Annotated in this window: 49 protein-coding genes and 9 pseudogenes (1 of these 58 cut by a window edge); 22 read left to right on the forward strand and 36 right to left on the reverse strand. The window is 71.5% G+C overall.

Annotated elements, in window-relative coordinates:
• Positions 1–186 precede the first annotated feature (186 nt).
• Positions 187–1,416, reverse strand: a complete 1,230-nt coding sequence (locus ACF09J_RS28545) for an SPFH domain-containing protein (protein WP_392308335.1) — start codon at positions 1,414–1,416, stop codon at positions 187–189.
• Between the two features lie 44 nt (positions 1,417–1,460).
• Complete coding sequence (locus tag ACF09J_RS28550; RefSeq protein WP_392308336.1) at positions 1,461–1,712, reverse strand: hypothetical protein; 252 nt, start codon at positions 1,710–1,712, stop codon at positions 1,461–1,463.
• A gap of 200 nt (positions 1,713–1,912) precedes the next feature.
• Here ACF09J_RS28550 and ACF09J_RS28555 point away from each other — a divergent pair, with 200 nt between their 5' ends.
• Complete coding sequence (locus ACF09J_RS28555; protein ID WP_392308337.1) at positions 1,913–3,292, forward strand: amidase; 1,380 nt, start codon at positions 1,913–1,915, stop codon at positions 3,290–3,292.
• On the opposite strand, the gene ACF09J_RS28560 is transcribed toward ACF09J_RS28555, so the two are convergent.
• Together ACF09J_RS28560 and ACF09J_RS28565 are read right to left on the reverse strand one after the other, a co-directional pair.
• On the reverse strand, positions 3,273–3,755 hold the full coding sequence (locus tag ACF09J_RS28560; protein ID WP_392308338.1) for a GNAT family N-acetyltransferase: 483 nt from the start codon (positions 3,753–3,755) through the stop codon (positions 3,273–3,275). The genes ACF09J_RS28555 and ACF09J_RS28560 overlap by 20 nt on opposite strands.
• Positions 3,756–3,809: 54 nt before the next feature.
• The gene (locus tag ACF09J_RS28565; protein WP_100570238.1) at positions 3,810–3,983 is read right to left on the reverse strand and encodes a hypothetical protein; all 174 of its coding nucleotides are present in this window, start codon (positions 3,981–3,983) and stop codon (positions 3,810–3,812) included.
• 443 nt (positions 3,984–4,426) lie between these two features.
• On the opposite strand from ACF09J_RS28565, the gene ACF09J_RS28570 reads away from it, so the two are divergent.
• Entirely contained in the window at positions 4,427–4,846 is a 420-nt protein-coding gene (locus ACF09J_RS28570; RefSeq protein WP_392308339.1) for a hypothetical protein, read from the forward strand.
• 21 nt (positions 4,847–4,867) lie between these two features.
• On the opposite strand, the gene ACF09J_RS28575 is transcribed toward ACF09J_RS28570, so the two are convergent.
• From ACF09J_RS28575 to ACF09J_RS28600, 6 genes are all read right to left on the reverse strand, one after another.
• Positions 4,868–6,343 carry an SDR family NAD(P)-dependent oxidoreductase gene (locus ACF09J_RS28575; protein ID WP_392308340.1) on the reverse strand — a complete coding sequence of 492 codons (1,476 nt, stop codon included), beginning with the start codon at positions 6,341–6,343 and terminating at the stop codon, positions 4,868–4,870.
• 102 nt (positions 6,344–6,445) lie between these two features.
• Entirely contained in the window at positions 6,446–7,807 is a 1,362-nt protein-coding gene (locus ACF09J_RS28580) for a wax ester/triacylglycerol synthase family O-acyltransferase (protein ID WP_392308457.1), read from the reverse strand.
• A 169-nt stretch (positions 7,808–7,976) separates the two neighbouring features.
• The gene (locus ACF09J_RS28585; RefSeq protein WP_392308341.1) at positions 7,977–10,307 is read right to left on the reverse strand and encodes a GH92 family glycosyl hydrolase; all 2,331 of its coding nucleotides are present in this window, start codon (positions 10,305–10,307) and stop codon (positions 7,977–7,979) included.
• A gap of 149 nt (positions 10,308–10,456) precedes the next feature.
• Positions 10,457–11,677, reverse strand: a complete 1,221-nt coding sequence (gene glgC / locus ACF09J_RS28590; protein WP_392308342.1) for a glucose-1-phosphate adenylyltransferase — start codon at positions 11,675–11,677, stop codon at positions 10,457–10,459.
• A 57-nt stretch (positions 11,678–11,734) separates the two neighbouring features.
• Complete coding sequence (glgA, locus tag ACF09J_RS28595) at positions 11,735–12,886, reverse strand: glycogen synthase (RefSeq protein WP_392308343.1); 1,152 nt, start codon at positions 12,884–12,886, stop codon at positions 11,735–11,737.
• Positions 12,887–12,927: 41 nt separating this feature from the next.
• A complete protein-coding gene (locus tag ACF09J_RS28600) occupies positions 12,928–13,671 on the reverse strand; it encodes a (2Fe-2S)-binding protein (protein ID WP_392308344.1) in 744 nt (247 codons plus the stop codon).
• 253 nt (positions 13,672–13,924) lie between these two features.
• On the opposite strand from ACF09J_RS28600, the gene ACF09J_RS28605 reads away from it, so the two are divergent.
• Entirely contained in the window at positions 13,925–15,187 is a 1,263-nt protein-coding gene (locus tag ACF09J_RS28605; protein ID WP_392308345.1) for a DMT family transporter, read from the forward strand.
• Positions 15,188–15,215: 28 nt separating this feature from the next.
• Here the strand turns inward: ACF09J_RS28605 and ACF09J_RS28610 are convergent, their stop codons facing one another.
• Positions 15,216–16,421, reverse strand: coding sequence for a transglycosylase family protein (locus tag ACF09J_RS28610; RefSeq protein WP_392308346.1), 1,206 nt, complete (start codon positions 16,419–16,421; stop codon positions 15,216–15,218).
• A gap of 372 nt (positions 16,422–16,793) precedes the next feature.
• Here ACF09J_RS28610 and gndA point away from each other — a divergent pair, with 372 nt between their 5' ends.
• Positions 16,794–18,233, forward strand: a complete 1,440-nt coding sequence (gene gndA / locus ACF09J_RS28615; protein WP_392308347.1) for an NADP-dependent phosphogluconate dehydrogenase — start codon at positions 16,794–16,796, stop codon at positions 18,231–18,233.
• A gap of 723 nt (positions 18,234–18,956) precedes the next feature.
• Here gndA and ACF09J_RS28620 read toward each other — a convergent pair.
• The 8 genes and pseudogenes from ACF09J_RS28620 to ACF09J_RS28655 all read right to left on the reverse strand — a co-directional run.
• On the reverse strand, positions 18,957–19,607 hold the full coding sequence (locus tag ACF09J_RS28620; protein ID WP_392308458.1) for an aspartate/glutamate racemase family protein: 651 nt from the start codon (positions 19,605–19,607) through the stop codon (positions 18,957–18,959).
• Positions 19,608–19,667: 60 nt separating this feature from the next.
• A pseudogene (locus ACF09J_RS28625) lies at positions 19,668–19,877 on the reverse strand (aspartate 1-decarboxylase); the annotation flags it as partial.
• Positions 19,877–21,157, reverse strand: a complete 1,281-nt coding sequence (locus tag ACF09J_RS28630) for a threonine/serine exporter family protein (protein ID WP_392308348.1) — start codon at positions 21,155–21,157, stop codon at positions 19,877–19,879. The pseudogene ACF09J_RS28625 and the gene ACF09J_RS28630, both read right to left, overlap by 1 nt.
• Positions 21,158–21,330: 173 nt before the next feature.
• Positions 21,331–21,513, reverse strand: a complete 183-nt coding sequence (locus ACF09J_RS28635; protein WP_392308349.1) for a hypothetical protein — start codon at positions 21,511–21,513, stop codon at positions 21,331–21,333.
• Between the two features lie 66 nt (positions 21,514–21,579).
• On the reverse strand, positions 21,580–22,152 hold the full coding sequence (locus ACF09J_RS28640) for an NADPH-dependent FMN reductase (protein ID WP_392308350.1): 573 nt from the start codon (positions 22,150–22,152) through the stop codon (positions 21,580–21,582).
• 293 nt (positions 22,153–22,445) lie between these two features.
• Positions 22,446–22,649, reverse strand: coding sequence for a hypothetical protein (locus ACF09J_RS28645; RefSeq protein ID WP_392308351.1), 204 nt, complete (start codon positions 22,647–22,649; stop codon positions 22,446–22,448).
• Positions 22,650–23,022: 373 nt separating this feature from the next.
• Positions 23,023–23,265: a DUF5302 domain-containing protein gene (locus ACF09J_RS28650; RefSeq protein WP_359391438.1), complete on the reverse strand. Its 243-nt coding sequence runs from the start codon at positions 23,263–23,265 to the stop codon at positions 23,023–23,025.
• Positions 23,262–23,507: pseudogene (locus tag ACF09J_RS28655) on the reverse strand (hypothetical protein); the annotation flags it as partial. The gene ACF09J_RS28650 and the pseudogene ACF09J_RS28655, both read right to left, overlap by 4 nt.
• Before the next feature lie 84 nt (positions 23,508–23,591).
• Here ACF09J_RS28655 and ACF09J_RS28660 point away from each other — a divergent pair.
• From ACF09J_RS28660 to ACF09J_RS28680, 5 genes and pseudogenes are all read left to right on the forward strand, one after another.
• Positions 23,592–24,060: pseudogene (locus ACF09J_RS28660) on the forward strand (hypothetical protein); the annotation flags it as partial.
• Between the two features lies 1 nt (position 24,061).
• Positions 24,062–24,169 (forward strand): annotated as a pseudogene (locus ACF09J_RS28665) (DEAD/DEAH box helicase); the annotation flags it as partial.
• A 180-nt stretch (positions 24,170–24,349) separates the two neighbouring features.
• Positions 24,350–24,490 (forward strand): annotated as a pseudogene (locus ACF09J_RS28670) (IS701 family transposase); the annotation flags it as partial.
• Positions 24,491–24,674: 184 nt separating this feature from the next.
• A complete protein-coding gene (locus tag ACF09J_RS28675; protein ID WP_392308352.1) occupies positions 24,675–25,052 on the forward strand; it encodes a nuclear transport factor 2 family protein in 378 nt (125 codons plus the stop codon).
• 146 nt (positions 25,053–25,198) lie between these two features.
• Positions 25,199–25,478: pseudogene (locus ACF09J_RS28680) on the forward strand (DUF4246 domain-containing protein); the annotation flags it as partial.
• 230 nt (positions 25,479–25,708) lie between these two features.
• On the opposite strand, the gene ACF09J_RS28685 reads toward ACF09J_RS28680, so the two are convergent.
• A complete protein-coding gene (locus ACF09J_RS28685) occupies positions 25,709–27,139 on the reverse strand; it encodes an endo-1,4-beta-xylanase (protein ID WP_392308353.1) in 1,431 nt (476 codons plus the stop codon).
• Between the two features lie 704 nt (positions 27,140–27,843).
• On the opposite strand from ACF09J_RS28685, the gene ACF09J_RS28690 reads away from it, so the two are divergent.
• On the forward strand, positions 27,844–29,310 hold the full coding sequence (locus ACF09J_RS28690; protein ID WP_392308354.1) for a non-reducing end alpha-L-arabinofuranosidase family hydrolase: 1,467 nt from the start codon (positions 27,844–27,846) through the stop codon (positions 29,308–29,310).
• A gap of 248 nt (positions 29,311–29,558) precedes the next feature.
• On the opposite strand, the gene ACF09J_RS28695 is transcribed toward ACF09J_RS28690, so the two are convergent.
• The gene (locus tag ACF09J_RS28695) at positions 29,559–29,864 is read right to left on the reverse strand and encodes a hypothetical protein (protein WP_376496319.1); all 306 of its coding nucleotides are present in this window, start codon (positions 29,862–29,864) and stop codon (positions 29,559–29,561) included.
• 219 nt (positions 29,865–30,083) lie between these two features.
• On the opposite strand from ACF09J_RS28695, the pseudogene ACF09J_RS28700 reads away from it, so the two are divergent.
• Positions 30,084–30,646: pseudogene (locus tag ACF09J_RS28700) on the forward strand (transposase family protein).
• A gap of 583 nt (positions 30,647–31,229) precedes the next feature.
• On the opposite strand, the gene ACF09J_RS28705 reads toward ACF09J_RS28700, so the two are convergent.
• Positions 31,230–32,696 (reverse strand): PHB depolymerase family esterase, encoded by a 1,467-nt coding sequence (locus ACF09J_RS28705; RefSeq protein ID WP_392308355.1) that lies wholly within the window; start codon positions 32,694–32,696, stop codon positions 31,230–31,232.
• A 477-nt stretch (positions 32,697–33,173) separates the two neighbouring features.
• Between ACF09J_RS28705 and ACF09J_RS28710 the strand changes: the two genes are divergently transcribed.
• Complete coding sequence (locus ACF09J_RS28710; protein WP_392308356.1) at positions 33,174–34,571, forward strand: MFS transporter; 1,398 nt, start codon at positions 33,174–33,176, stop codon at positions 34,569–34,571.
• Between the two features lie 128 nt (positions 34,572–34,699).
• Here ACF09J_RS28710 and ACF09J_RS28715 read toward each other — a convergent pair.
• The 6 genes and pseudogenes from ACF09J_RS28715 to ACF09J_RS28740 all read right to left on the reverse strand — a co-directional run.
• Positions 34,700–35,623: pseudogene (locus ACF09J_RS28715) on the reverse strand (alpha/beta hydrolase); the annotation flags it as partial.
• Positions 35,620–36,753: a branched-chain amino acid ABC transporter permease gene (locus ACF09J_RS28720; RefSeq protein WP_392308357.1), complete on the reverse strand. Its 1,134-nt coding sequence runs from the start codon at positions 36,751–36,753 to the stop codon at positions 35,620–35,622. The gene ACF09J_RS28720 and the pseudogene ACF09J_RS28715, both read right to left, overlap by 4 nt.
• Positions 36,750–37,637, reverse strand: coding sequence for a branched-chain amino acid ABC transporter permease (locus tag ACF09J_RS28725; protein ID WP_392308358.1), 888 nt, complete (start codon positions 37,635–37,637; stop codon positions 36,750–36,752). The genes ACF09J_RS28720 and ACF09J_RS28725 overlap by 4 nt, the downstream gene beginning before the upstream one ends.
• Positions 37,637–38,440 carry an ABC transporter ATP-binding protein gene (locus ACF09J_RS28730; protein WP_392308359.1) on the reverse strand — a complete coding sequence of 268 codons (804 nt, stop codon included), beginning with the start codon at positions 38,438–38,440 and terminating at the stop codon, positions 37,637–37,639. The genes ACF09J_RS28725 and ACF09J_RS28730 overlap by 1 nt, the downstream gene beginning before the upstream one ends.
• The gene (locus tag ACF09J_RS28735; RefSeq protein WP_392308360.1) at positions 38,437–39,249 is read right to left on the reverse strand and encodes an ABC transporter ATP-binding protein; all 813 of its coding nucleotides are present in this window, start codon (positions 39,247–39,249) and stop codon (positions 38,437–38,439) included. Before ACF09J_RS28735 ends, ACF09J_RS28730 begins: the two co-directional genes overlap by 4 nt.
• 4 nt (positions 39,250–39,253) lie before the next feature.
• On the reverse strand, positions 39,254–40,489 hold the full coding sequence (locus tag ACF09J_RS28740; protein ID WP_392308361.1) for a substrate-binding domain-containing protein: 1,236 nt from the start codon (positions 40,487–40,489) through the stop codon (positions 39,254–39,256).
• Between the two features lie 265 nt (positions 40,490–40,754).
• On the opposite strand from ACF09J_RS28740, the gene ACF09J_RS28745 reads away from it, so the two are divergent.
• A complete protein-coding gene (locus ACF09J_RS28745) occupies positions 40,755–41,414 on the forward strand; it encodes an alpha/beta hydrolase (protein ID WP_392308362.1) in 660 nt (219 codons plus the stop codon).
• On the opposite strand, the gene ACF09J_RS28750 is transcribed toward ACF09J_RS28745, so the two are convergent.
• Positions 41,404–42,564 (reverse strand): enoyl-CoA hydratase/isomerase family protein, encoded by a 1,161-nt coding sequence (locus ACF09J_RS28750; protein ID WP_392308363.1) that lies wholly within the window; start codon positions 42,562–42,564, stop codon positions 41,404–41,406. The genes ACF09J_RS28745 and ACF09J_RS28750 overlap by 11 nt on opposite strands.
• A gap of 160 nt (positions 42,565–42,724) precedes the next feature.
• Between ACF09J_RS28750 and ACF09J_RS28755 the strand changes: the two genes are divergently transcribed.
• Positions 42,725–43,645 carry a cobalamin-binding protein gene (locus tag ACF09J_RS28755; RefSeq protein ID WP_392308364.1) on the forward strand — a complete coding sequence of 307 codons (921 nt, stop codon included), beginning with the start codon at positions 42,725–42,727 and terminating at the stop codon, positions 43,643–43,645.
• A 213-nt stretch (positions 43,646–43,858) separates the two neighbouring features.
• On the opposite strand, the gene ACF09J_RS28760 is transcribed toward ACF09J_RS28755, so the two are convergent.
• Positions 43,859–44,641, reverse strand: coding sequence for an Fpg/Nei family DNA glycosylase (locus ACF09J_RS28760; RefSeq protein ID WP_392308459.1), 783 nt, complete (start codon positions 44,639–44,641; stop codon positions 43,859–43,861).
• Between the two features lie 151 nt (positions 44,642–44,792).
• Between ACF09J_RS28760 and ACF09J_RS28765 the strand changes: the two genes are divergently transcribed.
• Positions 44,793–45,563, forward strand: coding sequence for a maleylpyruvate isomerase N-terminal domain-containing protein (locus ACF09J_RS28765; protein ID WP_392308365.1), 771 nt, complete (start codon positions 44,793–44,795; stop codon positions 45,561–45,563).
• A 29-nt stretch (positions 45,564–45,592) separates the two neighbouring features.
• Here the strand turns inward: ACF09J_RS28765 and ACF09J_RS28770 are convergent, their stop codons facing one another.
• From ACF09J_RS28770 to ACF09J_RS28780, 3 genes and pseudogenes are all read right to left on the reverse strand, one after another.
• Positions 45,593–45,775 (reverse strand): DUF397 domain-containing protein, encoded by a 183-nt coding sequence (locus tag ACF09J_RS28770; protein ID WP_392308366.1) that lies wholly within the window; start codon positions 45,773–45,775, stop codon positions 45,593–45,595.
• Positions 45,772–46,594: pseudogene (locus ACF09J_RS28775) on the reverse strand (Scr1 family TA system antitoxin-like transcriptional regulator). Before ACF09J_RS28775 ends, ACF09J_RS28770 begins: the two are co-directional and overlap by 4 nt.
• A gap of 148 nt (positions 46,595–46,742) precedes the next feature.
• Complete coding sequence (locus ACF09J_RS28780; protein ID WP_392308367.1) at positions 46,743–48,077, reverse strand: alpha/beta hydrolase family protein; 1,335 nt, start codon at positions 48,075–48,077, stop codon at positions 46,743–46,745.
• Positions 48,078–48,143: 66 nt separating this feature from the next.
• On the opposite strand from ACF09J_RS28780, the gene ACF09J_RS28785 reads away from it, so the two are divergent.
• Positions 48,144–48,761 (forward strand): TetR/AcrR family transcriptional regulator, encoded by a 618-nt coding sequence (locus ACF09J_RS28785; RefSeq protein ID WP_392308368.1) that lies wholly within the window; start codon positions 48,144–48,146, stop codon positions 48,759–48,761.
• Between the two features lie 30 nt (positions 48,762–48,791).
• The gene (locus ACF09J_RS28790) at positions 48,792–50,009 is read left to right on the forward strand and encodes an NUDIX domain-containing protein (protein WP_392308369.1); all 1,218 of its coding nucleotides are present in this window, start codon (positions 48,792–48,794) and stop codon (positions 50,007–50,009) included.
• Positions 50,010–50,206: 197 nt separating this feature from the next.
• On the opposite strand, the gene ACF09J_RS28795 is transcribed toward ACF09J_RS28790, so the two are convergent.
• Positions 50,207–50,809 (reverse strand): DUF6585 family protein, encoded by a 603-nt coding sequence (locus tag ACF09J_RS28795; RefSeq protein ID WP_392308460.1) that lies wholly within the window; start codon positions 50,807–50,809, stop codon positions 50,207–50,209.
• Entirely contained in the window at positions 50,806–50,967 is a 162-nt protein-coding gene (locus ACF09J_RS28800) for a hypothetical protein (RefSeq protein ID WP_392308468.1), read from the reverse strand. The genes ACF09J_RS28795 and ACF09J_RS28800 overlap by 4 nt, the downstream gene beginning before the upstream one ends.
• Before the next feature lie 17 nt (positions 50,968–50,984).
• On the opposite strand from ACF09J_RS28800, the gene ACF09J_RS28805 reads away from it, so the two are divergent.
• Positions 50,985–51,152, forward strand: coding sequence for a hypothetical protein (locus ACF09J_RS28805; RefSeq protein ID WP_392308469.1), 168 nt, complete (start codon positions 50,985–50,987; stop codon positions 51,150–51,152).
• Positions 51,153–51,252: 100 nt separating this feature from the next.
• On the forward strand, positions 51,253–51,891 hold the full coding sequence (locus tag ACF09J_RS28810; protein ID WP_392308461.1) for a DedA family protein: 639 nt from the start codon (positions 51,253–51,255) through the stop codon (positions 51,889–51,891).
• 10 nt (positions 51,892–51,901) lie between these two features.
• Here ACF09J_RS28810 and ACF09J_RS28815 read toward each other — a convergent pair whose 3' ends face one another.
• Positions 51,902–53,830 (reverse strand): ABC transporter ATP-binding protein, encoded by a 1,929-nt coding sequence (locus ACF09J_RS28815; protein WP_392308462.1) that lies wholly within the window; start codon positions 53,828–53,830, stop codon positions 51,902–51,904.
• A gap of 228 nt (positions 53,831–54,058) precedes the next feature.
• Between ACF09J_RS28815 and ACF09J_RS28820 the strand changes: the two genes are divergently transcribed.
• The 3 genes from ACF09J_RS28820 to ACF09J_RS28830 form a co-directional block, all read left to right on the forward strand.
• Positions 54,059–54,976 carry a YbhN family protein gene (locus tag ACF09J_RS28820; RefSeq protein ID WP_392308370.1) on the forward strand — a complete coding sequence of 306 codons (918 nt, stop codon included), beginning with the start codon at positions 54,059–54,061 and terminating at the stop codon, positions 54,974–54,976.
• An 85-nt stretch (positions 54,977–55,061) separates the two neighbouring features.
• Positions 55,062–55,826 (forward strand): crotonase/enoyl-CoA hydratase family protein, encoded by a 765-nt coding sequence (locus ACF09J_RS28825; protein ID WP_392308371.1) that lies wholly within the window; start codon positions 55,062–55,064, stop codon positions 55,824–55,826.
• A 99-nt stretch (positions 55,827–55,925) separates the two neighbouring features.
• A protein-coding gene (locus ACF09J_RS28830) for an NADP-dependent isocitrate dehydrogenase (RefSeq protein WP_392308372.1) crosses the window boundary here: on the forward strand, positions 55,926–56,152 show its start. The gene runs 1,990 nt beyond the window's last position; only the first 227 of its 2,217 coding nucleotides appear in the window; the start codon lies at positions 55,926–55,928; its stop codon lies beyond the right edge, outside the window.

The raw sequence follows: 56,152 nt of genomic DNA on the forward strand, positions 1-56,152 counted from the left end.
TCGGCGACCGGCACGGGCTCGCCGGGCGCGTGCCAGACCGCGACCTCCAGCGGGACGGACTCGGGATACACGGCGGGACGGACGCGCTCGTCGAGAACGCGCTTGAGGCGGGCCTCGACCAGGCCGCTGTCGTCATGCATGAGTCAGGCTCCGTGGGGTGGGCGGGCGGGGTTCGTGGCCTGGACGTCAGTGGGCGCCGGGGTCCGGCCGTTCCCCGTCGGACGTGCCCTCGCCCGGCTCCTCTCCCTCGGTGCCGGGCCGCGGCGTGCTCGGGCCGCGCAGCGCGGGCCGGCCCTCGCCCTCGGGCCGGGCGTCGCCCGACGGGTGCCGATCGCCGTGGCCGTTCAGGTTCTGCCGGACCGAGTCCAGGATCGTCAGGCCCTGGGCGACCAGACCGGCCGCGATCTCGCCGAGCCCGTCGGCGCCGTTCAGGACGTTGACGTTGGCCCCGGAGAGACCGCCCGCCGCCTCCTTCACGATCAACGGAAGCTGGTCGATCAGCATCCGGTCCAGGGCGACGCGGTCGTACGACGCCGCGGCCTCGGCCTGGATCTTCATCCGCTGCGCCTCGGCGGCGGCGAGGACCCGGACGCGTTCGGCCTCGGCCTCGGCGGGCTTCACGATCTCGGCCACCAGTTCCTGCTGGCGCAGCCTGGCCTGCCGCTGGGCCAGTTCCGTCTGGGCGTCGAGCACCTCCTGCCGGGCGTGCGCCTGCGCCAGCGGGCCGGCCTGGGCCGCCCTCGCCTGGGCCCGGTCCACCTCGGCCGAGTACTCCGCCTTCACCACCGCGGTCTGCCGGGCGTACTCGGCCTGCTTACGCGCCGCCTCCTGCTCCGCCTGGGCGGCGGCCTGGTTGGCCTGGGCCTGGGCGATCTGGGCCTGCCGCCGGATGGCTGCCTTGTGCGGCGCGGACATCGCGTCGATGTAGCCGGTGTCGCCGTCGTCGATCGACTGGATCTGCAGCGAGTCCACGATCAGGCCGATCTTCGCCATCTCGGTCTTCGAGGTGTCCAGCACCTCCGCGGCGAGCTTCTGCCGTTCGGTGACGATCTCCTCGACCGTCATCGAGCCGATGATGGCGCGCAGATGGCCGGCGAAGATCCGGCCGGTCAGGACCGACATCTGGTCCTGGTCGGAGAGGAACCGCTGGCCCGCGTTGATGATGCTCTCGGTGTCGTTGCCGACCTTGAAGGCGATGACGGCGCGCACGTGCAGCGCGATGCCCTGCTTGGTGACGCAGGTCTCCACGACCTCGGACTCGCACATCGACAGGGTGAGGAACCGGACCTTGCGGAAGACGGGGAGCACGAACTTCCCGTGGCCCGTCACCACCCGGAACGGCGCGCCCCCCAGTCCCCGCCTGCCTCCGGAGATCAGCATCGCCTCGTCGGGGGCGGGAACGCGGTAACCGAACATGGTCTGTTCTCCTTAGCCCGGGCCGGCCCGGGATCAGCCCGGGGTCACCCCGGATCGACAGGAACGTCCCGCAACCTCTCCAAGGGGTCGCCCCACGCGATGACGTCGACCTCGCGGCATCCGCGTGACTCGACCACGAGCACCGTCGCACCGATCGGCAGCGGCTCCTGCGACCAGGCGAGGAAGGTCTCGGAACCGCCTCTGACCCGCACCAGGATCTCGCCCGGGCCCGCGGAACCACGCGTTCCGATGAGAAGCTCCCCCATGCAGCCGATCACGGCCTCGTCCTGTGCCATCGCCGACCGGTTCCCCTCGTACGCGTCCTCTGCCTTCGACCTTAGACCCACTCGGACGACCCGCATACGCCGCTGCACGGGCCTTTCCGGCGCCCCTTTCCACAGGCGGGCACCTCTCGACGCGGCGCCCGCCGCCCGGCACAGTTCTCCCTGCATACTCGCGAGTACCCAACCGCCCGTCCCCTTTCCGAGGAGCGCCCTTGACCAGTTGGGCCGGCCGCAGTGCCGCCGAGATCGCCGCCGCCGTACGCGAGAAGCGGGCCACGCCCCGCGAGGTGGTGGCCGAGCACCTCGCGCTGATCGAGCGGCTCGACGGCCGCGTCGGCGCCTTCCGCACCGTCCGCGCCCGGGCCGCGCTGGAGGAGGCCGACGAGGTGGCGGCACGCGGCGATCTGGCCGGACTGCCGCTCGCGGGCGTGCCGGTGGCCGTCAAGGACAACCTGGCGGTGCGGGGCGAGTCCAGCCGCGTGGGGTCGGCCGCGACCCCGGACACCCCGGCCGCCGACGACCATGTCACCGTTGCCAGGCTGCGGGCGGCGGGCGCGGTGGTCGTCGGGCTGACGAACGTGCCCGAGCTGTGCGCCTTCGGCACCACGGAGGGCGTCCACGGCACCACCCGCAACCCGTGGGACCCCACCCGGAACGCGGGCGGCTCCTCGGGCGGCAGCGCGGCGGCGGTCGCCGCCGGCATGGTCCCGATCGCCCTCGGCAACGACGGCATGGGCTCGCTGCGCATCCCGGCCGCCAACTGCGGCCTGGTCACCGTCAAACCGGGTCACGGGGTGGTGCCCGCCGGAATCGGCGAGGGCGACTGGTTCGGCATGTCCGAGAACGGTCCGCTCGCCACGACCGTCGAGGACGCCCGGCTGATGCTCTCCGTGCTGGCCGGCACCGAGACCGTACGCGGCCTGGAGGCGGCCCCGCGCACGATCGCCGTGTCCGTGCGCAGCCCGCTCGCCGGGGTGGGCGTGAGCAGGCCCTACGCCGCCGCCACCAGGGACGCGGCACGGCTGCTGGCCGGGGCCGGTCACCGGGTGCGCCGGGCCGAGCCGCCGTATCCGGTGTCGCTGGGCGTGACCGCTCTGCGGCACTGGACGGCGGGCGCGGCCGTGGACGCGGCGGCCCTGGACCCGCGGCGGCTGACCCGGCGCACCCGGGTGCACGCCGCCCTGGGGCGGCGGTTCCTGAAGGGGGTGCGCGCGGACACGGGCCGGGAGGCGCTGCGGCGGCGGATGGAGCCGTTCTTCGCCGAGTACGACGTGCTGCTCACCCCCGCGCTGGCCCGCCGCTCCCCGCAGGCCGGGCCCTGGCACGAGCGGGGCTGGCTGCGCAACGTGCTGGCCGACACCCGCTACTCGCCCATGACCCCGCCGTGGAACCTGACCGGATGGCCCGCGATGTCGGTGCCCTTCGGCACCCTGCCCTCGGGCGCCCCGTGCGCCGTTCAACTGGTGGGCCGTCCGGGCTCGGAGGCGGATCTGCTGGACCTGGCGGAGCAGATCGAGCGGCTGCGTCCGTGGCCGAGGACGGCGGACCTGCCGCCGTCCTGGAGGGCCCTGCCTAGAGGGCCCGGTACATGATGTGGAGGCCGACCGGGCCGTGCCGGGGGTGCTCGTAGGCCTCCGGCACCGTGCCGAGGATGCGGAAGCCGAGCGAGGTCCACAGCCCGACGGCGGGGTTGGTCTCCACGACGGCGTTGAAGACCATCGCCCGGTAGCCGGCGGCCGTCGCGGCCCCCAGGACGTGCTCGGCCAGGGCGCGGCCGACGCCCCGGCCGGACTGGTCGGGGTCGACCATGAATCCCGCGTTGGCGACGCGGGCCGCGGGTCCGCCGTAGTTGGGGGTGACGTAGGCGGAGCCGACGACAGCGCCCGTGTCGTCCTCCGCGACGTACACGTGTTTGGCGGGGCCCATCCACAAGGCCCGGGCATCCTCCTCGGAGGTGTCCGGGTCCCAGGCGTATGTCTCGGCGGCGGCGACGATCCGGTGCCAGAAGGGCCAGATCCGGGGCCAGTCCTCGGTCTTGGCTTCTCTGATCAGCATGGGCGTGAGTGTGGCACGCCCATGCGGTCGGCGATCGCGACGGGTTCTGGCCGGTCAGTCCACGCTGGGCAGGATGTGGGGCTCGGCCAGGTCGTCCTCGTACCCCGCCAGGCGGATCGGGGCCGAGCGGGCCCACACGTCGAGGCTGCCCAGGTCCGCGGGCCGTCGGCCCGCGCGCTCCATGCGTTCGTTGGGGCGCTGCTCGCGATTCGTCTTCTCCGGTGTCACCGCGCACTCCTTATGTGTCGGTCACCCTCGGGGCATGCGGCCGGTACGCACCGCGCCGCCCGAGCCCGCTCGGGTCTGGTTCGTCTGCATCTCGGACGCGGTGGCGTCGGCAACTGAGGTGCGAGCAGGCCGTGGTGCACCGGCTTGCCCCGGGACGGACCATGGGTGTGGATGGAACCCGTAGTCGCTGTCCGTCCACCCCAGATTAACCAAATGAGCGACCCCCCGCTCGATGGGGCTGCAAAGACCAGGTAACTATCTGACGTCGCGCGTGTTGATTGGATCACTTATGGGGTGATTTGTCGCATCATGTGCCGGACGGGATTCCCCCCTGGGGGCGACCCCGCGCACCCGTGGGACAGTTCAGGTTCCGTTGGCCGCGCCGCAAGCTCGCCATGGTCTGCTGACCCACCACGACGGCTTTCTCTCGGGAGGACCGACGCATGGAGCTGCGCAGCGCCGAGGAGCTCATGGACCTGCTGTACGCCTGCCCGCCCGACGCCCGCGCCCACGCGTTGCGCACCGCCGCCCTGCTGCGCCGGCGCCACCCGGCCGACAAGGAGCTCCAGGTGGCGGGACTGGTCCACGGCATCGGCCGGCTGTTGCGGCCGGGCGCCAGCAGCAGTGCGGCCGACCCGGCGGCTGACGCGGTGCGCGCGCTGCTCGGCGAGCGCGTCCGCCGTCTCCTGCGGCGGCACGCGGCGCCCGCCGGCGAGCGCCTGTCCGAAGAGGAAGCGCTGTCGCTGCGCCAGGCGGCCGAGGAGGCCCGCACCACCCGTTTCGACGCGGGCGTCCTGGAGGACTGGCGCACGGTCCTCGAACTGGTCGCGGCCGGCAACTTCCGGCTGCGGACCGTGGACTGACACCGTGTCAGAGGTCCCGGTTCACCACTTGCCCGGCGCGTAGTCCTTGAGGAAGACGCCGTACAGGTCCTCACCCGCCTCGCCGCGCACGATCGGGTCGTAGACGCGGGCGGCGCCGTCCACCAGGTCGAGCGGGGCGTGGAAGCCGGCCTCGGCGAGGCGGACCTTGTCGGGGTGCGGGCGCTCGTCGGTGATCCAGCCGGTGTCGACGGCCGTCATCAGGATGCGGTCCTTCTGGAACATCTCCTCGGCGCTGGTCCGCGTGAGCATGTTCAGGGCGGCCTTGGCCATGTTGGTGTGCGGGTGCCCCGCACCCTTGTAGCCGCGGTTGAACACGCCCTCCATGGCGGAGACGTTCACGACATACGTGCGGCGGGCAGCGGCGGCCGCCATCGCCGGACGCAGGCGGCTGATCAGGATGAAGGGCGCCGTCGAGTTGCACAGCTGTACCTCGAGCAGCTCCACCGGCGTGACGTCCTCCACCGCCTGGATCCAGCTGTTGGTGTCGTGCAGGTCGGGCACAAGACCGCCGGCGTCGATGGCCGTGCCGGCCGCGATCCGCTCCAGGGACGCCGAGCCGGACACCAGGGCCAGGTCGGTGACGTCCTGGGCGGTGAGCGCGCCGCCGCCCGCCACCGGCAGCTCCGCGACCGCCCCCGAGCCGAACGTGCCGATCACCTCGGCCGCGGGCAGCTCACCGGCCGGCAGCGGGGCCGACTCGGCGGCGACCAGCTCGCTGTAGGCCTGCGGGGAGCGCCGTACGGTCTGGGCGGCGTTGTTGATCAGGATGTCCAGCGGGCCCTCGGCCGCCACCGAGTCGGCCAGGGCCACCACCTGGGCCGGGTCGCGCAGGTCGATGCCGACGATCTTCAGGCGGTGGATCCACTCGTCGCTGTCGGGCTGGGCCTTGAAGCGGCGGACGGCGTCGTTGGGGAAGCGGGTCGTGATCGTGGTGTGCGCGCCGTCGCGCAGCAGCCGCAGCGCGATGTACATGCCGATCTTGGCGCGGCCGCCGGTGAGCAGTGCGCGCTTGCCCGTGAGGTCGGCGCGGGCGTCCCTGCGGGCGCGGTTCTCGAGGGCGCACCGCGGACAGAGCTGGTGGTAGAAGTAGTCGACCTCGACGTAACGGGTCTTGCAGACGTAGCAGGAGCGCGGGCGCTGGAGTATGCCCGCGATCTGTCCCGCCCCCGTCGTGGACGAGGGCAGGATGCCCTCGGTCTCGTCGTCGATGCGCTGCGCGGAGCCGGTGGCCGTGGCCTCCGTGACCGCCTTGTCGTTCGCGGTCTTGGCGGCCCGGCGCTCCTGGCGGCGGCGTTGCTTGACCGTGCGGTAGATGTGCGAGGTGGCCCGGCGCACGGCGACGGCGTCCGGGTGGTCGACGTCGATCCCGTCGAGCTCCTCGATCACACTGAGGCACACGGCCAGGCGTTCGGGGTCGATCCCGGGCCCGTACACCACTTCGTCCGTGGCCGTCGGGCCGTCGTCTGTCACCGTCATCGCGCTGCCGTTCCCTGATCACTGTGCGGCGCTCCGACTCGCGCCTGCTTTCGAACGGGGGATTTTACGGCAGCGCCGGGCCGGTGGGCCAAACGGCGGTGATCACGGTCCGCAGACCGTGATCAGGGTCTCCACCTCCTCGGTGACGGCGCGGGCGAGCCGGTTCAGGTCGGGCACGGCCTTGGCGTCGGCGACGAGCCCGTAGTGGACCTGGCCGCGGTAGGTGGAGATCGCGACGGCCAGGGACTGGCCGCGGGCCAGCGGCGCGAAGGGGTAGACCTCGGTCAGCGGGTGGCCGCCGAGCCTCAGGCCGATGCCGGGCAGCGGCACGCTGGTGACCAGGATGTCGAACCACAGCCGGGCGGCCTGGGCGACCAGCGGTCCGCCGAGCCGGTGGCCGAGTGCGGGCACGTGGTCGGCGAGCAGCGCGACGGCGCCCGCGCCCCGGTTGGGTCCGGCGTCCTTGTTGCGGTCCATGGCCGCGCGGACGGCGGCGAGCCGGCGCAGCGGGTCCGGGTCGAAGACGGGCAGTTCCATCAGATAGCCGGAGAGCCGGTTGCCCTGTGGGTGGGCGGTGCGCGGGCGGCGTCTGGAGACGGGGATCAGGGCGCGGGGCGCGATCCCTCCGGTGTCCTCGCCCCGCTCGTCGAGCCAGCGCCGCAGGGCGCCGGCGACGACGGCGATCAGTACGTCGTTGACAGTGCCGCCGACGGCCTTGCGGACCAGGTGCACGTCGTCGATCTCGACGACCGCGCCGGCGGTGCGGCGGGTTCCGGTGGGCTCGGCGGTGAGCGCCGGGGTGGACCGCGTGGCGAGGGAGGAGCGGGCGACCGAGGCGCCGATGTCCAGGGCGCGGCCCACGTCGGACAGGGCGCCGCGCACCGCCTCGGGCAGTCTGCGCACGTCGGGCAGGGGACCGCGGGCGGGCTCGGCGGGGCGGGGCCGCGGGGTGGGCATGTCCATGGGGTCGAGGACGGCCGCGGCGAGGGTCAGGGCGCGCAGGCCGTCGGCCAGGGCGTGGTGGAACTTGAACAGCACGGCGAAGGAGACGCCGTCCTCGCCTGGCAGCACGTGCGCCTCCCACGGCGGGCGGTTGCGCTCCAGCGGGCGCTGCATGAGCCGGCCCGCCTCGGCGTGGAAGTCCCTGGCCGGGGCGTGCAGCCGTACGTGGTTGAGCGGGTCGAAGCCGGGGTCGGGCTCGCGGGCGGCGCCGCCGAAGCCGAGCGGCGGGCGCAGCGCCTGGGCGAGGGGCCGGCGCAGGTCGAGCGGCCGCCACACGTCCCGGATCCGCATGCGCAGGCCGGGCACGCCGGCCGCGCGGGCGGCGAGCAGGTCGGCCGCGTGCGCTCCGGCGGTCGGCGAGTGGGCGGAGAAGACCCCGAGGGCGCCGAGGTGCATCGGGTGGTCGGCGGACTCGATGTTCCAGAACGCCAGGTCGAGGGGAGCGAGCAGGTCGGGAGTCAATGGCTTGCCTCGCATCGGCGGTGGGTGTGTGCGCAGTCAACCGCCCTCGACCGATTACGGTCAAGTACGATCAAGCTACTCTCAGTCAACAACAGATTAAGTCCGACCCGGGAGAAAAGGGTGGGACACATGGGGCCTTTGAGGTCACTTCGGGCCCGCCGGACGGGGGTCACCTGAGGGCGGGTGGCGCGGCCTGCGGGGTCGTGCCCCACGCCGAGGGCCGCGGCCCCAGGGTGTAGCGCAGGGTGCCGATCGACCGCAGGGCGCGGGTGGTCAGATACGTCCGCTCGTGCGGCACCCCGCCGGCCCGCACCGACTGGATGTAACGGTCCTTCCGCGAAGTGCCCGGCGCCGTGATGGTGAGGCCGCCGCGCGGGGAGTGGCCGCGGTCCAGGCGCAGGTCGACGCGTTCGAAGACGGGCGTGGACAGGCCCCAGGTGGGACAGCCCGGCTGGACGGGGAACAGGCCGATGGAGGCCAGTACGTGCCAGGCGGACATGGTGCCGAGGTCGTCGTTCCCGCTCAGCCCGGCCGGCTCGTCGGTGAACAGGGTCAGCGCGGCGTGCACCACGTCGCTGGTCTTCCACGGCTGCCCCGTCGACAGGTAGGTGTACGGCGCGGCGAGGTCCGGCTCGTTCATCGGGTTGTACCTGGCGCTGCCGTAGTAGGCGTACGGCCCGCCGACCCAGGTCTCGCGGACGGTGCGCTCCGGTTCCCTCAGCAGGCCGGCGTAGGCGAAGAACGTGTCCAGACGCTCGTTGGCGGCGCGCCGGCCGCCGATCAGGCGGACCAGTCCGGGCAGGTCCTGCGGCACCAGCCACTGGTACTGCCAGGACGTGCCCTCGTGGAAGCCGGGGCCGTGGGCCGGGTCCGCCGGTCCGGTGAAGACGCCGGAGGCGTCACGGGCGCGGAAGAAGCCGGTGACGGGGTCGAACAGCGCGCGGTAGGCGCGGGAGCGGGCGGCGTACCGCGCGGCGTCCCCGTGGTGGCCGAGGGCCCGGGCCATCTGGGCGAGCATCGCGTCCGACAGGGCGTACTCCAGGGTCGCCGACGCGCCGAACGCGTAGTCGGAGTGGCCGGGCTTCGCGGGCTCGTGGCCCGGGAGGTACGGGACGTAGCCGCGGGCGAGGTAGTCCGGGTTGGCTTCGCGGCCCACGGCCGGGGAGCCGGCGGGCGGCACCCCGTCGGCGTTCCGCCGCAACGCCCGGTAGGCCCGCTCCTCGTAGCCCTTCAGCAGGCCCTGCTGGTAGGCGTTGGTCAGGAACGGGGTGACCGGGTCGCCGGTCATGACGTTCGTCTCGACGGTGCCGTAGCCCCACTTGGGCAGCCAGCCGCTCTCCTCGGCGACCCTGATCACCGAGATCGCCATGTCCCGCGACTCCTTCGGCGCGAGCAGGGCGAGGAGCGGGGCCTGGGTGCGGTAGGTGTCCCACAGCGACCAGTTCTGGTAGTAGCTGAAACCCCGCGCGCGGTGGATCCGGCCGTCCCAGCCGGTGTAGCGGCCGTCGGCGTCGCTGCCCACGTTCGGCGCCAGGAACACGTGGTACAGCGCCGAGTAGAACGTACGCCGCCGTGCCGCGTCGCCGCCCCGGACGCGTACGCCGGACAGCCGGCTCTCCCAGGAGCGCCGGGCCGCGGCGCGCACCGCGTCGAAGGAACGCCCGCCCTCCGCCGCCAGGTTGCCCGCCGCGCCGGCCGCGTCGACGTAGGACAGCGCGGTCGTCGCCTCCACCGTGCGGTCCTCGGTGGTGTCGAAGCGGACGTAGGCGCCGCCGTGGCCGGTTCTGGAGCCCGCCGTGACCGTGGTGCCGTCCCAGGTGCCGTACGCCGTGAACGGGCGGTCGAAGCGGGTGACGGTGTGGACGGTGTAGGGCCGGGTGTCCCGGCAGAAGCCGCGGCCCGTGATCGTGGTCCGTACGGTGCGGTCGCCCAGGATCTCGACCGTCGCCGCGACCGGTTTGTGCAGCGCCTGGGCCGCGTTGAGCAGGACGTTGGCCTTGGACGTGGCCGGGAAGGTGTAGCGCTGCACCCCGGTACGCGCGCTCGCCGTCAGTTCGGCGCCGATACCGCCGATACCGGACGACAGGCCGACCCGGTAGTAGCCGGGGCTCGCCCGCTCGGTGTCGTGGCCGAACCGGGCCGCGTACGTGGCGTAGTCCGTCCGTGTGACGTCACCGGTGGTGGGCAGCACCGGCAGGTCGCCGCCGATGCGGCAGCCGACGCCGGAGAGATGGACCAGGGAGAAGCCGCGCACACGGTCCTGGGTGTGGTCGTACCCGGTGCTGTGGCCGGTGTCCGGGGAGAGCTGCACCATGCCGAAGGGCACGGACGCGCCGGGGAAGGTGTTGCCCTCGTTCGCGGTGCCGATGAACGGGTCGACCAGCTCGGTGAGCCGGTCGTCGCGCGCTTGGGCGGCCGGTGCGACGACGGGAGCGGCGGTCAGCGCGGACGCTGCCACCGCCCCGGCCGCGCACAGACGCAGGCGCCGGGTCCATCTCATGCAGGAAGACCTCCGAAGGAGACGTCACTGCCTGCATGATCGGGTCTGAAGGCCGGTCAGCCCGGCAACCGGCGGGTGTCGCCCGCGACGCGTCGCGGATCGCGCCCCCCGCGCGCCCCCCGGCCCGCCCCCGGTTCGAGTCCGCGGGGCTACGGGACGAGCTGTCCCTTGCCGAGGGCGATCACCCCGCCCCGGGAGACGGTGTACAGCTCCGCGTCCCGCTCGGGGTTGACGCCGATGGTCGCGCCGGGCGGCACCTCGACGTTCTTGTCCAGCACCGCGCCGCGCACGATGGCGCCCCGGCCCACCCGCACGTTGTCGTGCAGCACCGAGCCCTGGACCACCGCGCCGGGGTCGACACGGACCCCCGGCGACAGCACGGAACGGGTGACCTGCCCGCGGATCAGACAGCCGGCGCTGATGATCGACTCGCCCGCGATCCCGCCCGCGTTGAACCGGGCCGGCGAGAGCTGGCCCGAGTGGGTGTAGATCGGCCAGTCGCGGTTGTAGAGGTTGAACGCCGGGCGCTCGGCGATCAGGTCCATATGGGCGTCGTAGTACGCGTCGAGCGTGCCGACGTCCCGCCAGTAGCCCTGGTCGCGGCTGGTCTCGCCGGGCACGTGGTTGGCGCCGAAGTCGTAGAGCTGCGCCTCGCCGCGGTCGGTGAGCTGGGGCAGGATCGAGCCGCCCATGTCGTGCGCCGACCTCTCGTCCTCCGCGTCCCGCTGGAGCGCCTCGATCAGCACCTTGGTGGAGAAGATGTAGTTGCCCATGGAGGCGAAGACGCACCCCGGGTCGTCGGGCAGTCCCGGCGGGTCGGCGGGCTTCTCCAGGAAGCGCTGCACGGTCTGCCCGTCCGTACCGGGGGTGATCACCCCGAACGACGACGACTCGGAGCGCGGCACCCGGATGCCCGCGACGGTCACGCCCGCGCCGCCCTCGATGTGCTCCTTGAGCATCTGCCGCGGGTCCATGCGGTAGACGTGGTCGGCGCCGAACACCGCGACGTAGTCGGGCTGTTCGTCGTGGATCAGGTTGAGCGACTGAAGGATCGCGTCGGCGCTGCCCAGGTACCAGCGGGGACCGAGCCGCTGCTGCGCGGGGACCGGGGTGACGTAGTTGCCGAGCAGGCTGGACATCCGCCAGGTGGTGGTGATGTGACGGTCCAGGGAGTGCGACTTGTACTGGGTCAGCACGCAGATCCGCAGGACGTCGCCGTTGACGAGGTTGGACAGGACGAAGTCGACGAGCCGGTAGGTGCCGCCGAACGTGACCGCTGGTTTCGCGCGGTCCGCGGTCAGCGGCATCAGCCGTTTGCCCTCCCCGCCCGCGAGGACGATCCCGAGGACCGAAGGTCCACCACGACGCATGGCCGCTCCCCTCACCCGGTTGCCTGCCTCCTGCGTCCGAGCAGGAGAAACTGAGCCCTAAGCCTGTCCGAGGATCTCCTCGTAGAGCCGCACGGTGCGCCGGGCGACCGCGTCCCAGCCGAACTCCTCCACCGCGCGCCGCCGTCCTGCCTCGCCCATGCGGCGGGCGCCGTCCCGGTCCGCGAGCAGCGAGTCGAGGGCGCGGGCGAGCCCGGTCTCGAAATCGTCGTCCACCGGCACGAGTACCCCCGTCCCGCCGTCCTCGACCACCTCGGGGATCCCGCCGACCCGGGAGGCCACGACGGGAGTGCCGCACGCCATCGCCTCCAGGTTGACGATGCCCAGCGGCTCGTAGACCGAGGGGCAGACGAAGACCGCGGCATGGGTGAGGAGCTGGATGACGGCCGGGCGCGGCAGCATCCGCGGGATCCAGTGCACTCCGTCGCGGGCCCGGCTCAGCTCCTCGTACAGGTCCCGGAACTCCCGGTCGATCTCCGGTGTGTCGGGCGCCCCCGCGCACAGCACCACCTGCGCGGCCGGGTCGATGGCCCGCACAGCCCGCAGCAGATGGGGCACGCCCTTCTGCCGGGTGATGCGGCCGACGAACAGCACGTACGGGCGGTCCCGGTCGAGGCCGGCGCGGTCGAGGGCGTCCGTACCGTGGTCCGGGCGGTAGAGGCTGGTGTCGATGCCGTTGTGGACGACGTGCACCCGGGCCGGGTCGAGCGCCGGATAGCAGCCGAGGATGTCCTCGCGCATGGCGCCGGAGACCGCGACGACCGCGTCGGCGGACTCGATCGCGGTGCGCTCGGCCCAGCCGGACAGGGCGTAGCCGCCGCCGAGCTGTTCGGCCTTCCAGGGGCGCAGGGGCTCGAGGGAGTGCGCGGTCATCACGTGCGGCACGCCGTACAGCATCTTGCCGAGGTGACCGGCGAGGTTGGCGTACCAGGTGTGGGAGTGGACGAGGTCGCGGCCCTGGAGCGCGGCGGCCATGGCGAGGTCGACGGAGAAGGTGCGCAGCGCGTCGTTGGCGCCGTCCAGCGCGGACCAGGGCCGGTGGCGTACGACGCCGTCGGCGCGGCCCTCGCCCCAGCAGTGCACCTCCAGGTCCACCAGCGGCCTCAGCTCCCGCGCCAGGAACTCGACATGGACGCCCGCGCCGCCGTACACGTCCGGCGGGTACTCCCGGGTCAGCAGTCCCACGCGCACCCGCAACCCCCTGGTCCGAAGCGGCCTGGTCGCTTTCATGGTCACCCAGATGCGGCCCGTGGGGAAGAGCCCGGCACCCGCGTGAAGCAGCAGTCCCCGCAGAGTCCGCCGCCGGGGACGCGGTAGTACAGGCAGCAACTGCGCCGCCGGAAGCCCGCGCCGGGGCCGATGAGTGTGCCGGCACCGTCGAGTAGGGGGTGGGCGAGGAGGCCCGCGGCCAGCTCGCTGGCGTGGTCGCCTGCCCTGGCACGGCGGCCGGCGCGCGCCTGGTTCTCCAGCAGGCGTGCCGCGGCCGCCAGCGCGGAGGCCGCGTTGCCCCGCAGCAGCCCCGGCGCGAGGCGGTACCGGGCGTGCAGGGCGGCCGCCAGCGGTTCCAGGTGGCCGTGCAGGACGGCGTCGGCGACCGTGTCCGGGTCGGCCGGGCGGGCGCGCACCTCGGTGAGCCACAGGTCGTCCGGCGCGCTGCCGGCGGGGTCCCAGCGGATCAGGCGGGCGTCCAGGTCGGGGATCCGCCCGTACAGCACGGCGCAGCCGAGCGCGGCCGACCACAGCCGGGCTGCGAGCGCCTGGTGCGCCACGGAGGCGGCGACGCGGGCCTCGGGCGCGCCGATGCCGTCGGCGACCCGGCGGACCCGAACCACTAGGGGATGCGTTCCGGCGTCCGGGGCGGGGTCCGCGTAGGCCTGGGCGAGGGTGGGCAGCGGCCCGTGCGGCGGGGTGCCCGTGCGCAGGGCGAAGAAACCGCCGAGGTCGTTCAGTGCGGCGAGGTCCGGGGCGAGGTTCACCGAAGCAGTAGTACCAAGGCCCGTCGCGGGGCGCGCAAGGGGATCCGGCGGGGGTGTCCGCAGGGGTGTCTCAGTCCCGTGTCGCCCACCCAGGGGAGGACAGCGGGCGGGGTGTACTCCATCGGCAGTAGGACCTATTGACTGCTCAGGTACGACGACGTGAGGCGATCGGCACGGCAGGGTGGTCAACCATGGAAGCCGACCGTTCGTCGCGCCGGGGCCGCCGCCCCAGCCCCACGCGGAGGTGCAGCTCATGAGCGCCCTCGCGCTGTCCGTGCTGCTGTCGCTCGTGTCCGCCGTCGCCTACGCCGGCGGGGCGATCGTCCAGGAGCGGGTCGCGGTGTCATTCCCGGGCGAGCAGTACGCGCCGCTGCGCCGGCCCGCCTGGTGGGCGGCGCTGGTGCTGAACGGTCTCGGCGGGCTGCTGCACGTGGTGGCCCTGGCCTGCGGGCCGCTCAGTCTGGTCCAGCCGCTGGGTGCCCTGACCATCGTGTTCGCGCTGCCGATGGCGGCGCTGTTCGTCGGCCGGCGGGCCGGCGCGGCCGCCTGGCGCGGCGTGGTCATGGCGACGGTGGGGCTCGCGGGACTGCTGTCCCTGGTGGGCTCCTCCCACGCCCAGACGCTGAACACCGCGCAGCGCGCGGGCCTGGCCGTGGTGACCGCCGGTGTGCTCGTCGCGCTCACGGTCGCGGGCCGGGCGGCGCACCGGCATCCGGCCGTGCGCAGTGTGCTGCTCGCCACCGGCTCCGGCATCGCCTTCGGCATGTCCTCGGTGTTCACCAAGACGGTCGCGGTCGACTTCACCGACGGGATCGCGGCGGCCGAACTGCCGTCCCTGACCGCGATAGGCGTCCTGGCCACGGCCGGGATCCTGCTGTCGCAGGCGTCGTACCGGGGCGGGGGCCTGGCGGCGCCGCTGGCCACGCTGACGGTGGTGAACCCGGTGATGGCGGCGGCGGTCGGGCTCACGCTGCTCGGCGAGACCTTCCGCTACGGCACGACGGGCACGGTGCTGGCGCTCGGCTGCGGTGTGGTGGCGGCGGGCGGGCTGATCCTGCTGATGACCGAGCGCATCGAGCGCGCGGGTCCGGTGGTGGGGACGGGGTCGGCGACGGAGGCGGTGACCGGCCCGACGGCCGGGGCGGCGTCCGGAACGGCAACCGGGTTGGCGACCGGGCCGGTGTCCGGCGATGAGGCGCTCGGGGTGACGACCGGGCCGGTGTCCGCCGAGGAGGCGTCGTCCGTCGAGGTCTTGCCGGCCACCGAGGGGCCGTCGTCCGCCGGGGGGCCGTCGTCCGTCGAGGCGTCCGGCGCCTCCGGGCGGGTCGTGCCGTTGGACGCTGTCGTACTCCCGGGCTCACCGGCGCCGCGGGCGCAGGAGGACCCCGCGCGGGGCGAACCCCGGCTCGTCCTCGGCCCGTTCTTCGTCGCCTCGTGCCCGGACGGGCAGTTCTACTCGAACCCCTACGTCCCGGGGCCCGGGCCCGAACGGCGCGGCTCCCGCGTCGGGACCTGACGCCGTCCGCCCCGGACATCCCCTCGGGTCAGATCCGCACGCCGCCGGCCCGCAGATAGGCGAGCGGGTCGACGTCCGTGCCGAACCCGGGCCCCGTGCGCACCTCGAAGTGCAGATGCGGGCCGGTGACGTTGCCCGTGGCACCGGAACGGCCGATGCCGCGCCCGGCGGCGACCGTCTGCCCGACCCGCACGGATATCGCCGACAGGTGGCCGTACTGCGTGAAGTGGCCGTCGGCGTGGCGGATGACCACCTGGTAGCCGTAGGCGCCGCCCCAGCCGGCGCTGACCACCCGGCCGGCCGCGGCCGCCTTCACGGAGGTGCCGGTGGGTACCTCGAAGTCGACGCCGGTGTGGTAGCCCTTCGACCAGTGGGAGCCGGTCGCGTGGTAGGGCGTGCCGACGCCGCCGCCGACGGGGGCGACCAGGGCGTGCTGGGTGGAGTGGGGCCGGGACTTCGCCGCGCGGGAGGCGGGCTTGGCCTCTCTGGCCGGGCGCGTGGCAGTGGGCGTCTTGCGGTGCGGCTCGGCCGTCGTACGCGACTTGGGCACGGCGAGCCGCTGGCCCGGCAGGATCAGGTTCGGGTCGGAGCCCACGGTCGTACGGTTGGCGGCGTACAACTGCCGCCAGCCGCCGGAGACTTGGCGCTCCTCGGCGATGCCGGAGAGGGTGTCGCCGCGGACGACCTTGTACATCTCGGCGCTGCCGGCCCGGGCCTGCGGCGCGGTCTGCGGGCGTACGTCGGCCTCGCGGGCGGAGCCCTTGGCGTTGCCGGCACTACTGGTACTGCCGGGACTGCCGGTACTGTGCGCGGTCCGCTGTCCGGCGGTGTCCGGGTGGACGTCGGGGGTGCCGCCGCCCCGGGTGAGACCGGCACGCGTCGAGCACACCGGCCAGGCGCCGGGTCCCTGCCCGCCGAGCACCTTCTCCGCGACGGCGATCTGCTGGTCCCGGGTGGCCAGGTCCGCCCGGGGCGCGTACCGCGTCCCGCCGTAGGCCGCCCAGGTGGACCCGGTGAACTGGAGCCCGCCGTAGTAGCCGTTGCCCGTGTTGATGTGCCAGTTGCCGCTCGACTCGCAGGCGGCCACCTTGTTCCAGGTGGAGGCGTCGGCGGCGTGCGCGGCTCCGGCGCCGATGAGCGGAATGGCCATCCCGGCGCCGCCCGCCGTGACGGTGAGCGAGGCGCGGTTGATCCTGTTCGGCTGATACCGGCGGTGCCGGCCGCGTACGGCCATCTCAAGCCCCCTCGACATGCGTCAGGAGGGGCGAAAGTAACCGCCGCGAACAGGCCGTGACAAGACGGCTATCGGCCGGTTCGTCACCCCAAGTGGCCGGTTACGTACGTTGATTGGCCGGATCCGCGGGCCGCGCGCTGAGCCACGGAGCACCCGCCGCGCGTACGGAAGGGTGCCGGGCGCCGAATGTGCGCGCGCCGTACCGGCACGTCAGGATGGTCGAAGGGGCATGAGCAGTGATACTGGCGGGCACGGGCGGCGCGACGGACGGCAGGCCGATGGCGGGACCGGTGGCGGACCGGCCGGCGGCAGCGGCGGCCGTGACCCAGCGTTCCACTTGATGATTCACCGGACTTTCGAGGAGCAGGCGGTATGAGCACTACAGCCCAGATCGGCGTCACGGGACTCGCGGTCATGGGCCGCAACCTCGCCCGCAATTTCGCGCGCAACGGCTACGCGGTCGCACTGCACAACCGGACGGTGGCCCGGACGCACGCCCTGGTCGAGGAGTTCGGGCACGAGGGGGACTTCGTCGCGGCCGAGACCGCGAAGGAGTTCGTGGCGGCCCTGGAGCGGCCGCGCCGCCTGGTCATCATGGTGAAGGCCGGCGAACCGACCGACGCGGTGATCCGGGAGTTCGCCCCGCTGCTGGAGCCCGGCGACATGATCATCGACGGCGGCAACGCGCACTTCGCGGACACCCGGCGCCGCGAGCGGGAGCTGCGCGAGCAGGGCATCCACTTCGTGGGCACCGGGATCTCCGGCGGCGAGGAGGGCGCGCTGCACGGGCCAAGCATCATGCCGGGCGGCTCGAAGGAGTCGTACGACTCGCTCGGTCCGATGCTGGAGAAGATCTCCGCGAAGGCGAAGGACGGCGCGCCGTGCGTCACGCACGTCGGCCCCGACGGCGCCGGGCACTTCGTGAAGATGGTGCACAACGGCATCGAGTACGCCGACATGCAGCTCATCGGCGAGGCGTACCAGTTGCTGCGGGACGTGGCCGGGTACTCCCCCGCGCAGATCGCGGAGATCTTCCGCACCTGGAACACGGGCCGGCTCGACTCGTACCTGATCGAGATCACGGCGGAGGTCCTGTCCCACGTGGACGCGGCGACCGGCAAGCCGTTCGTGGACGTGGTGGTGGACGAGGCCGAGCAGAAGGGCACCGGCCGCTGGACGGTCCAGATCGCGCTCGACCTGGGCGTGCCGGTCTCGGGCATCGCGGAGGCGGTCTTCGCCCGTTCCCTGTCGGGCCACGCGGACCTCCGGGAGGCCTCGCGCGGGCTGGCGGGCCCGAAGGCGTCCCCGCTGAGCGAGTCGGAGGCCGGCGCGTTCGCCGACCGGGTGGAGCAGGCGCTGTACGCCTCGAAGATCGTGTCGTACACCCAGGGCTTCCACGAGATCGCCGCGGGCAGCGCGGAGTACGGCTGGGACATCGACCTCGGCGCGGTCTCCGCCATCTGGCGCGGCGGGTGCATCATCCGCGCGGCCTTCCTCGACCGGATCCGCGCCGCGTACGACGCCCGCCCGGACCTGCCGAGCCTGCTGTCCGACGACACCTTCGCCCAGGAGATCGCGGCGGCCCAGGACGACTGGCGCGAGGTCCTGGTCGCCGCGACCCGGCAGGGCGTGCCGGCCCCCGGCTTCTCGGCCGCCCTCGCGTACTACGACGCCCTGCGCGCCGAGCGGCTGCCCGCCGCGCTCACCCAGGGCCAGCGGGACTTCTTCGGGGCCCACACCTACCGGCGGGTGGACCGTGACGGCTCGTTCCACACGCTGTGGGGTGGGGACCGGTCGGAGGTGACCGCGTAGGGGTACCGGTTCGCCGGCCGTTCCGGCCGGACGGTGCGTGGATGACGGTGGGCGGCTCGGAGCCGCCCACCGTCTTCTTTTTACGGCCCCCGCGCGGTGCCTGCGTCCGAGGCGGTGCCGGTGTTCCGGGGGCGGGGCCGGGACCAGCCCCCGGGCGGAGGCGAGTACGCCCCCGCCCAGTGCCGGCGTCCGGTCGGACGTCAGTCGGGCGGGCGTCAGGTCAGTGGCGGTCCGGGCTCCGGGTTCGGGACCGGCTCCGGGCCCGGCGGGATCGGCGACGGCGGGGGCTCCGGGAGCGGAGGACCGGGCGGAGGGCCGGGAATCGGGCCGGGGGGTCCGGGCGGGGTCGGGCCGGGACCTGGCGGGGGGCCCGGCGGCGGAGGCGTCGGGGGCGGGGTCGGACCCGGGCCCGGAGGCGGAGCCGGATCGGGGCCGGGCGGCGGGCCCGGTGGGGGTCCTGGCGCCGGAGGGGGTTCCGGGGCCGGGGGCGGCTCCGGGGTGGGCACGGGGTGCGGTTGCGGCTGCGGCTGCAGGGGGTCCGGACCCGGCGAGGCGGGGTCCGGGTGCGGGTCGGTCATGACGTCCTCCGGCCAGTCGGTCGACATCGGCTCTGGACTACTCCCCCACCTACCCGACCCCCGCGCCACCAGTCACCCGACGGAGGCACGACGAGGAGCCGGGCGGACTCACGGGAGCGGGCGGCCGTGCGTGGGCGTCGACCGGTCAGACGGCGCCGCGTCGGCGTGCCGCTCGTACCGCTGCCTCGAAGCCCGGGCGTGGACTGGAAAGGACGGGAACCGACGTCGTCGTGAGGTGTTGCGCGGGAGCCATGGAGGCCTGGGCGAGGACGATCGCGTCGGCGTGGGCGACCCGGTCCGCCGCGGCGGCCACCTCGCGCACGTACCCCTCGGTGTCACCGGCCTCGAAGCGGGACCAGGCGGCGTCGACGAGCACGGGCCGTACGCTGACGGCGCGCCCAGCGCGACGGGCCTCTTCCTCGATGAGAGCGGTCGTCGGCGCGAGGGTGCTCGCCAGCGCCGCGAGGAGGACCACCCGCGACCCGGCGGCGACTGCGGCGGCCGCCATGGGGCGGTCCACCCGCAGCACCGGCACGGCGAGCCCCGCCGCTCCCGCCTGCTCCGCGACGCCCCCGAGGGTCGAGCAGGTGCACAGGACGGCCCGGGCGCCCTCGGCGACCGCCCTGCCCAGCACCGCCCCCACCGCGTCGGTCACCGCCGCCGGACCGTCCCGGCGGGCCCGGCGCAGCAGTTCCTCGTCGACGAAGTGACGTAGCGGGAGGCCCGGGTGGGCCTCGTCGCGCAGCGCGTCGAAGGCCGGGATGTGCACCGGCGAGGTGTGCAGCAGAGCGAGCACGCGCGGCTCGCGCACCCGGCGAGTCGGCACGCTGTCGTTCACGGTCGCACTCCTGGTCGATCAGCTTGATACGGCCTGCGGGCTGCGCTTCTGGCCGGAACCCGGCACCGGCTCGGAGGCGTCGGCGCCGAGCGCCACGATACGGTTCTCCGCGTCGACGTGAACGACCCGCCGCCGAAGTGCCCGCGCCTCGGCGTCGGTGACCTGGGCATAGCTGATGACGATCACCAGGTCCCCGGGGTGGACGAGATGCGCGGCGGCCCCGTTGATCAGGGCGGTCGCTGGGACATCGAGGGGGCGTTGGGGGATGTAGGCCGCGTTGTGGTGCGGGCATGTGTGAGTGCCATACCGACGACCAGTCCGATGGCGATGGCGGTGACGATCGTGACGAGTTTTTGCAGGTCTTGGAAGCCTTCGATGACGTAGCCGCCGGCCAGGGTGGTCAGGCCGCGCAGGCCCAGCGAGCCGACGGTGAGAGTGAAAAAGCCAGGAAGGATGAGGATCAATCGAGGTGGGAGGGCCGGGTTGCGGTCCAGCAGAGTGGCCGCGGCGGCCAGCACCACGGCAGCGACGAATGTGCCGCCGGTCTCCCGGATTAGTTCGGTGATCAGCGACTGCACCCCTACGGTGGCGTAGACCGACACGAGAAGAATCCCGAAGAAGCGGTAGGGGATCGCGAAGGCCAGGACTGTGCCGGCGGTGAAGGCGATCCCGCTCAGGATCAGTGCCCACTTGGGTAGGTCGGCGCTGGCGGCGGTGTCGAAGAGGGCGTTGAGGGGGGTGCCGGTGGCGAATATGCCCAGCAGGACGCCGAGGTAGGGCTGGACGAGCAGGAATATGGAGTACGCGAGTCGGATCGCGCCGGTGGTGATGAGGCCGACGGCGAGCTCGGTGGTCGATGCGCTGAGGAAGTCACCGGGAACGAAGTAGAACAGCGCCGGGAGCATTAGCAGGACCGGGCCGCCGTGTGCCGGATCGCCGGTGAACACTTCGATGGTGACGACGGAGACGACGGCCGAGACCACCAGGGGGAGGATCTTGGACAGTCGCGGCGCGCGAACGGCGGCGACCACGAGCGCCGCGGCGATCGCGCCCAGGACGGCTGTGGTGGTGATCTCGTACCACGTGGGCTGGACCAGCGGGGCGAAGCCCAGGGAGAACAGCAGGACGCCGAGGAACTTGAGCCACCAGGGGTACGGCGGCGGTGCGGCCTCGATGCGTGACAGCCTGCGGTCGGCCTCGGCCACCCCGAGCTTGCCCGCCTCCACGTCGGCCAGGAAGGGCTTGAGCGCCGCTACTTGGTCGAGCCGGATTACCTCCGGGAAGCCGTGCACGCAGACGGTCCGCATGCGACCGTCGGCCGCGGCGATCGAGAGCACGGCCGCTTCAGGCACGAGAACCAGGGACGCCTGGCCACCGAAGGCCCGAGCGCTGGTGCCCACAGCCCGCTCGATGGAGTAGGCGCCCTCGCCGGAAGAACGCAGCAGCAAGGCGGTCAGGCGGGCCAGGAAGGCGGTCAGATCATCCAGGCCGGCGGCCGCATGCCCCATGTCCGCCTCCTCTGCCGGCTACGGGAACACCAGGGTGCGCGGCGGCCCGCAGGGCGGCATCCCGAGGACGTCCTCGGACGACACCGTCGGACAGGCCCGCACCGCTCAGGAACTCAAGGGCTGGCCTCGTCCTTGCTCCGGACCGGAACGAAAATCAGCCCCTTTGCCCTGGCTCAAGGCAGCACAGTGGGGCTATCCAGAAGTCGCTGCCCCTCCGGCCCCTTGAGCACGTTCACGTGGGACGGATTGATCCCGGCTTGTTCCACGTCGCGGCAGGTAGCCGTGTACCGTTCCTCGTCACCCAGAACGGCAGCCACACGTTTCATGGGATACAGGTAGAAGCGCTCTTCGTTCATCTGTGGCCGACCCACATGAACCCCTTCCTATCCTCTCATGAGCATGCCGAACGCAACCCGCACGCCTCAAGACTTTCTCGGAAGCACAGTGAGAACCCGGACAACGTGATCCCTGAATTCCTCCATAAAGTCTCGGAGGAAATGTTCCGTATGTTCGTCGACGACTTCGCCCTCACGGGTGAAAACATCGGGCTTGAATCTGACATACGCCTCCGGTGCATTCATTTGCGGCGAGTCGCAAAAGCTTAGGACACCGCGCAGGCTCTGCTGGGCGAGGGCAGTGCCGAGGGCACCGGGGGACGCTCCGATCACAGCGGAGGGTTTGTGCGCGAACGAGTTGCTCCCCCAGGGGCGACTGGCCCAGTCGATGGCGTTTTTGAGGGCACCCGGAATGGACCGATTGTATTCCGGGGTCACGAACAGGATGGCGTCGGCGGAGGCGATGGCACCCTTGAGCGCCTTACCCTCGGCAGGATAGTCGCTGTCGTAGTCGTAACTGTACAGGGGGAGATCCTTGATCGGAATCTCAAAGAAATCCAAATCGGGCGGAGCCAGTCGGATAAGAGCCTTTGAGAGCGTCCGATTGATGGAGTGAGTCGCCAGGCTTCCGATGAAGTAGCCGACCCTGTACGTCGTCATCGGTTCCTCGATTCTATGCACGTATGGCGTTCTTTCGTATCCCGGCTCGACGGGCAGGGAGTTCCGCAAGGAACGTAACCATGGCCGGGAGCGGAGCGCGTGCCGGCAGATCCGTCCAGGTGACCGCGTGTGCCCCCATGGCGGCCCGCCCTCATTCTTCGACGGAGGTGTGAAGCGCCGGCGCAGTGGGCGCCGAGAGCCGTAGCCGCGCCGGCTGCGCGGACTGCCGCCGAGGCGGTCGACAGTTGCTGTGCCGCGGCGTCAGAGGCGAAACGGCCGGATGGCTCATGGGCTCATGCGACCCAGTTTCCAAAGCGGGGGCTGTGGTTGACCGGGATCTCCTGGGCCACAGTGCCGCGTTGCCGGGCGGCCTGGTAGGCGTCAGCCAACGGTTCGTCGTTCGACAGCACCACCAGGCGGTGACCCGGCTGGAACATGGCGGCGAACGGATAGAGCCGCAGCACGTACTCCTTGATCTTCCCGGGCTCAACCGGCACCACCCGGGTGTGCGGGTGGTAGGGGTCGCCCGATCAGCCGCAGCAGGACGGGGAACGAACGTCCTTGCCACGCGGGTGCCTACCGTCACGCGGGACAACCGCCGTCGATTTTCACAGCGGTACAGCGGGCACGCCAGACGCGCGACACCGGCCGCGTACCCTCGGCAAGGCAGTGCCCTCATCCCGGAATTCCAGTGCGGCGGCGCCACCGACCCGAGCCAACCGCAGCTGGGCCATTTCCCAGGCGAGAGCGCCGGCTACGCCCCGCCCGCAACGCGCGCACGGGTATGCGCACGTTGCGGGCCACTGCACGGGGCGCGCGAGTGGATGACGCGAGTGCCGGTGACGTGGCCAGATCGCGGGACTGATCGACTCAGCCGCCGCTCTTACGCCTGAACGACCGCTGGCTTGCAGCCGGGCCGTGCGCCGCACGCACCTTCGACGCATCCGGGTTGGCGGCAACATCGGCGGCGTCCGCCTGCGCACCGCGCTTGCGCGCCAGGGCTTCGCGGAACTTGCGCTTGAGGTCGTAGTTGCCGTCGCTGTCCGGCGCCAGAGGGGACGTCTCGGGGGCAGCCGGCTCCGAACCTTCCGTAGATACGGGCTCTGCGGTCATGGTGACCTCCTGGGTTCGGGAGTGGGCAAGCACAGCTTGTCATGCCGGGCGCAGTGCAGGGCGCCGACAACATCATCCTGCTCCGTTTCGGCGGGTATCCCTCTCGCGGCCGAGGCCTTGCTGCTGCCGAGGCCGCGGCAGGGGGCGTTGGTGTTCTTGGGCCGGGGAACGGCGGGCCCTCCGTCCAGCGGGGTGCCGGAGGGAGCCTTGGCGCCGGTGATCCGGCTCAGCTCCACTTCGCCCCTGAGCTGAAAGCCGCCCCGCCTCTTCCCGAAGGAGGGCTGCGGGTCATCGCCCTGGGCGGCCTGGGTGAGATCGGCCGCAACATGACCGTCTTCGAGCACGCGGGCAAACTGCTCATCGTCGACTGCGGCGTTCTCTTCCCCGAGGAGACCCAGCCCGGCGTGGACGTGATCCTGCAGGACTTCACCTCGATCCGGGACCGGCTGGACGAACCACTCCATCCCCGACAGCCTCGCGGTCGCGATCCGCACCCGGGCCGGGATGGTGCTGCACACCGGCGACTTCAAGATGGACCAGTTCCCTCTCGACGACCGCATCACCGATCTGCGCGCCTTCGCCCGCCTCGGCGAGGAGGGCGTGGACCTGTTCCTCACCGACTCCACCAACGCCGAAGTGCCCGGCTTCACCACCTCCGAGCGAGAGCTGAACCCGGCGATCGAGCAGGTGATGCGCACCGCGCCACGCCGGGTCATCGTCTCCAGCTTCGCCAGCCACGTGCACCGCATCCAGCAGGTCCTGGACGCCGCCCACCAGCACGGCCGCACGGTCGCCCGTGACCGTGCCCTTCCCGATTCAGGCGGCCACACTGCCGAACGCACTGGCCGGTCGGCACGTCCTGGGCCGAGGTCGGACGGGTTCGGGCAAGACGCTCGCCTGTGGGCGGGGCGGCGGCCCATGACGTCGAACACCGCGGGGTGGACCATGGCTTCGGAGCGGGCGCGCAGGGTCTCGTGGCCCCGGGCCGGGCGGCGGTGGCGCATCGGCCGGCCCGGGGACCACGGCTGCGGTATCGGTCTGCTGAAGTACTCTTCCCGCCACCGCACACCGGCTGGGAGAACCAAGAGAATTGACCGGGTGGCACCACCACGTCACCCTGGTCACCGCCGCACACGCGTTCCTCACGGAACAGCGCCTGATCCCAAAAGCCGATACAGCGGACTCACCCTTTACCAGATCCTCGACACCATCCAAGACCTGCTGAACTGCTGGACCGGCACCTGCACCACCTGCCACCGCCCGCTGCCCAGAACGTCCACCACCAGCCCAAACCCAAGAGCCAGAGCAACCTAACGGAGCCCTACTAGTGCTGTGACCGGGATGGTTCACCGTGATCGGAAGGCGGCTCGCGGGACGAGCGCACGCGAAACGGCTGGTATTACTGGGGCATGCAGGAAGAGATTGCACGCTCCGCGATCGACACGTTCATCTCCGCGTTCAACGCCTCGGACGACAGCTATGTGACTGCCCTGCTCTCCCAGTCCCTGACCTCAGACGTGGTCTTCTGGGGGCCGTTGGGTCGCAGCGAAGGAATCGCGGCGGTCGAGCGGTTCGTGCTGGACATCCGGCGCCACCCGGCGGGGACCGGCACGATGGTGCGCTGCTCGGCGGTGGACATGCCTGACGAGTGGGCCCGGTACCAGTGGGTCTTCACCACGCCGGATGGAGGTCCCCGCCTGGCGGGAACGGACGTCGTCCATCTGCGGCGGAGCCTCATCGACCAGGTCATCGTCTTTGCGGGGGAGATCGAACCGTCCGCCTCCTGAGTCATCCTTCTGTCGCTGTCCTTCTCCTGAACTTGCCCCCTTCGGCGCTCGGGGGCTGCGGTTCGCGGTTGGTCAGGCTGCGGTGTTGAGGGGGCGTCCGCCCCAGCGGATGCCCTTCTCGCTGCGGATGCGGGCGCGTTCCTTGTTCGTATGCCAACAACGTCCACCCCGAGACTCATCGCGAAGAGAACGTGCTCACCGATCTGCGCCATCGGCGGCCCCTGCGGATCGCGGCCGATCCTTTCGGGTGGTACGACTCGGAGCCGGACTATCCGGATAAATTCTTCTATAGGGATGAAGGAACCTACGCAGATGCCCTCCGCGCACGGGAAGAGACCCAGGAGGACCGGTGGAGAACCGCCGCCCGGCCCTCCCGGACGCCCGGCCTTCACCCCGCCCGAGTTGCCCAATGAGTCCGCCCGAGTGGGGGGCAAACGAACGGTGTGAGGAACATCGTTTCACTTTGAGGAGAAGGCCACCTACCTGCACTTCCGCGGAGACCGGACGGTTGTGACGCCGCCCGCCAGGCCATGCCGATCGCGAGGGTCGCCGCCCCCACGGCGGCGACCCGGGACCATCAGCGATGTCTTCGTGGAGCGAGGAGGGAAGCCGCTCTGTGGGCCGTCACCACTTGAACCTTTCGTTTGCAGGCCTTGTCAGGTGCGGGTCCAGCGTTGGTTGCTACCGTTCGAGCAGGAGTAGAGCTGAATCAGGGTGCCGTTGGCGGTGCCGCCTGCGACGGCGTCGAGGCAGAGGCCGGACTGGACGCCGACGATGGACCCGTCGGAGTTGAGGCGCCACTTCTGGTTGTCGCCGCCCCAGCAGCTGTAGATCTGGACTTTGGCGCCGTTGCCGGTGCCGGCGGCGTCCAGGCATTTGTTGCCGTAGACCCTGAGCTCACCGGCGTCGGTGTACGTCCACTGCTGGTTGGTGCCGTTGTGGCAGTCCCACAGCTGGACCTGGGCGCCGTCGGTGGTGCTGGTGCCGGGCACGTCCAGGCAGCGGCCCGAACCGACGCCCTTGATCGTTCCGCCGTCCGCGGGCGGTGTGGTGGAGCCGCCGTTGAGTGCGTTGAGGACGGCGGTATAGGCAGGCTTCTTGCTGCCGTCGTTGTTGAACAGCAGCGGCGTGTCCTGCGATCGCCAGGAGTCGCTGTCGCGCACCCCCCAGACGGTGACGCCGAGGCAGCGCGGGACGGCCAGGCAGTCGTTGACCACGTTGGCGTAGGTCGTGGCCGAGGCGCTCTGGATGTCGAGTTCGGTGATGGCCACGTCGACGCCGAGGGCGGCGAAGTTCTGCAGGGTGGTGCGGAAGTTGCTGTTGTAGGGGCTGCCGCTGTTGAAGTGCGACTGGAAGCCGACGCAGTCGATCGGCACGCCGCGCTGCTTGAAGTCCCGCACCATGGCGTACATGGCCTGGGTCTTGGCCCAGGTCCAGTTCTCGACGTTGTAGTCGTTGTAGCAGAGCTTGGCGGACGGGTCGGCGGCGCGCGCGGTGCGGAAGGCGACCTCGATCCAGTCGTTGCCGGTGCGCTGCAGGTTGGAGTCGCGCCGGGCTCCCGAACTGCCGTCGGCGAAGGCCTCGTTCACGACGTCCCACTGGGCGATCTTGCCCTTGTAGTGGCCCATCACGCCGTTTATGTGGTCGATCATCGCCTGGCGCAGTGCGCTGCCGCTGAGGCTCTGCATCCAGCCGGGCTGCTGGGAGTGCCAGGCCAGGGTGTGGCCGCGCACCCGCTTGCCGTTCTGCACCGCCCAGTTGTAGACGCGGTCACCGGCGGTGAAGTTGAACTGGCCCCGTTGCGGTTCGGTGGCGTCGATCTTCATCTCGTTCTCGGCCGTCACCATGTTGAACTCACGGCCCGCGATCGTCGTGTACGTCGAGTCGCCCAGCTTGCCCGAGGCGATGGCGGTGCCGAAGTAGCGGCCGCTCTGCGCCGCCGCGGCGCCGAGCGTGCTCTCGGCGGCGTGTGCGGTCGGCGGCGAGACCAGTGCGGCGACCACGCCGAGGACGCCGGCGACCAGCGCCAACAGCAGAACGCGGATCTTCCGTCGGACGACGGGTCTGGAAAGGGCATAAGAACCCATGACTGTGTGCCTCCAAGGTAGAAATAACGGAATCACCGGACACCGCGGTCGTGGGACCCGGGAGGATCTCAACCGGCACGGACGGCGCCCGGTCGGCCGCCGAGTGACGTACACCGGGCGGCAGCGGTCTCTCGACACAGGCGCGGGGGTACTCCATCGCGGCTCAGCCGGGTGGCGTCACGCGGCGTCGCTTACCTCTCCGACTGTACGAAGCGTCAGGATGCGTCGGTGCGAGCCTCACCGGAACGAAGAACGGGGTGGCGCAGGTGTTTTGGTGCGCGGATCTGCCGTGCTGCGCAGTCTGCCCAGGACAGTGTGGTTCGAAATCTCGGCCTACGGTCGGTTTACCAGACAGGATGTTGAGGTGTTGACGGTGACTCGTCAACCCTCGGCGAGAAAAAGTTTCTACTCTTCGGCCGAAACTTTCGAATCCCCGTTCAGCCGGGCGGATCCCTGGACTGGCGAGCCGTATGGCGAACTTGCTGGGGGCTTTGCGGTCGGCGCGACAGCTTGTCATGCCCGAAGGGGAGGATCTGTTTGTGGACAGATTGACGACAGACCTTGACCAGAGGGCCCTGCCTTCCTAGCTTGTGGCGTCACCGAACCGGGACGACTTCGAAACTTTCGAACCTGTCCCCGTCCCCGGCACGGCCGCTCCGCGGTTCATCGGCGTCACCTCACCCCGTCCCCAAGGAGGCCCTCCGATGTGGTTTCTCCACCCGTCCCCGGTCCGTCCAAGACGCTTACTCGGCGTCCTTGCGCCCTTGCTGCTCGTGGCCACCTTCCTGGGTGCCCAGCCCGCCGAGGCCGCGACCGTAGACCCCAACGCCTCGTATGTGCTGGTCAACCGCAACAGCGGCAAAGCCCTGGATGTCTACAACATGGCTACCGACGACGGCGCCCGCATCACCCAGTGGACCAGGAACAACCAGAGCCAGCAGCAGTGGCAGTTCGTCGATTCCGGGGACGGCTACTACCGCATCAAGTCCCGCCACTCGGGCAAGGTGCTGGACGTCTACAACTGGTCCACCGCGAACGGCGGCTCGATCGTCCAGTGGGCCGACCTGAACGGCACCAACCAGCAGTGGCGGCTGGCCGACAGCGCGGACGGCTACGTAAGGCTCATCTCGCGCCACAGCAACAAGGCCCTCGAAGTACAGGGCGCCTCCACCGCCGACAACGCGAACATCGTCCAGTACGACGACTGGGGCGGCACCAACCAGCAGTGGCAGCTCGTCAAGGTCGGCGCCGACACCCCCGGCCTGTGTGATCTTCCGTCGACCTACCGCTGGACGTCAACGGGCGCGCTGGCGCAGCCCAAGCAGGGGTGGGTCTCGCTCAAGGACTTCACCATCGCCCCCTACAACGGCAGACAACTCGTCTATGCGACCACGCACGACACGGGGACGAGGTGGGGTTCGATGAACTTCGGCCTGTTCACTAATTGGTCGGAGATGGCCTCGGCCGGCCAGAACACGATGTCCAATTCCACCGTCGCACCCACGCTCTTCTACTTTGCGCCGAAGAACATCTGGGTGCTCGCCTACCAGTGGGGCGGGACCGCCTTCTCCTACCGGACGTCGAGCGACCCCACCAACCCGAATGGCTGGTCATCCGAGCAGGTGCTCTTCTCCGGAAGCATCTCCAGCTCCGGAACAGGGCCCATCGACCAGACACTCATCGGTGACGGCACGAACATGTACCTGTTCTTCGCCGGCGACAACGGCAAGATCTACCGGGCCGGTATGCCGATCGGAAACTTCCCGGGCAGCTTCGGCTCGACCTCGACAGTGATCATGAGCGATACGACGAACAACCTGTTCGAAGCCCCGCAGGTCTACAAGCTGCAGGGCCAGAACCGTTACCTCATGATCGTCGAGGCGATCGGCTCGCAGGGCCGGTACTTCCGCTCATTCACGGCCACCAGTCTCAACGGCTCATGGACACCCCAGGCCGCCACCGAGAGCAATCCCTTCGCCGGCAAGGCCAACAGTGGCGCCACCTGGACCAACGACATCAGCCATGGCGAACTGATCCGCACCAGCTCCGATCAGACCATGACCGTCGATCCCTGCAATCTGCAGTTGCTCTACCAGGGACGCAGCCCCAACTCCGGCGGCGACTACGGCCTCCTGCCCTACCGTCCGGGTCTGCTGACGCTGCAGCGCTGACGGCATGACGCGGGTCCGGCTCCGGTAGGGGGGCTTCACCCCGGATCTTGGACACTTGAGATCGTGGATCTTGAGAATCTGAGAACGGACATCTTGTGGTCATGAGGCACTGAGCCTTTTCCAACCTCACGCTGAACCTGGCGAGGTTCAGCGTGAGGACGGCTTTGACCAGGTCTGTGATCTGGTTGGTGCTGCATCGTGGCTTGCGCGGGAGGCGCCAGGACGCACGGTCGTGGGAAGTGCCATCCTCAGCGTGTCTTCAGGCCACGGTCTTCGAGTTCGTCCGCGCACTCCTCTGGTACCCAGACAGCCTTCGCGGTGGCTCTGCCCTTCAAGGGCTCTTCCTGCCGCTCCCGCTCCGCCTCGGCGCGGGCTTGTTCGATGTCGTCGGCGATCGCCTTGCAGTCGACGACGTACGTGTCCGTCGGTACCGGCTCCTCGGAGGGAGATTCCGGCTTGTCCGTGTACGTCCCGGCGTTGAGGGCGGAGGTGGCGGCGATGCAGGCCAGACACAGCCCCGCCCAGACGGCGATGATCCACCGGCGGGCGCTCAAGAGCCGACCATTCCAACGGCGAGGCCGACGACAGTGAGCACGGCGAAGGTGAGCATCGCAGTGCGCGGGACCTTCATCGAAGCTCCTTCCTCAAAGGGGCCGGTACAGCGAGCTTCCGCCAACCTGCCGACTCTTCATTGGTCCTGGTCACGCCCAACAGCAGAGCTCCTGATAGACGGGTTCACGACCACGATCCCCCATGCTCACCAGGAGCTTCGCGTGCTTGTCTACCCGTCGGCGATCGGTCTGTCCAACACGCACCTGCGCTACCTCACCCATCAACTGACCGCCCACCGCCGGGAGACCGGCTCGCGCTGGCGGCGCCTGGCGCCGGGACGCCAGGCCCTCCCGGTTCTGGCCCATCTGCGCTGCGGCGACACCTACGCACGGCTCGCTGCCGGGTTCGGCATCGGCCACGCCGATCCCTTCGGCCGCCTGCTGTGGGCATCTCCGGCCCTGCCCGGGGCCATCCACGATGTCCGCGCGGCCCGCGAGCACGGCACGTCGACGCGCTGGCCCAGGCCGGCGTCCCCTGTTGGGCCGACAAGGTCTACCAGGGCGCCGGAGGCACGGTTCGCGTTCCCTACCGCGGCAGGTGGGAGACGCTTTCCACCGGCCAGCAGACCGTCAATAGGTCCCACGCGAAGATCCGGGCCCTCGTCGAGCAGGCCGTTGCCACCCTCAAGTCCTGGCGACTCCTCCGCAAGCTCCGGTGCTCGACCACCCGCATCACCAGTCTCGTTCAGGCCGTCCTCTGCCTTCATCCGGCCGGCCCAGACTGAGGATGGAAAGAGCTCACTATCCGCCGGAGTTCAAGGCGGAGCGGTCGCGCTGTACGAGTCGCGACCCGGAGCGACGATCAGATCGGTCGCCGCTGATCTGGGACTTCTGGTTCCTGCGCTGCAGGCAGAAGGCGTGCTCCCGGACATCGAAGACCAGGATCGGGGTGGGAGCCCCGACCCACGTTGCTTTGGTGGTCGTACAGGCAGGCGGCGCGTCACGCTCGGTGCGAGGAGGGTGGCGCCCGCGGCCAGGATCTCGTCCTCACCGCCCGCGAACGGGAAGCACTCAGAGCGTCACCACGTCCGGCCAGCCCCGACAGCGCCTCGGCCGGCTCGCCCCGGTAGTCCCGTTTCTCCGGCGGCCGCGGCCACTCGGAAGCCGTCGGGGAAGGCCCGCCCCATGACTCCTTGCGGATGGCGAGCCTTCTTCAACATGGGTGAGGGACAGGATGACCATCTTGTCACGTACTCAGGTTTCTCAACGTCCTTCACAGGGTCATCCGCCATGGTCCCCGGGCCGCCGTCCGGTGCGGCCTGCGCCGGGATGGTCCTGGCCGGCGCAGGCATGGTGGCTTCTGCCGGTTCAGCAGCCGGAGTCGGCGATGACGAAGTAGCCCGGGGATGTCTCCTTCAGCGTGTGGGTGATGGCGACGTTGTACAGGCCCATGTTCTGGCCGGAGCCGTTGGCGTAGGTGTAGCCGCCGCTCTGGTGGGCTCGTCCTGCTCGCACCTGGTTGTAGTTGTTGTCGGTGTAGCACCTCGGCGTGGTGCCTGTCGTCGTCGCCGTGACCGACGTGGACGACGTGCCGACGGTTCCGGAGGAATCGACCGCGGCGACGGTGTAGTTGTAGGAGGTGCCGGTGGCCAGGCCGGTGTCGGTGTACGTGGTGCCCGTCGCGGAGCCGGCCTTCGTGCCGTTGCGGTAGATGGTGTACGAGGCGGCGCCGCTGACGGCGTTCCACGACAGCGAGGCGCCGGTGTCGGTGGTGCCGGTCACCGTGAGGCCGGTCGGGGCGGGCAGGGAACCGGTGCCGCCCTGGTCGCCGTTGCCGTCCAGGCCCCAGAACTTCGCGGTGTGGTAGCTGGAGCAGATGTAGTTGAGGTAGTAGGCCCCCGTGCTGCCGCACTGGTCGGCGCCCGAACCGGGGTTCACGGCGAGGCCGTGCGCCATGCCGGAGACAGAGAACAGGGCGACGGCGGGCTTGCCGGAGCTGTCGTTGTAGATGCTCTCGGTGGTGCCGCCGGTCAGGTTCCGGGTGCTGGAGGCCGTCTGGCCGATGCCCCAGACGTCGGTCCACTGGTCGCGCAGTTCGGTGCCGTTGACCGGGGCGACGGTGGTGTCGGACGTTCCCTGCCAGACCGCGACCCGCGGCCATGGGCCCGAGTACCCCGGGTAGGAGTTGCGGACCTTGTCGCCCCACTGCTTCGGGGTGAGGTTCTGGTTGCTGTACTGGCATCCGGACGCGGCGGCCTGCGTGGTGGCGCACTGCGCGGGGAGGCCGGAGTCGACGGCGCCTCCCGCGAACACGTCCGGGTAGTCGGCGAGCAGGTCCGCGGTCATACCGCCGCCGGCGGACAGGCCGGTGACGAAGACCCGGCTGCGGTCCGAGCCGTACTGCGCCACGGCGGTGTCGACCATGCGCATGATCGAGGCCGCCTCGCCCTTGCCCCGGGTGTCCTTGCCCGGGTCGAACCAACTGAAGCAGGACAGGCTGTTGTTGGCCGAGTTGGTCTGCGGATAGACCAGGGCGAAGCCCCACTGGTCGGCGAACTTCTGCCAGCCGGAGTGCGTGTGGTAGTCGCTCGCCGACTGGGTGCACCCGTGCAGAGCCACGACCAGCGGTGCGCCGGCGGGGAGATCGGACGGCGCGTACTCGTACATCGCCAGGTTGCCGGGGTTCGAGCCGAAGTTGGTGACCTGCTGGAGGGTACCGGCGGCCGCCGCGCTCGACGCGAGGGGGGTGACGGCGGTCAGGCCCGCGGCGAAGGCGCCCAGAGCGGCGGCCAGTGCGGTGCGCCGGAAGAAACCTCGCCAGGTGGAGTGAAGCATGGTGCGACTCCGATGAATGGTGGGGTGGGGGACGCGGGCGCGCGCGCCGCCCGGCGGTCCCACCCCGCCCGGCTCCGTCCCGCGCCCGTCACTTCGGCCGACCGGCGCGGCACCCGGCCGCATCCGGCCCGCTGTCGTACCGGCTTGCTGGAAGCGGACCGTACGACCGGCCGGCCCCTCCGCGACATGTGAGGGGCAGCCAGGTCTGCGGTGCCCGGCGTGGCTCGTACGCCCATGGTGTCAGCGGTGACGCTGTGACATGTGACGGGCCACGCGGGCCGGTTCACCCGCGCTTTTCGCTTTGCTGGTGCAGGCGGACAGGGCCCCGCTGGGGCGCCGGCCTAGCGCCGGCACATGGTGGCTGAACCCATCTCATATTTCGAAAGTGTGTCGACGACTCATATGTCTCACCTCATGGTTCCTACCTACCGTGTTCGGCCATCGGCTCCCCTCCCACTTCGAAAAACGGTGACTACCATGTCCAGCGCTCACAACGCGGTGAACGGCCCGGACACCTCCGGAAGGGCGGGCGGTCTGCCCAAGATCGTCGCCGCCAGCCTCATCGGGACCACCATCGAGTGGTACGACTACTTCCTCTACGGTTCGGCCGCCGCCCTGGTATTCGGCCGCGTGTTCTTCCCCGAGGCGGACCCGCTGACCGGCACCCTGCTGTCCTTCCTCACCTATGCCATCGGCTTCGCCGCCCGCCCGATCGGCGCCGTGGTCTTCGGCCACTACGGCGACCGCCTCGGCCGCAAGAAGCTCCTGGTGATCAGCCTGCTGATGATGGGCCTTTCCACCGCCCTGATCGGCTGTGTCCCCGGCTACGACACGATGGGTGTCGCGGCTCCCCTGCTGCTGACCACGCTGCGCCTGGTCCAGGGCTTCGCCCTCGGCGGCGAGTGGGGCGGGGCAGTACTGCTGGTGTCCGAACACGGTGATGCGAAGCGACGCGGCTTCTGGGCGTCCTGGCCGCAGGGCGGCGCGCCGGCCGGCAACCTGCTCGCCGTCGGGGTGCTCTCCCTGATGACCACCGTGCTCAGCGACGACGCGTTCAACTCCTGGGGCTGGCGGGTGCCGTTCCTGCTCTCCGCCGTGCTGGTCGTGATCGGTCTGTGGATCCGGCTGTCCGTCGACGAGTCCCCGCTGTTCAAGGAGGCGCTGGTCAAGGCCGAGCGCCGCAAGGCGGAGCAGCGGGCCGAGCAGCTGCCGTTCGTCGCGGTCGTGCGCAACCACTGGCGGGACGTCCTGGTCGCGATGGGCGCGCGGATGGCCGAGAACATCTCGTACTACGTGATCACCGCTTTCGTCCTCGCCTACTGCGTGGAGCATCTCAAGATCGACAAGCAGACGTCGCTGAACGCGGTACTGATCGGCTCTGCCGTGCAGTTCTGCCTGATCCCGCTGTTCGGCGCGCTCTCCGACCGGATCGGACGCAAGCCCGTGTACCTGGTGGGCGCGGTCGGCGTCGGCCTGTGGTCGTGGGCCTTCTTCGCTCTGCTCGACACCAAGTCGTTCCCGGCGCTGGTCCTGGCCGTCACCGTCGGCCTGATCTTCCACAGCGCCATGTACGCGCCCCAGGCGGCGTTCTTCTCCGAGCTGTTCGCCACCCGGATGCGTTACACCGGCGCCTCCATCGGGGCCCAGCTCTCCTCGGTGGCGGCCGGCGCCCCCGCCCCGCTGATCGCCACCGCGCTGCTCGGCTCCTACGGCAACTCCGTCCCGATCTCGGTGTACGTGGGTCTCGCCGCCCTGATCACCGTGATCGCCGTCGTCGCCTCCCGCGAGACACGCGGCAGGGACCTGGCCTCGATCGAACCGGGCGGCTCCGCCGGGCAGGCCGCCCGGGACCACCGGACGGCGGCGTCCGCCTGACGGGCGGTCACTGCTCCCCGGCCCGCCGCTGGGCGGACGCGCCGCTCCTTCCGTCCCGCGAGGTCCCGGTCGGCGTCGTCGCGGTCACCGTGACCGCGTACCGCCCGGTCCCTCGCGTCCCGCCACGCCGCCGCGGCCAGCAGGTGCCGTGCCACGACCCGGGCGCCCTCGTCGCCGACGAGGACCGTGTAGTGGTTGGTGCCGGGTACGAGCCGCGTGCGCACCAGGCCGGGGTCGAGGCCGGCGGAGGCGAGCCGCTGTTCGTCGTACAGGCCCTGCGGCTCGTCCATCAGACCGCGTTCCGCCCACAGCAGCACGGCCGGACCGGGCAGCCGGTGCACCGCACCCGACACCTGCTCACCGAGCTGGTCCACGCCGTCGGTGCGGACAGCCTCCAGACTGCAGGAGGAACGCAGTTCGGGTTCCTCACCCACGAGATCGCGCTGGATGTAGGCGTCCACCCACGGCGACCAGTGGTCGGCGAAGGCGGGATGCCGCTGCCAGAACGCACGGTAGGCGTCCCGGTCCGGGAACGTCATCGACAGCCGCCGCATGGCCGGGCCGATCACCGCGGTGATCAGCTCGTCGGGGTCGAGGCCGGTGGGGACGGGGAAGCCCACGCCGCCGTCCACCAGCAGCAGGGCCGTCAGCAGGTACGGGTGGCGCACGGCGGTCAGGGCAGCGGTGAAGGCGCCCATGGAGTGACCGGTCAGCACCACCCGCCCCACGCCCAGCGCGTCCACCACAGCGGCCATGTCGTCGGCGTGGGCCGCGATGCCGTACGGGCCGGACAGGTGCCCGCTGCGGCCCCGGCCGCGCAGGTCGGGCGCCACCAGGGTGACCCGGCCGGCCAGGTGGTGGGCGACGCGCGCCCAGCTCAGCCCGTTGGCCGTGATGCCGTGGAGCGCCAGTACCACCGGCGCGTCCGGGGCGTCGGCCGGCCAGCGCGACACGGCCAGCTGCCCGCCGGCCACGGGGACGCGAAGCTCCTCGCGCGCAGGAGCGGCCCCCTCCTGACGGGCCGTCGCGTCGTTCCGCGGAGTGCGACTCATGACGGGAGAACCTCCTCGCGGTCCGCGGCGGCGCGGGGCGTACGGGCGGCGCGCAGCCGCGCCGGGAGCCGTGCCACGCCGCCGGGAAGCAGGTATATCACCGCGACGAACAGCGCGCCGAGCAGGAACAGCGGCTGCGAGAGCGGCACACGGACCACGGAGGGCAGACCGGCGACCGCGCCCGAGCCGGCCAGGTCGCCGAGCCTGTGGTCGGCCCAGGTGTAGAGAATGCCGCCGACCATGGGGCCCCACCGGGTGCCGGAACCACCCAGCACCACCATCACCAGCAGGGACAGGGTGAAGTCGGAGGTGGTCGTCTGCGGGGTGGCACCGCCCGTCAGCAGCAGGTACACGATGCCGCCGAGCGCGGCCAGGGTGCCGGCCAGGACGAAGGCGGCCAGCTTGAAACCGTACGGGCGCAGCCCCAGCACTTCCACCCGGCGCTCGTTCCCCTTGATGCCCTCCCAGACCCTGCCGATGGGTGAGCGAACCGACCACTGCACGACGGCCAGCACCACCACGAGGTAGGCCAGGGCGATCCAGTACAGGTTGGCGGTGTGCTCGATGCCGACCAGCGGGGCGGGCAGCTTGTCCACGGGCGCGGCCCTGCCCTCCTCGCCGCCGGTGACGCCTCCGGGATCGCGCTGCACGAGGATCGACGCGGCCTGCGCGAAGGCCAGGGTCACCATGGAGAACCCGATGCCGCTGACGCGGAGGCTGACCGCGCCCAGCAGGGCGGACAGCGCCACTCCCGAGAGCAGGCCGAGCAGCGCGGACACGGCGAGCGGCAGGCCCGCCTCCAGCATCACGGTGTTGGTGACGTAGGTGCCCGCGGCGAAGTACAGCGCGTGTCCGAAGGACAGCAGCCCCGTGCGGCCGAGCAGCAGGTCGTAGCCGGTGGCCAGGCCCCCGAAGAGCAGGCACAGGGCGAGCAGTTGCAGGTTGCCGGGCCCGCCGATCGGGCCGTCGAGCAGACCCGGCAGCGGCAGCGCGCTGAAGGGCACGGTGAGGAGCACCACCAGCAGGAGAGCAGGCCACCAGCGGGTGACGCGCCGCAGTCTCTCGGACCGGGTGGCGACGGGGTGGTCCGCCGTGCGGGCCCGGCCGCGCGGCTGGGTGGCGGTGGTCATGCGAGCCTCCCGGTGAGCCCCCGCGGCCGGACGAGCAGCAGGGCGGCGAGCAGGACGACGACGGCGAGGTCGCCGAGTCCGGCGGTGGTGTAGTAATTGGCGAACTGCTGGACGAGGCCCACCGCCACCGAGGCCAGCGCGGCGCCGGTGAGCGAGCCCATGCCGCCCGCCACGACGACCACGAAGGCGAAGATGAGCAGGGAGGTGCCCTGTTCGGGGTCCACGGAGCCGAAGTAGAGGCCGCCGAGGGCGCCGCCGAGGGCCGCTGCCGCGCCGCCGATGGCGAAGACCAGGGTGAACGCCTTGCGCACGTCGATGCCGAGCGCGGTGACCATCGCACGGTCCTCCACCCCCGCGCGGACGACCAGTCCGTGCCGGGTGCGGCCGAGGAACAGCTTGAGCGCGGTCAGCACCACCAGGGCGGCGCCGATCAGAACCAGGCGGTTGAGCGGCACTTCGGCGCCCAGCAGGCCGAAGGTGCCGGACAGCGCCTTCGGCCCGGGGAAGGGCCGGGCGTCGGACCCCCATATCGCGGACAGCAGGGCGGGGACGGCCAGGCCCACGCCCACCGTCGCGAGGATCTGCTCGCGGGGTCGGGTGTAGAGCGGGCGGATCACGGCGAGTTCGAGCAGTACGGCGGCGACGGTACCCACCGCGGTGCCGAAGACGACGGCCAGGGCGAACCCGGCCCCTCCGGGTCCGGCACCGGGCAGGTGGCCGGAGGCGGCCCACCAGGTGCCGTAGGCGCCCACGGACAGCAGGGCGCCGTGTGCGAAGTTGAGCACGTCCATCAGCCCGAAGATCAGCGACAGGCCGGACGCTACCAGGAAGTACAGAGCTCCCAGACCGAGCCCGGTGAAGGCGAGCAGTACGACGGTGGACATCAGGCGTCTGCCTCCGCGGGCCTGGCGGCGAGGCGCGCCGCGGTGCGAACGGACGGGTCGGCGGGCGCCGTTCCCGTGCTGCCGTGTCCGGCGCTGCCGACGCCGAGCAGCCGGCGGGCCGCCTCGGCGTCGGCGAGCAGGTCGGCGGCGGGGCCCCGGTGCGCGGTGCGCCCGTCGGCGAGGACGACGCAGTGGCGGGCGAGGCGGCGCACCAGGGCGAGGTTCTGCTCCACGAGCAGCACCGGCACCGCCTCGGCGGCGCGCTCCAGCACCTGGGCGACTTCGGTGACCACCTTGGGCGCCAGGCCCTTGGTGGGTTCGTCGGCGATGATCAGCCGGTTCCCGTTGAGCAGGGTCCTGGCGATGGCGACCATCTGCTGCTGACCGCCGGACAGGGTGCCGGCGGCCTGCCGGGCGCGTCGTCTCAGTTCCGGGAAGAGCTCGTACACAAGGTCGTAGGCCGGTTCACCGGCGCCGGGCCGCTCGGCCAGGCGCAGGTTCTCGGCCACGGTGAGGGCGGCGAAGACGCCGCGGTCCTCGGGGGCGTAGCCGATCCCCCGGCGCACCAGGACGTGGGTGGCCAGGCGCACCGTCTCCTCGTCGCCCAGCAGCACGCTGCCGGTGCGCGGAACGAGGCCGAGGATGCCGCGTACGGTGGTCGTCTTGCCGGCTCCGTTGCGGCCCAGCAGGGCAGTGGTGCCGGAGGAGGCCACCTCCAGGTCGACGCCGTGCAGGATGTGCCTGCCCCCGATCACGACGCGCAGGTCGCGCACGGTCAGCAGGGAGGGCGGGGCGGGGGTCACAGTGCCTCCCCGAGGTAGGCCTGCTGGACGGTGGGGTCCGCCATCACGGCCTGCGGCGTGTCCAGCGCCAGCAGGGTGCCGTGGTGCATCACGGCCAGCCGGTCGGCCAGGCCCAGCAGCACGTCCATGTGGTGCTCGACCATGAGCACGGTGCGTCCCTCCTCCTTGTGCAGCGACCGGATGAGTTCGGTCAGCGCGGGCACCTCCTCGGCGCTCACGCCCGCCATCGGCTCGTCCAGCAGCATCAGCCGGGGCTCGCCGACGAGCAGGACGGCGAGCTCGAGCTTTCGCTTCTCACCGTGCGAGAGGGACTCGGCGCAGGTGTCGGCGCGGTGCGCGAGCTGGGTGCGCGCCAGCACCCGGTCGACCCGCTCGGGGTAGGTGTCGGCACGGCGCCAGACCCGGTAGGAGCCGCCGTCGGCGGCCTGGGCCGCGAGCCGCACATGGTCGGCGACCGTCATGCCGTGCCACAGGCTGGAGGTCTGGAAGGTGCGGCCGAGGCCGCGCCGGGCCCGTGCGTGGGCGGCCTGCGTGGTGACGTCGCGGCCGTCGAGTTCGATCGTGCCCCGGGAGACCGGGTTGAGCCCGCTGACCAGGTTGAACAGGGAGGTCTTACCGGCGCCGTTGGGGCCGATGAAGGCCAGGAACTCGCCTTCGTGGACGTCGAAGGAGACGGAGTCGACGATGGTCGCGCCGCCGATCGTCCAGCCGACGTCACGCAGCCGGAGGACGGGCCCCCGGGAGGTGCGGGCCTCCCCGGCGTCCGCAGGCCCCGAGGCGCCCGCGGACGTCGTGTTCGAGGAAGGCATGTTCTCAGCCCGCCGTCTTCGTGGCCGGTGGCGCGACCGCTGTCATCGGGATGCTGTCGATCAGCTCGGGCCTGGCGGTGCTGCCGCCGCCCTTGAGCCGGGCCGTGAACATCGGCTGCAGCAGGGCGTGGTCCACCGCGCGGATCTGCACCTTGCCCTTGGGCCCGTCGAAGCTCCAGCCTTCCAGGGCCTTGACCATGGCGGAGGTGTCGGTGGCGCTGCCGGACTCGATCGCGTGCACGACCATCTGGGCGGCGGTGAAGCCGTCGGTGCTGAACAGGTCGGGGGTGCCCCCGGCCTTGGTGATGCCGTCGAGCATGGCCTTCTCCACCGGGTTGCCGCCCCCGGCGCCCGGGAAGTAGTGGGCGAGGAAGGAGACCTTGGAACCTGCCGCGCCGAAGATCGGGTACGAGGCGGTGCCCGCGAGGCCGGTGACGACCTTGCCGGCGTCCAGCACGCCCTGCTGGTCCAGTGCGGTCCACAGGGCGGGCGCGGTGGCGCCCGCCCAGGCGACGAACACCAGATCCGGCTTGCCGGCTCTGGTCTGGCGGGCGAAGGGCGTGAGGTCGGTGGCGCTCGGCGGGGCCAGCACGGAGCCGACGTGCGCGCCCTTCTTGCCGAGGACCGCCTTCACCGCGGCCACGTTGGCCTGTCCGAACGCGGAGTTCTGGGCGAGCACGGTGACCTTCTTGCCCTTGGCGTCGCCGAGCAGGGTTCCGGCGGCGAGGATGTCCTGGTACGACTGCCGGCCCGAGCGGAAGGTGTAGGTGTTGACGCCGGTGACCGCGTCGGTGGCGGCGGGACCGCTGACGTACAGCACCTTGTTCTGCGCGGCCAGCGGCGCCATCTGCAGTGCCACACCGGAGTCGGTGGTGCCGACGAGGATCTTGTGGCCCTTGCCGACGAGGGTCTTGGCCGCGGCGACGGCCTTGGCCGGGTCGCCGGCGTCGTCCTGTTCGGTGACCTCGATCGGGTGGCCGCCGGCCTTGTTCGTGCCGTGCGTGGCGTAGGCCAGGCCTGCCTTGAAGCCCTCCTCGTACTGCTTGCCGTAGGCGGCCAGGAGTCCGCTGCGGGAGTAGACCAGCCCCACCTTCACGGGGGCGGACTTGTCGTCGGAGCCGGCGGACTCGGTGCCTGCGGTGCCCGCCGAGGAGCAGCCCGCGATCAGCGCGCCGAGGGCGAGCAGGGTGAGCGCGCGAACGGATCTGTTTCTGAAGGTGTCCGTGAGGCTGGAAGGCATGACGATCGGCTCCTGACGGTGTGTCGTGGTTGCCGGAACCCTAGGAGCGCCGCACGACGGGCGGCATGTTGCCAAGCACCGCTCTTTTGGGCCAAGTCATGGCACCGGCACACATAGTCTGTGACCGCCGGTCCAGGCAAAGGGGCCTCCCGGAACCGGATCGTGTACGGGCTTCTGCTGTCGGCCAAGACGGTGGCGCCTCCCACGCCGTGGCCGACAGGATCGTGGCATGCAGCCGGTCTTCGTTCTCGTGCACAGTCCGTCCGTGGGTCCCTCGACCTGGCACCCGGTGGCCGAACATCTGACAGCGGCCGGACATCAGGTGCGCGTGCCGTCCCTGCTGGACGTCGGCACCGGAGGTCCGCCCTTCTGGCCCCGCACGGTCGGTGCCGTCCGCGACGGCCTTCGGCAGGTCCCGCCCAGCCGTCCCGTCGTGTTGGTGGCCCACAGCAACGCGGGGTTGTTCCTGCCTGCGATCCGCTCGGGCCTGGACCATCCGGTGACCGGTTCCGTCTTCGTCGACGCAGCGCTGCCGGCCCGCGTCGGGCAAACCCCGGTCGCCCCACCCGAGTTGCTGGAGTTCCTCCGCCCGATGGCGGTGGACGGCCGGCTGCCGCGCTGGACCGACTGGTGGGACGAAGCAGACGTCGCACCCATGTTCCCCGACCCGGAGATGCGGCGGACCGTCGTCGAGGAGCAGCCCACCCTGCCGTTGTCCTACTACGAGCAGCACATCCCGGTCCCCGACGGCTGGGACGACCATCCCTGCGCCTACTTGCTGTTCGGCCCTCCCTACGACGAACTCGCCAGCGAGGCACGCGAACGCGGCTGGCGTGTGGCCCACCTGCCCGGCGCGCACCTCCATCAGCTCGTCGACCCCGCGGGCACGGCCCGGCATCTGATCGAACTCGCGGCTACGACGTGATTCCCCCTGCCTGACGGCGAGGCCGACGGGCCACCGGCGAGGCGCTCATGTGCCCGCGTCCGACGAACGTGACGGTACCGGCCGCCCAAGCGGTGCCGCCGGGGTCGGCGAGGCCCAGTTCACGGTCGCCGAGCGGGGCGAAGTAGCGGCTCACGTCGGCGTCCGTCACCTCGGCGAGGGTCCCTGGAGACCAGCGCGGACGGCGGTCCTTGTCGATGACCTGGGCGCGGATGCCCTCCACCAGATCGGGGCTGCTCAGGGCGGCGCAGGACACGCGGTACTCCTGGTCCAGGACCGCCTCCAGCGATCCGAGACGGCGGGCGCGACGCACGGCGGCCAGGGTGGCCTTCACGGCGGTCGGTGACCTGGTGAGCAGGGTTTCGGCCGTCTCCTTGGCGGCGGGCTCGCCCTGGTCCAGCAGCCGGCTCACGATGTCCTCGACGGTCCCGGCGGCGTAGCAGGAGTCGATCCACTCCCGGCGCTGCGCCAGTTCCCCCTGCGGCGGCGTCCGTACATGAGACGCGAGGGCGTCCCGTACGGGCATGCGGGCAAGGTCGTCGACGAAGGCGCCGAGCGCTCCGGACGGTATGCAGTGGTCGGCGAGACCGCACAGCAAGGCGTCGCCCGCGCCGATCTGCGCGCCGGTCAGCGCGAGGTGGGTGCCCAGCTCACCGGGTGCCAGGCCGAGCAGGTAGGTGCCGCCGACGTCGGGCACGAAGCCGATGCCCGTCTCCGGCATCGCGATCCGCGAGCGCTCGGTGACGACACGGACGCTGCCGTGCGCGGAGACGCCGACGCCGCCGCCCATCACGATGCCGTCCATGACGGCGACGTACGGCTTCGGATACCGGGCGATACGGGCGTTGAGGCGGTACTCGTCGCGCCAGAAGGCGGCCGAGGCGGTTCCGTCCCCGTCGCGGGCGTCGCCGTGGATGGCGCGGATGTCACCGCCGGCGCACAGGCCGCGCTCCCCCGCGCCGCTGATGACGACGGTCTCCACGGCCGGGTCGTGTTCCCAGGCCGTCAGCGCCTCGTCGACGCGGCGCACCATCTCGTGGGTGAGGGCGTTGAGGGCCTTGGGCCGGTTGAGGGTGATGTGGGCGGCCTGTCCGTCGGTGTGGAACAGGACGGGTTCCTCGGTGGCGGTCATCCGAACGCCTCCGTCAGGCCGCGGGCCACGATGACGTGCATGATCTCGTCGGTTCCTTCCAGGATCTGGTGGGCGCACAGGTCACGCACGATCTTCTCAATGCCCTACGCGCTGAGGTAGTCGTAGTCGGACGGGCCCTGAAGTCTCCTACAGTCGAGGTATGCGCATCGTCTCCCTCCTGCCCGCCGCGACCGACATCGTCGCCGAACTCGGCCTGTCGGAGCAGTTGGCCGGCCGCACCCACGAGTGCGACTGGCCGCCGCGCGAGGTCGCCTCGGTGCCCGTGGTGACCGCGGCGGACCTGGACCAGGAGGCGTTCACCAGCCGGGAGATCTCCGACGCCGTCGGCGGGTCGGCACACTCCGGTTCGTCGCTGTACACGCTGGACACCGAGGCCCTGGCCGCCCTGCGCCCCGACGTGGTGCTCACGCAGGACCTGTGCGACGTGTGCGCGGTGTCGTACGAGAAGGTCAGCCGGACCGTACGACTGCTCGACGCCGGCACCCGGGTCCTCAGCCTGGAGCCGCGCACGCTCGACGACGTACTGGACTGCCTGGTCACCGTCGGCGACCTGCTCGGCGTGCCTGAGCGCGCGCGGCGGCGCCGGGCCGAGCTGCGGGACCGCCTCGACCGGGTACGCGGCGCGGTCGCCGGCCTCGGACGGCCCTGCGTCGTGGCGATCGAGTGGCTCGACCCGCTCTGGCCCGCCGGGCACTGGGTGCCCGAGCAGGTCACCATCGCCGGGGGCAAGCCGCTCCTCGCCGCCCCCGGCGAGCACACCAAGCCGATGACCTGGGAGGCGGTACGCGCCGCCCAGCCGGACGTGGTCCTCGTCCTCCCGTGCGGCTTCCCGCCTGAACGCACCCTGCGGGAGGCCGAGTTGCTCAGCGGGCTGCCCGGCTGGACGGATCTGCCCGCCGTACGGTCCGGTCGCGTCTGGGTCCTGGACGGACCGTCCTACTTCAACCGGCCGGGGCCCCGGGTGGTACGCGGGGCGGAGGTACTCGCCCAGGTCCTGCACGGCGTGCGGGCCGGCGAGACGGTCACACCGGCGGAGGCCCGCCCGTTCCCCGGCCGGTGACGAGGGGACGCTCCTGTGGCATGTGCGGCCTTCTCGCGTGTGCGGGCGTCGTGGCACGCTCGGGCCTCAGGAGTCCGTGGCGCGTCGCGGCGGGGTGACGGTGTACAGGTCGAGGATCTCCGGCAGGAGGGCCACCCGACCGCGTGAGTCCCCTGGCTCCCGGGTCTTCGCTCGCCCCGCCTTCCCACCCCGCACGGGGCAGTGGCGTTCCGCTCATCCCTGGCACCGCGGGCACCAGACCGTGCGGCGTCCGCCGACCCGGTTCGAGCACAGAGGCCATCCGCAGCGAGGGCACACCGGCTCACGGTCGTCCCGGTGCCCGGTGAGCCACGAGCGCTTCGGCGGCACGCATCCGGCACGTACGGACGACTCCAGGACCCGGCCCATCTCCGCATGGACCCGCCGGAGCGCGGTCTCGCTCAGGTCCCGCGCCGGAGCCCGCGGTGCCACGCGGGCCCGCCAGAGGATCTCGTCGCACAGGAGGTTCCCCAGACCCGCGATCACGGACTGGTCCATCAGCGCGCTCTTGACGGCACGCCGCCGTCCCGACAGCAGCTCCCGGAACTCCGGTCCGGGCACGGTCAGCGCGTCCGGACCCAGACCGTCCGTGATCCGCGCGAGCTGCGCGTCGTCGACCAACTGCACGCCCTGGAGTTTGCGTTGGTCGCGATAGCGCAGATGCCGGGAGCCGTCGAGCGTCAGCACGATACGGTCGTGCCGTGCGAGGGGCTCGTCCGGGGCACAGCACCGCAGCGATCCCGTCATACCGAAGTGCCAGACCAGTACGGGACCGCCGTCGCCCACCGGCACGAACAGCCACTTGCCGTGCCGCCACGCCTCCCCCAGCCGCCTCCCCTTCAGCTCCCTCCGCAGCCGCCGCGCGCCGACACCCCGCAGCACCCCGGTGTCCCGCACCTCGACGTCCGTGACACACCGCTGCCGGCCGCAGGTCATCAGCACCTCGCGGAATCCCTCGACATCCGGCAGTTCGGGCATGCGTTCGCCCCGGTTCTCCGTCATACGGCCGTCGGGCCGCCGCACGCGACGACGGGTACCCGAGGAGGGCAACCCCACGCGCCCGGGCCCGGCGCCCCCGATCGGACGCCTCCTGGTTTGGCCGACGGCTCGACCGGGATACCCATGGCACGTGATCCCGTCCCAGGTCGACGACACGCTGCCCGAGCTGGCACCCTTTGTCCACGCCGTACAGGGCCGAAGGCCCGACGACGGTACGTGGTGCGAGGCGTGGACAGTACGCGACATCCTGATCCACCAGGCGGGGAACGCCGAGGAACTGGCCCGGGTGCTGCGCGCGTTCCTCGCGGGCACACCGGTGGAGACCAGGAGCTTCGCGCGCGAGGCTCCCTACCGGCGGATGCCGGACGCCGAGCTCTGGGCGGCGTTCATGACCAACTGTGAACAGCTCACCGAGGTCGCCGCGGCCGCGGCGCAGGACCTGTCCCCGGACACGGAAGTGATGTGGACCGGCCGCTCCGTGAAGGTCCCCTTCTTCGCGGAACACATGCGGGAGGAACTGATCCTCCACCGCTGGGACCTGACCGGCGACGACCGGACGGCCGTGGAGTCCCTCAACGCGCCGTGGATGACCGAGCACAGCGTGGTGTCGGTCGGCCGGCCCCTGCTGGTCCGGGGCCACACCGGTCTGGACCTGGGCCCCGAGGGGCGGGTCGAGGGCCGCCTGCGCACTCCGGGCACGGACGACATCGTGGTGACCGCGGACGCCGAGGGCAGCACGATCCGGTTCGCCGCCCCCGAGGGCCCGGCCACGATCGAGAGCGACGCGGCCACCCGCGTCCTCCTCCTGTGGGGCCGCCGCCCCGCCGACCCCACCCGCTGGCACAGCACCGCCGGCCCGGAGGCGCTGCGCGGGCTGCGGACCCTGCTGGGCGGCTACTGAGCGACGGCTCTTCCGGCTGACTCGCCGAACTACACCACGAGTCCGAGGAATTCGGCCCACGCCGAGGGGGCGACCTCGAACCGCGGACCGTCACTCTGCTTGGAGTCGCGTACGTGCACAGCTGCGGGGGCGAGTGCGACTTCCACGCAGTCGTCACCTTCCGATCCGCTGTAGCTGCTCTTGAACCAGTCCAGTTCACCGGCGGTGTTCATAGAGCCCCTCTCATCCGCTGCAACAACTCCACCGAGTCCACTGGGGACAGGGCCTGCGAGCGCATCTTGGCATACCGCATCTGCATGACGCTCGCCGCTTCCCGGTCGGAAACCAACTGTCCGGTCTTCTGCCCCTCCGAGTACCCCAACCACTGGCGTTCCGGGGTCTCCAGGAGCCGCATGGGCCCATCCGTACCCGCGTGGCAAGGCTGCCGCTGCGGCATGATCTGAAGCTCCACGTTCCACAGTTCGGTGCGGACGAGAAGGTGGTCGAGCAGTTCCCGGGTGACCTGCTCACCTCCCGTGTGCCGCAGCAGTACCGACTCCTCGACAATGAAACTGAACGCGACCGGCGGCCTGCGCGTCAGCAGTTCCTGTCGTGCCAGCCGGGCGGCGATCCGCTCCTGGAGCTGCTCCTCGGTGGGCGGGGGCGGCACGTTGAGCATCACCGCGCGGGTGTAGGCCTCGGTCTGGAGCAGTCCCGGTACGACCCGGCACTCGTACGTGCACAGGCTGACCGCCGTCTCCTCCAACTGCGCCCACTCCCGGAACCAGACTGCCAGTCCCCGCTGCCGTCCCACGTGCTGGGCGATCGCCCGGAGCACACCGAACGCCTCCAGCACCTCCTCGGCCCGCTCGACGAAGTGCGGGGGGGGGCATCCGCCGGCCCTGCTCCACCGAAGCGACCGCGGCATGCGAGTAGTTGAGCCGTTCGGCGAGCTGTTCCTGCGTCAGCAGGGCCCGTTCACGGAAGACCTTCAGGGCCGCCCCGAACGCCTTCAAACTGCCGGAAGAATCAAGCGCACTGCCACCTGCCATGGCTGAAGACCCCCTGGTCACACCCGAGTCACCTCTTGCAACGAGCACAACGGCACAACCATGAGCAAGGGTTACGCTCCCGGTCCGGCTGGAACCCGTACACGACGGCCTGTACGGGCGGCCGGGCGGCGCGCGCACCCCGGAGGGGTCACTTGTGGTCGTGCAGGAAGGCCGGGATCTCCTCGCGAGTGGGATGGTTGGGCAGGGGGGCCGGCTCGCCTCGGAGGAAAGCGGTGATGACGGCTGCGGCTCGGTCGTTGTTGTCGTCCAGGCCGTTCCACATGTGATGCCCGACTCCGGGCATGAACTGCGTGCGCTGGACGGCGGGGTCATCGGCGAGGATGGTGGTCGCCCACTGGCGAACCTGCGAGGAACACTCGGCGATCATCAGCATGGCGGGCGTTCCCGAGCGCCTCAGTCGCGGGGCCATGGAGGGAGAGTCCTTCACCGTCCGCTGGACGCGGAGGCTGGCGGCGGGGCTGAAGGAGAAGTTCTGTGGCGTGTCCTCGGACGGAATGCGGTCCGCGTCGCGCGCGCAGTAGGCGGAAGCGGTGTCGCTGCCGAGGTCGGCGGCGGTGAAGGCGTTGTCGCCCTCGGCCTGTCCGATCAGCCCGGTGTCGGGGGTCAGGAGGCCGAGCCGCATGAGGCCGAACGCCACGGCGTACCGTGGGATGTGCGTCGATCGCGGTCCGGTCGCGCTCGGTGCGAGGTCGCGCGCGGACGGATGTCCCTTGTGCCCGTTGATCCTCGATGTGGGGCCGTCCATCGGGCCGGGCTCGGCGATGACCGTCCGATGCAGCCGGGCGGCGACGGAGGGTTCGGCCAGGGCGCGGGTGAGCACGACCGCGCCGGCCGAGAAGCCGAGAACGTCGACCTTTCCCTTGTCCAGACGGCGGACGAAGGCGTCGAGGTCACGGACCGACCGGGAGATCGTGTACTGATCCATGGGGAGCGGGTCACTGCGTCCGCCGCCGGCCTGTTCGTAGGCGTAGACGTCGTGGCCCCGGCGCGCCAGGAGTTGCAGGAACCGGTGATCGAGCACGGATATGCCGCGGACTGGCCCGCCGTGGAGGTACACGAGCGGGACGGGGTGCCGGGTGCCGGGGTCCGCGGACGGGTAGTGGTAGACCGCGACCCTGCTTCCGGTGTCCAGCCTCCAGTGCTGTGTAGCCACGAAGGGCAGGGCGGGCGGGTACCGCCGGGTCGTGGGCACGGTCGGGACGCAGACCGACGCCGTGAGCGCCGCCGCGACGACCACCGGCAGGAATGGCACGAGTCGAGCCGCTCCGGTTCGGCTGCGACCCCGCCACAGCGCGGCGACAAGACCGGCGCCCAGGGTCGCCGACCACGCGGCGAGACCCGAGGCGGCCCCGTTCGTGAGGACGACCAGGGCGAGAAAGACGACTGCCAGTGCGGCGACGGCGGCCAGGGCCGACAGCAAGCGTGCGGCGAAGCGTGCAAGGCGTATGGCGAATGGGGGCACGGGAGACTCCCTGGTTTCAGAACACTGTTTCAAAACGACGTTATCAGAGCGGGTAGGCTTCTCGTCATGGCTAGGCCGAGGACGAACGACGAGGCGGTCAGGGAGCGGCTCGTGGCGTGCGCGACCGAGATGCTGGCCACGGGCCCGCGCGAATCGGTCACAGTCCGCGCCGTGGCGGCCGCCGCCGGCACGTCGACGACGGCGGTGTACTCCCTGTTCGGCGGCAAGGACGGCCTGATCGGAGCGGTACGCGACAGAGCTGTCGGCGGCCTGTTCCAGGACCTGTCGGCGGTGCCGACGTCCAAGGACCCCCTTGCCGACATCTACGCCCTGGCGTGCGCGTACCGGGGTTGGGGACGCGGCCACAGCCACCTGTACACGGTGCTGTTCGGAGGGGCGCAGTCCTTCGATCCGTCGGGCGCGGTCGGCGCCCATGACCCCGTACGGCCACTCGTCGCGGCGATCGACCGCGCCGTGACTGGCTCGCTTCTCGCCGGCGAGGCGACGTCGATCGCGCTCTCACTGTGGGTCACCCTGCACGGGCTTGTGACGCTCGAACTCGCCGGAGCCCTCGACGCTCCCACGGCGGAGGCCGCGTTCCGATCGGCGATTCACGCCACCCTGCGCGGCTGGGCCACGCCCACGGTGTTCCGCAGCCTTCGCCGCACCGAACTTGTTCCCTGACGGTGCCAGGAACCGACTTGGAGTCCTTCTGTGACGGCACGCCCCGCAGATGAGCAGAGCTGGACGATCTACGGTCAACGCCAGTTGGACCACGGCTACCTGCCTCCGGTACCCGACCGCATCGACTGGGCGTTCTGGCCCGGTGTGGGCCCCGGAGCCGAGGTCCTCGGGGACATCCGCGGCAAGCGGATCCTCGACGTCGGATCAGGCCCCGGTCACCACGCCGTCCACCTGGCCCGGGAGTGCGGCGCGCTCGTGGACGGCGTCGACCTGTCCCCCACCCAGCACCAGCGCGCGCTGAACGCTCACGGCACCGAGCCCGGAGTCCGGTTCCTGTGCGGTGACGTCGCCGAGCATCTGCGTCACGCGGAACCGTACGAGGCCGCCTACGGCATCCGTACCTTCGGCTGCATCGACCCGCACCACGTACTGCCGGCCCTGCGCGACGGGCTGGTCGACGGCGCCCCGCTCGTCTTCTCCGCCCTCCACACCGACGCCGACGCGCAGGGGCCGTCCGACGAGGCGGTGCCACGGCGGGAGTTGATCCGGCTGCGCGACGGGGAGCCCATCCCCACCCGGATGTGGGTGCTCACTCCGCGACTCTGGGAAGAACTCCTGACCGAGTACGGCTTCGAGGTGGAAGGGATCGAACTCCTCACCGCACCGGAGCCCGGCAACCCCGGGATCCTCCAACTCGTCCGGGCCCGACGCCACCGCACGCCGAGCCCATCCCGCCTGACCAGTCGCCCACGGACCGCCCGGCCGCCCGTACCGCACGCCGCGATCGGCGTCGGGGCCATCGTGTACGGCGAACGGGGCCTGCTGCTGGGACGGCACCGGCACGGCACCTGGGAGCTGCCCGGGGGCACCGTCGAGCCCGGCGAGTCCCTCCACGGCACCGTCGTACGCGAACTCGCCGAGGAGACCGGGCTCGTCGCCCGCCCCGAGGACGTGACGCTGCTGGGGACGCTCCTCGACCACGTCGACGACGTCGTACGCGTCACCGTCGGCGCCGTCGTCACGTCCTGGCAGGGCGAACCCGCCGACCAGCCGCACGAGAGCGTGGGCGACTGGCGCTGGTGGCCCCTGGACCGGCTGCCCCAGGGCCTGTTCGTGTGCAGCGCCCAGATCCTCACATCCTGGCGCCCCGACCTGCCGCCCATCGACCACACACCGGCCCACTTCACCGCGTACGCGGACGGAACACCACCGCCCACGACGGCGAACGGCACCACCCCCTCCCAGTAGTCGTCCGGCTCCAGGGATGATGTCGTGAAGATCGTTGTTGGGCATCGGTAAGCCCTCCCCCGAACAACTCCTCGCCCCGTATGAGGAGGCTCTTCGAGCCTCCCCCGCTCCCAGCAGCAGCTTGACCTCGGCGAGAACCTGACCGCTTACGGGCTTCCGGCCACTCGGGCAGAGGTGCGTACGTACCTCTGGCTTCCCTAGGCAGGCCACGGATGCCGGCGGCCGCCCGAGCGGAGTTGGTCGATGAGGGCGAGGAGGAGGAAGAGGTTCGGGATCTTCTTGACCTGCACCTGGGACCAGGGCAGCTTCTTGCCGGGCTTGCGCAGCACCAGCATTCCCTGGGAGATCTCGATCTTCTCGATCTCCGCCCAGGTCAGGCTCCCCTTCGGTGTGGCCACACCGCCCTGGTTCACCGAGACGCTCCCGTAGGTCAGGGTCCGGCCCTGTTCCAGCGCGGTGACCAGTCCGGGCAGCTGCGCCTGGATGATCTCGTGCTGGAAAGCCGGGCCCCAGCGCTCCGGCTGGTCGTAGAAGTCGGTCACCTTGAGCGTCGTGCCGTCCTCGCGGTGGAGCGTGTAGACGTAGGTGGTGCCGACGTAGATGCCGTTCGCGTAGCGCTCGGTGATCTCCTGGAACACCGTCATCGAGTCCCAGCGGAAGACGGAGATCTTGCCGTTCCTTCCCACCTCGGCCAGGCCGTGCTCGAAGAGGTGCAGTCGGCGGGCGGCCTGCTTGCGCGAGAGGTTGGGCGCCGTGGAGGCGATCCAGAAGAAGTAGGCGGCGAGGGGCGGAAGGATCAGGGAATGACGCCCATGAACAGAACGGCGGCTATCCGCACGGTGCTGATGCGCTTCGGCAGGAACGTCTCCCGCAGCTGCCCGAGCCCTTCGGTCCCCGGGAGCGCCGTGTGATGGGCCGTTGCCCGCCCCGGGTCCTGCTGAGCGGTGGGTCCTGCCATGAGCTGTGCTCCTCGCCGTGATGATCAGAGATTCGGCGATCATTCTGCGGCCGGGACCGACGCTTGTACACGTCGGACGGCCTCTCGCCGCCAACGCCGACGTCGACGACGACATGCTCCGCCGGGCCCTGCTGAGTCTGGTGAGCCTGGCCCACGCGGGCCCCGGACCGGTCTCCGCCGGGTGAACGCCTTTTCGACTGCCCACCGATGGGCGGTATCCGGCGAGCCGCGTCCATCATTGGAGCAGCGGGCCGCGGCGAGGAGGGCCATGAGGCGATGACGACGGTGATCGCCGTCAACCCGACGGACAGCGCCTCGGTGCTGGCCGCCTTCGGCGCGCTGGGAGTCCTGGTCGTCACCTTCGCCGAGTCGGGTCTGATCGTGTTCGGCTTCTTCCTTCCCGGTGACACGCTGCTGATCCCGGCCGGTGTGCTGTGCGCGCAGACCGACAGCCAGGCGCCGCGGATGGCGTTGTGGCAGGTGCTGGTGTGCGCCGCCGTGGGCGCGGTGGCGGGCGGGCAGGTGGGGTTCCTGCTCGGGCGGCGGGGCGGGCGGACACTGCTCGCCCGCTCCTCCAGCCGGCGGCTGAAGGAGCGGGCCGCGCGGGCGCAGGAACTCCTGGCCCGGTACGGGCAGGGTAAGGCGCTGGTCATCGGCCGCTTCATCCCGATGCTGCGGACCGTCCTGCACCCCGCGGCCGGGGCGCTGGGCGTGCCCACGCGGACCTTCACGCTCTGGGCGACCGTCGGCGGCGTGCTCTGGTCCCAGAGCCTGGTGCTGGCCGGATACGGTCTGGGGGCGTCCGTGCCCAGCATCGGCGACTACCTCCTGGTCATGGTCGCCGTGCTCGTCGTTCTCTCCCTGGTGCCTCTGCTGGTGCAGGCACGGCGGGCACGGCACAACCGGCAGCCGCCCTCCCACTGAGCGGTGCCGCCTACGCCACCGCCTCCCCGGCCACCGCGATCCCCGGCGCCCCCGGCGCCTCCCCCGCCGCCCGCGCTTCCTCCGCCCGCTGCTCGAACTGCGTGCGGTGCAACTCCGCGTACCTGCCGTCGACTGCGAGGAGTTCGTCGTGGGTGCCGCGTTCTACGATCCGTCCGCCCTCGACGACCAGGATGAGGTCGGCGGCCCGCACCGTGGACAGCCGGTGGGCGATCACCACCGCGGTCCGGCCCTCCAGGGCCTCGGCGAGCGCCTCCTGGACGGCCGCCTCCGAGGTGTTGTCGAGGTGGGCGGTGGCCTCGTCGAGGATGACCACCCGCTGGCGGGCCAGCAGCAGCCGGGCGATGGTCATCCGCTGGCGTTCGCCGCCGGACAGCCGGTAGCCGCGCTCGCCGACGACGGTGCCGAGGCCGTCGGGCAGGGAGCGTACGAGGTCGTCGAGGCGGGCCCGGCGCAGGGCGTCCCACAGTTCCGCGTCGGTCGCGGCCGGGCGGGCCAGCAGCAGGTTGGCGCGCACGGAGTCGTGGAAGAGGTGGCCGTCCTGGGTGACCATGCCGAGGGTGGCCCGCAGGGACGCGAAGGTCAGGTCGCGGACGTCGACGCCGCCGAGGCGCACGGCGCCCTCGTCGACGTCGTACAGGCGCGGCAGCAGTTGCGCGATCGTGGACTTGCCGGCGCCGGAGGAGCCGACGAGGGCGACGGTCTGCCCGGCCTCGGCGCGGAAGGAGACGCCGTGCAGGACCTCGGCGCCGTCGCGGGTGTCGAGGCCGGCGACCTCCTCGAGGGAGGCGAGGGAGACCTTGTCGGCGGCCGGGTAGCCGAAGCGGACGCCGTCGAACTCCACGGCGAGGGGTCCCTCGGGCACCTGACGGGCGTCCGGCTTCTCCTCGATCAGCGGCTTGAGGTCGAGCACCTCGAAGACCCGCTCGAAGCTGACCAGAGCGCTCATCACCTCCACGCGCGCCCCGGCGAGCGCGGTGAGCGGCGCGTACAGGCGGGTCAGCAGCAGCGCGAGCGACACGACGGCGCCCGGCTCCAGGGTGCCGCGCAGGGCGAAGTACCCGCCGAGGCCGTAGACCAGGGCCAGCGCCAGCGAGGACACCAGGGTCAGCGCGGTGATGAAGGCGGACTGCGCCGTCGCCGTGCGGATGCCGATGTCCCGCACCCGGCCTGCGCGGGCCGCGAACTCCTCCGACTCCTGCTCCGGGCGGCCGAAGAGCTTGACCAGGGTGGCGCCGGGGGCGGAGAAGCGCTCGGTCATCCGGGTGCCCATCGCCGCGTTCAGCGTGGCCGCCTCCCGCTGCATACGGGCCATCCGGCTGCCCATCCGCCGGGCCGGCACCACGAACACCGGGAGGAGGACGAGGGCGAGCAGGGTGATCTGCCAGGACAGGGTGAGCATCACGGCGAGGGTCAGCAGCAGCGTCACCACGTTGCTGACGACGCCCGAGAGGGTGTTGCTGAAGGCCCGCTGGGCGCCGATGACGTCGTTGTTGAGCCGGGAGACGAGCGCCCCGGTACGCGTGCGCGTGAAGAACGCCACCGGCATGCGCTGCACATGGTCGAACACCGCCGTGCGCAGATCGAGGATGAGTCCCTCGCCGAGCGTGGCCGACAGCCGTCTGCCGAGGATGCCGAACCCCGCCTCGGCCACCGCGATCAGGGCGATGAGCAGGGCCAGGCGTACGACCGTGCCCTGGTCGCCCCGGGACACGATCACGTCGACGACGCGCCCGGCGAGCACGGGGGTCGCCACCGCGAGCAGCGCGGTCACCACCCCGAGGGCGACGAACCGCGCGATACGGCGGCGGTGGGGCCGGGCGAACGCGGCGATACGGCGCAGCGTCGCGCGGGCGAGGGGGCGCCGCTCCTGCTGGGCGGTCATGACGCTGTGCAACTGCGTCCAGGCGGTGGTCTCCATACTCATGGAGAAGAACCTAGAACCTCAAGCTTCGTTGAGGTCAATGTGCGCACCCCGAAGGCTCCGGCGACTCCGCCCGCCCACCCGCTTCCCGCTCGTAAGGCGCCGTCCCCGGTTCCGCCACCCGGCGTTGGCGCGGCAGGGGGAACCTCTCCGGATGTGACCCCGGATGCGACAGCAGTCGAACTCCCCGATCTGCGGCCAGGAAGGCTTCCGCGGCGCCTGCCCGTGCGCCAGGTACTGTGCCTGCTGCCGGTGCTGCTGGTGGCGGTGGCCGCGGTACGGCACCGGTCGGTGCTGGCCGAGGGCTTCGCGCACCTGCGGACCGCCGAGTGGCCGTGGCTGCTGGCCGCCGTCGGCACGACCTGCCTGACCTGGGTCGCGGCGGCCGTGACCCGGCAGGGCGCGGTCGTCCAGCGGCTGCCGAGACGGCGGCTGCTCGCCACCCAGTTCGCCGCCGGCGCCGCCAACCACCTGCTGCCGACGGGCCTCGGGGCGAGCGCCGTGAACCTGCGGTTCCTGACGGTGTGCGGGGTCTCCCTGGCCCGGTCCTCCGCCGCGCTCGCGCTGTACATGCTCGCGGAGAGCGTGGCCCGGCTGGCCCTGCTCGCCGCGTTGCTCCTCGCGTTCCCGGACGCGCTGCGGCTCGGCGGCCTGCTGCCCTCGGGCGTGGCCGGTCCCCTGCTGTACACCGTGGGCGGGGTCCTGGTCGCCGCGGCCGGGGCGGCGTGGTGCGTACGGCGGCTGCGCACCGCGGTGGCCGCGTTCGTGCGCACGGCGCTGAGCGAGGCGCGGTCGGTGCACTCGCGTCCGGCGCGGGCGCTCGCGCTGTGGGGCGGCTCGCTGGCCTTCCCGGCCCTTCAGGCGGTCTCCCTGGTCGCGGTGGGACGGGCGCTGTCGCTGCCGGTGCCGTCCGTGTACATGGCGCTGGCGTATCTGGCGGCCACCACCGCGGTCGCGCTGGTGCCGACGCCCGGGGGGATCGGCTCGGTGGAGGCCGCGCTCGTCGTGGCGCTGGTGGCAGCGGGAGGTCCGGCCGCGGTCGTCACGGCGGTGGTGGTGGCCTACCGGATCATCACGGTCTGGCTGCCGCTGCTGCCGGGGGCGCTCACACTGGGGGCGCTGGTCCGGCTGAAGGTCATCTGACCCCCCTGCGCCGCGCCTCCGTCTCCCGCGCGGTTGTACCGAGGAGTAACCTGCCCGTCCCAGCACGCAGCAGGAGGTCGCCGCCATGCCGGTCCGGATCGAGCGCCAGGGGTACGTCACCACGATCGTCCTGTCCCGGCCCGGCGCCCGCAACGCGGTGGACGGGCCGACGGCCGCCGAACTCGCCGACGCCTTCCGCCGGTTCGAGTCCGACGAGGGGGCCAGGGTGGCCGTGCTGTGGGGCGAGGGCGGCACGTTCTGCGCGGGCGCGGACCTGAAGGCGGCCGGGACCGACCGGGGCAACCGGGTGACGGAGGACGGCGACGGGCCGATGGGGCCGACCCGGATGCGGCTGTCCAAGCCGGTGATCGCGGCGGTGGCCGGCCATGCCGTGGCGGGCGGTCTGGAACTGGCGCTGTGGTGCGATCTGCGGGTGGCGGAGGAGGACGCCGTGTTCGGTGTGTTCTGCCGCCGCTGGGGCGTGCCGCTGATCGACGGCGGCACGGTACGGCTGCCCCGGCTGATCGGCACCAGCCGTGCCATGGACATGATCCTCACGGGACGGCCGGTCCCGGCCCGGGAGGCGTACGGGATGGGCCTGGCGAACCGCCTCGTCCCCACCGGCCGCGCCCGCGCCGAGGCCGAGTCACTGGCCGCCCGGCTCGCCGGCTTCCCCCAGGCCTGCCTCCGGGCGGACCGCGCCTCGGTCCTGGAGCAGGAGTCCCTGGACGAGCCGTCGGCCCTGCGCGGGGAACTCCGGCACGGCATGGGCGTACTGGCCGAGGGCCTCCGGGGCGCGGCCCGGTTCGCCGCCGGCGCGGGGCGGCACGGCTCGTTCGCGGAGGACTGAGCCAGTCCTCCCGGTCCGGGGCGGACCCCTGTCGAGTCGGGGGCCGTCACGAGATATCTTGATGTCGAGCAATGTTGCAGACGTGGAGCGGAGCACCCGGTGACTGACTCGACCATCATCTACACACACACTGACGAGGCCCCGGCCCTGGCGACGTATTCCTTCCTGCCGGTGGTCCAGGCGTACGCCTCGCAGGCGGGTGTCGCCGTGGAGACGCGTGACATCTCGCTGGCCGGGCGCATCATCGCCGTGTTCCCGGAGTACCTCACCGAGGACCAGCGGATCCCGGACGCGCTGACCGAGCTGGGCGAGCTCGCCAAGACGCC

This window comes from Streptomyces sp. NPDC014889, from assembly GCF_043081205.1.
Lineage (GTDB): Bacteria > Actinomycetota > Actinomycetes > Streptomycetales > Streptomycetaceae > Streptomyces.

Excerpts from the sequence above, each read along its gene's own strand:
- ACF09J_RS28545 (WP_392308335.1), bottom strand. The coding sequence starts at position 1,416 with ATGTTCGGTTACCGCGTTCCCGCCCCCGACGAGGCGATGCTGATCTCC.
- ACF09J_RS28550 (WP_392308336.1), bottom strand. The coding sequence starts at position 1,712 with ATGGCACAGGACGAGGCCGTGATCGGCTGCATGGGGGAGCTTCTCATC.
- ACF09J_RS28560 (WP_392308338.1), bottom strand. The coding sequence starts at position 3,755 with ATGCTGATCAGAGAAGCCAAGACCGAGGACTGGCCCCGGATCTGGCCC.
- ACF09J_RS28570 (WP_392308339.1), top strand. The coding sequence starts at position 4,427 with ATGGAGCTGCGCAGCGCCGAGGAGCTCATGGACCTGCTGTACGCCTGC.
- ACF09J_RS28575 (WP_392308340.1), bottom strand. The coding sequence starts at position 6,343 with ATGACGGTGACAGACGACGGCCCGACGGCCACGGACGAAGTGGTGTAC.
- ACF09J_RS28585 (WP_392308341.1), bottom strand. The coding sequence starts at position 10,307 with ATGAGATGGACCCGGCGCCTGCGTCTGTGCGCGGCCGGGGCGGTGGCA.
- glgC (WP_392308342.1), bottom strand. The coding sequence starts at position 11,677 with ATGCGTCGTGGTGGACCTTCGGTCCTCGGGATCGTCCTCGCGGGCGGG.
- ACF09J_RS28605 (WP_392308345.1), top strand. The coding sequence starts at position 13,925 with ATGAGCGCCCTCGCGCTGTCCGTGCTGCTGTCGCTCGTGTCCGCCGTC.
- ACF09J_RS28610 (WP_392308346.1), bottom strand. The coding sequence starts at position 16,421 with ATGGCCGTACGCGGCCGGCACCGCCGGTATCAGCCGAACAGGATCAAC.
- gndA (WP_392308347.1), top strand. The coding sequence starts at position 16,794 with ATGAGCACTACAGCCCAGATCGGCGTCACGGGACTCGCGGTCATGGGC.
- ACF09J_RS28630 (WP_392308348.1), bottom strand. The coding sequence starts at position 21,157 with ATGGGGCATGCGGCCGCCGGCCTGGATGATCTGACCGCCTTCCTGGCC.
- ACF09J_RS28635 (WP_392308349.1), bottom strand. The coding sequence starts at position 21,513 with ATGAACGAAGAGCGCTTCTACCTGTATCCCATGAAACGTGTGGCTGCC.
- ACF09J_RS28640 (WP_392308350.1), bottom strand. The coding sequence starts at position 22,152 with ATGACGACGTACAGGGTCGGCTACTTCATCGGAAGCCTGGCGACTCAC.
- ACF09J_RS28650 (WP_359391438.1), bottom strand. The coding sequence starts at position 23,265 with ATGACCGCAGAGCCCGTATCTACGGAAGGTTCGGAGCCGGCTGCCCCC.
- ACF09J_RS28675 (WP_392308352.1), top strand. The coding sequence starts at position 24,675 with ATGCAGGAAGAGATTGCACGCTCCGCGATCGACACGTTCATCTCCGCG.
- ACF09J_RS28685 (WP_392308353.1), bottom strand. The coding sequence starts at position 27,139 with ATGGGTTCTTATGCCCTTTCCAGACCCGTCGTCCGACGGAAGATCCGC.
- ACF09J_RS28690 (WP_392308354.1), top strand. The coding sequence starts at position 27,844 with ATGTGGTTTCTCCACCCGTCCCCGGTCCGTCCAAGACGCTTACTCGGC.
- ACF09J_RS28705 (WP_392308355.1), bottom strand. The coding sequence starts at position 32,696 with ATGCTTCACTCCACCTGGCGAGGTTTCTTCCGGCGCACCGCACTGGCC.
- ACF09J_RS28710 (WP_392308356.1), top strand. The coding sequence starts at position 33,174 with ATGTCCAGCGCTCACAACGCGGTGAACGGCCCGGACACCTCCGGAAGG.
- ACF09J_RS28720 (WP_392308357.1), bottom strand. The coding sequence starts at position 36,753 with ATGACCACCGCCACCCAGCCGCGCGGCCGGGCCCGCACGGCGGACCAC.
- ACF09J_RS28725 (WP_392308358.1), bottom strand. The coding sequence starts at position 37,637 with ATGTCCACCGTCGTACTGCTCGCCTTCACCGGGCTCGGTCTGGGAGCT.
- ACF09J_RS28735 (WP_392308360.1), bottom strand. The coding sequence starts at position 39,249 with ATGCCTTCCTCGAACACGACGTCCGCGGGCGCCTCGGGGCCTGCGGAC.
- ACF09J_RS28740 (WP_392308361.1), bottom strand. The coding sequence starts at position 40,489 with ATGCCTTCCAGCCTCACGGACACCTTCAGAAACAGATCCGTTCGCGCG.
- ACF09J_RS28750 (WP_392308363.1), bottom strand. The coding sequence starts at position 42,564 with ATGACCGCCACCGAGGAACCCGTCCTGTTCCACACCGACGGACAGGCC.
- ACF09J_RS28755 (WP_392308364.1), top strand. The coding sequence starts at position 42,725 with ATGCGCATCGTCTCCCTCCTGCCCGCCGCGACCGACATCGTCGCCGAA.
- ACF09J_RS28760 (WP_392308459.1), bottom strand. The coding sequence starts at position 44,641 with ATGCCCGAACTGCCGGATGTCGAGGGATTCCGCGAGGTGCTGATGACC.
- ACF09J_RS28770 (WP_392308366.1), bottom strand. The coding sequence starts at position 45,775 with ATGAACACCGCCGGTGAACTGGACTGGTTCAAGAGCAGCTACAGCGGA.
- ACF09J_RS28785 (WP_392308368.1), top strand. The coding sequence starts at position 48,144 with ATGGCTAGGCCGAGGACGAACGACGAGGCGGTCAGGGAGCGGCTCGTG.
- ACF09J_RS28800 (WP_392308468.1), bottom strand. The coding sequence starts at position 50,967 with ATGGCAGGACCCACCGCTCAGCAGGACCCGGGGCGGGCAACGGCCCAT.
- ACF09J_RS28815 (WP_392308462.1), bottom strand. The coding sequence starts at position 53,830 with ATGGAGACCACCGCCTGGACGCAGTTGCACAGCGTCATGACCGCCCAG.
- ACF09J_RS28825 (WP_392308371.1), top strand. The coding sequence starts at position 55,062 with ATGCCGGTCCGGATCGAGCGCCAGGGGTACGTCACCACGATCGTCCTG.